Source organism: Methanobrevibacter sp. (assembly GCF_045112895.1).
Classification (GTDB): domain Archaea; phylum Methanobacteriota; class Methanobacteria; order Methanobacteriales; family Methanobacteriaceae; genus Methanocatella.
Map to the genome: position 1 here is coordinate 1 of NZ_JBGUIH010000023.1, position 57,375 is coordinate 57,375.

The following is a 57,375-nucleotide window of genomic DNA, read 5'->3' on the forward strand; positions in this document are numbered from 1 at the left end:
AACCCTCGTGACTTAGGTCCTAAATATCCTAGAAGACCAGATGATATATTTAGAAGAACTGTAAGAGGAATGTTACCTTTCAAAAAAGCAAAAGGTAAAACCGCATTCAAAGGCTTAAAAGCATTTGTTGGCGTTCCAGCAGAATATGCTGATGCAGAACTCACTGCAGTTCCGGAAGCAGAATACAAAAATCTTAAAAAAGGTATTGAATTAGGAGAAATCTCCAAACTTTTAGGAGCTACCTTTTAGATAAATGGATGTGTGATTATGGTTAAAGTTATTCATACTAGTGGAAAACGTAAAACAGCTATCGCAAGAGGTACTGTTCGTGAAGGAACTGGTAAAGTTAGAATTAACAAAATTCCTTTAGAACTTTACTCTCCAGAGCTTGCTAACTTAAAGTTACAGGAACCATTAATCTTGGCTGGTGACTTAGCAAATGAAGTTGACATCAACATCAAAGTCATTGGTGGAGGAGTAATGGGCCAAGCTGAAGCTGCACGTATGGTAATTGCAAAAGGACTTGTCCAATGGTCACAGGATATGGATTTAAAAGAAAAATTCATCCAATATGACAGAACCATGTTGGTAGGTGACCCAAGACGTTCCGAACCTAAGAAATACGGTGGTCCTGGAGCAAGAGCACGTAAACAAAAAAGTTACAGATAATCTCATCTGTAATTTTATATTTTATTTAAACTAAAAAAGATGATATAAATGATTCCTATTAGATGTTTAAGTTGTGGAAAACCTGTATCAGCACTATTCGATGAATACAACAAAAGAATAGCTGCTGGTGAAAATTCTAAAGATGTTTTAGATGACTTAGGTTTAACTAGATATTGTTGTAGAAGAATGTTAATTTCCCATGTGGAGACCTGGGAATAATTTTACAATTTGTAGGGATATTGTTTTATTATAAAATGAAATCTTGGTAAAATATATGCCTAAAAATGGAAGTAATATTCATGAATGTTGAAAAAAAATTGACAAGGTTTGAAAGAGCTAGACTTCTTGGAGCTAGAGCAATTCAAATATCTATGGGGGCCAAGCCTTTAGTGGAAATCAAGGACTCATTAGATCCAATTGACATAGCTTATGAAGAACTCAAAGCTGGAGTTTTACCATTAGATGTAATTAGAGATTGAATAAATAGTATATCTATTTATTCTTAATATTTATTTAAAAAAAATAAAAAATACCAACATAACTCTATAAAGAAACTTACTGATTTTTTTAAGGGTATAGGTTAGTTGGTAACAAATGAAATGGCACTGAGGTGTTTTTTTTGGTTAGTATAATAGAGGACGTCCAAGTTCGAAAGATTTTGGACAGCAGAGGAAACCCGACTATTGAAGTAGATGTAGTCACTTGGAATAGTTCAGGTAGAGCTGCTGCACCTAGCGGGGCAAGTACCGGTTCAAGGGAAGTGGTATCATACCCTAAAGGTGGAATTGATGAAGTTGTAAGTGAAATGGAAGACCTAATAGCTTCTGAACTCATTGGAATGGATGCTGAAGACCTGGCAACCATTGATGAAGTGTTAAGGGAAGTCGACGGAACCGATAATCTGTCTGCTATTGGAGGCAATACTACTGTGGCCATATCAATGGCAGTGGCTAAAGCTGCAGCTGCATCTTATAATATGCCATTATATAAATACATTGGTGGAAACTTAGTGAATGAATTACCTTTCCCTCTTGGAAACATGATGAACGGAGGGGCCCACGCAGGCATCAATGCGCCGGACATTCAGGAATTTCTTGTTGTTCCTGTCGGTGCGGACAATGTCAGCGATGCAATCTTTGCAAACGCTTCTGTTCATAAAAGATTGAAAGAACTAATTCAAACTAAAGATTCAAACTTTACCGGCGGTAAAGGTGACGAAGGAGGATGGGTACCTAACATTACAAATGATTCAGCTTTGGAAATTCAAGCGCAGGCTTGTGAAGAAGTTGGTGATGAATTGGGTATTGAGATTAGGCCTTCTTTGGATATGGCTGCATCCGAATTGTGGAATGCAGATGAGCAGAAATATGTTTATGCTCAAGACGGTATTAAAATGGATACCGGAGACCAAATAGATTTCGTAAAAGATATTATTGATACTTACAATATGTTTTATGTAGAAGACCCATTTGACGAATCCGACTTTGAGGGATTTGCTCAATTGACTGCAAAAGTGGGGGATAAGTGTCTGATTTGTGGCGATGATTTGTTTGTAACAAACAAAGAGATTCTAGCCAAGGGCATTGAGATGAAAGCTGCAAACGCTATCATCATTAAGCCAAACCAAATCGGTTCATTGTCCGAGACTTATGCAACCGTAAAGTTAGCTAAAGAAAATGATGTCGTTCCGGTAGTGTCCCACAGATCTGGCGAAACTACTGATGAGACTATTGCTCATTTGGCTGTTGGTTTTGCATCTCCAATGATTAAAACCGGAGCTATTGGTGGGGAGAGAATAGCTAAATTGAATGAGCTTATCCGCATCGAGGAAGAACTTCCAAATCCTAAAATGGGCAAATTTTAAAATGTTTTGGAGATATTGATATGGCTAAAGTAACTATTGATTATGATAAATGTGATGGTGCTGACTGCGCAGAATGTGCTGATGTCTGTCCAATGGAAGTATTAGTTCTTGAAGGGGACAAAATCGTAATTACCGACCCTTCAGAATGCAGTTATTGTGAAGTATGTATGGACGTTTGTCCTAATGAATGTGTAAAAATTGAAGATGAAGATTAGATAGGTGATAATATGGTAAATGATGAACTTTTAATTGATTTAGATAATTATTTAGCAGCTGGTTTGCATATTGGAACTCAACAAAAAACCAGTGACATGGAAAAATACATTTTCAGAGTAAGATCTGACGGTTTATATGTATTGGATATTCAAAAGACCGATGAAAGAATCAGACAAATTGCAAAGCTTTTAGCAAAATACGACCCAGAAGATATTTTAGTAGTGGCTACCCGTCAATACGGTCAGGCTCCTGTTAAAAAATTCGGTGAGATTACCGGAGCAAAAACCATCCCTGGTAGATTCATCCCTGGTACTTTAACCAACCCGAATTATGCTAAATTCATTGAACCAAAAATCATTGTCGTAACCGACCCAAGGTCCGATTCTCAAGCAATTTTAGAATCCAAACAAAACGGAATTCCTGTTGTTGCATTATGTGATACCGAAAACTTACTTAGTTTTGTTGATATTGCCGTTCCTGTAAACAACAAAGGTAGAAAAGCTATTGCTTTAGTTTACTGGTTACTTGCAAGACAAATCTTAAGGGAAAGAGGAACTATTCCTGAAGACGGTGACTTGGATATTGAAGCAACTGACTTTGAACTTAAATTTTAAGTGAGTTAAATGATAAGACAACCTGCTGTTGCTGGAGCGTTTTATCCGCGTGATGGCGAAACTCTAAAAAGGCTTATTGAAAGTTGTTTTTTAGATGATTCGGGCGTGGGTTTTATTCCAAAAGTCAATGAATTTGATGGGACAGACTACCCTATCAATGTTATGGTTCCGCATGCAGGTTACCAATATTCTGGTGCAATAGCTTCACATGGCTATTGCAAAATCGTTGAAAATGGTTTTCCTGAAGTTTTCATCATAATAAGTCCTAACCATACAGGTTTTGGTAGTGAAATTTCTGTCTTTAATGAAGGGGAATGGATAACTCCTTTGGGAAGCGTCAAGGTTGACGGCGAGTTTGCGGATGAAATAATATCCATCAGCGATATTGCCAGCGCAGACTTTCATGCTCATATCCGTGAGCACAGCATAGAAGTTCAGCTGCCGTTCCTTCAATATTTCTCTTCTGATTTTGAAATAGTCCCGATTACAATGGGAACTCAAAATTTCATCACTTCAACCGATTTGGCAAACGCCATTTTTGAAGCTGGAAATAAGCTGGGCAAATCCTACTGCGTTATTGCAAGCACTGATTTGTCACATTTCAACAATCAGGAAAAAGCGAATAAGGTGGACGGCTTTGTTTTAGAGGATATTGAAGAGATGAATGAGTTTAAACTGTTCGAAGAGGTTGTACAATATAACATTACCATGTGCGGTTATGGTCCTGTAATGACTGCAATCTCCCTTTCCAAAAGGCGCGAGATGAATGACTGCGAGCTTCTTGCTTATCAAACAAGCGGAGACGTTACTGGGGACTTTACTTCAGTCGTGGGATATGCTTCAGGAGTTTTTAAATAAGGTGTTTTCATGATAGCTAAAGCGTCTGCTCCGGCAAAAACAATTTTATTCGGTGAGCATTCAGTAGTTTATGGCGAACCGGCTATAGCGGGAGCTGTCAATAAGAGGGCATATATTACAATCAAAGAGTCAGATTCAGACGATTCCATCTTTAAAGCACCGGATATAGGATTTGAAGCGATATTGCTTTCAAGAGAAAAGAAGTATATTTTAACAAAAGGAAAGCCAGGCATTATCAGATACATTTTAGAATCTCTTTACAGAGCACACGATCATTCTCCGATAGAGATAACATTGTCATCAAATGTTCCTATTGGTTCAGGGCTCGGTTCGTCCGCAGCCGTTACGGTGGCTACGCTAGCCGCATTATACAGATATCATAATGTTCGTTTTAATAAGAAATCTTTAGCCCATGACGCTCATATGGTTGAACAGACCGTTCAGGGAGTAGCCAGTCCGCTGGACACTCTTGTTTCCACTTATGGGGGGCTTGTCTACTTATCCAGAAATAAGAAAGTGGAACACTTTAAGGTGAATTTCAATGCTCCATTTGTTGTAGGATACACTACAAAGCATGGAAACACTGGAAAAATGGTTAAGGATGTAAAGAACTTGAAAAATAGAAATCCGAAAATCATCAATCCGGTAATCACTGCCATGGGAAACTTGACAAATTACGCCAAACAGGCAATCCTGAAAAAGGACTACAACAAGATTGGCGAATTGATGAACATCAATCATGGATTTTTGGATGTCATTGGAGTGAATACGTTGGAATTGTCCCGTATGGTGTATAATGCAAGGGAAGCTGGAGCTATCGGTTCTAAGACCACCGGTGCAGGTGGCGGAGGCAGCATTATTGCGCTTTGCCCTGGAAAAGTTGATGAAGTGGCGGAAGCCATTGCCCGTGATGACAACATTCTAAAGGTTAATTTTACTCGAAGAGGTGTCTCTTCAAGGGTTTATATGTGATTTTATGATTATTTTAAAGATTGGCGGAAGCATATTAACTAATAAGGACTCCAAAGAAAGTGAAATCGATGTTGAAAGTCTTAAAAGAATAGCTTTGGAAATCAAAGCTTCACTCGATAAGTCATCCAAGGAGTTGATTATTGTCCATGGCGCAGGTTCGTTCGGACATCCGCCGGCTAAGAAATATAGAATTGGCGAGAAATTCGACAAGTCAGAGTGGCCTGAAAAAAGAATCGGATTTTGCGAAACTCAGAATGCCGTCAAGAAACTCAACATGCTTATTAGCGAAGCGTTCATAGAAGAAGGCTTGCCTGTTGTTGCGGTTCCTGCTTCAAGCTTCATGACAGCAACCAATAAGAGAATCACCAACGGTAATCTTGATGTGTTCAAAAGATATCTGCAAAAGGGTTTCATTCCAGTAATCTATGGCGATGTCGTATTGGATGATGAGCTGGAAATATGCGTGATTTCAGGCGATCAGATTATACAGTATCTGGCAATGAACCTTAACCCCGATAGGGTGATACTTGGAACCGATGTCGACGGAGTCTATAACAAGAACCCCAAGACACATGATGATGCAATATTTTTCGACAGGTTCTCCTCTATTGAGGATCTAGACACTCTTGAAGGAACAACAAATGTTGACGTTACCGGCGGAATGGTTGGAAAGATCAAGGAATTATTATATTTAGCGGATTTAGGAATTGAATCCAAGATAATAAATGCTGAAGTTGAAAATAACATTTTTAAAGTTTTGGAAAACGAAGAAGTTAAAGGTACTATAATTTCAAGGGGAAATTAGTATGATTTCAGATAGAAAGTTAGAGCATTTATTAATATGTGAAAATTACGATGTAGAGTTTAGGAACAAAACCAATGGATTTGAAGACATTGAATTAATTCATAATGTTTTACCGGAAATCAACAAACAGGAAATTGATTTGTCAACTGATGTTTTCGGTAAAAAATTAGACTCACCTTTATTTATAACTGCTATTACCGGAGGTCATCCTGCTGCAAAGGAAATCAATAAACAATTGGCGATTGCTGCTGAAAACAACGGCATTGCTATGGGTGTTGGATCTCAAAGAGCAGCCTGTGAACATCCGGAATTAGAAGATACTTATACAATTGTCCGTGAAAATGCACCGGACTGTTTATTAGTGGGAAATATTGGAGCACCCCAATTGAACCTTGCTGAAAAGGCAGTGGAAATTTTGGATGCAGACATTTTGGCCATTCATTTGAACCCTCTTCAGGAATCAATTCAACCGGAAGGGGATTTGGATGCAAGAGGTTATCTTGAATTGATAAGCCAAATAACAGATTCCGTAAGCATTCCGGTACTTGCAAAAGAAACCGGCTGTGGAATTTCTGCAGAATCAGCTAAATTGTTGGTTGATGCGGGAATAGATTACATTGACATTGAAGGAGCAGGAGGAACCAGTTGGGCTGCCGTTGAAACATATCGCGCAGAAGACAGATATCTGGGTGAAACATTTTGGGATTGGGGAATTCCAACAGCAATCAGTACAGCGGAGGTTGTTAATGCTGTTGATGTTCCTGTAATTTCTTCTGGAGGAATTCGCAGCGGTCTTGAAGCTGCTAAAGCTATTGCTCTTGGAGCAGATGCTGTAGGAATGGCATTACCATTTTTAAAGAATTCTTCTTCTCAACAAGATTTAAATAAGTTTATTCAAAGATTTAATGATTCATTAAGAATTGCAATGTTTCTGGTAGGAGCCAGCAGCATTGAAGAATTAAAACGATCAAATTTGGTCATCCGTGGGAAAACAAGGGAATGGCTGAATGAAAGAGGTATTAACACAAAAAATTATTCAAGGAGATGAAACATGAGCGTTGAAGTAATCGCTATTGGTGGATACCAGGAAGTCGGGAAAAACATGACTGCGGTCAAAATTGGCGAAGACGTAATCATTTTTGACATGGGTATTCATCTTGACAGAATTAGCATGCATGAAGATACAGATATTGATAGAATGCATAGTCTGGATTTAATCGAAAGGGGAGTCATTCCCGACGATACATTAATGAAGGATGTGGACGGTAAGGTAAAGGGAATAGTTTTCTCTCACGGTCACTTGGACCACATAGGAGCTGTTGCCAAATTGGCGCACAGGTATGATGCACCATTAATAGGAACACCATATACTGCTGCCTTAATTGAAAAACAGATTAAAGGAGAACGCAAATTTAAAGTAGAAAATCCTATTAGGCCATTGAATCCGGGAAGCAAATTAAAACTTTCAAAAGATATAACTTTGGAATTCGTCCAATCAACTCACAGTATTCCACAGGCGGTATTTCCGGTTTTACACACATCAGAAGGAATCATTGTTTATGCATTGGACTTTAAATTTGATAATCATCAGAAAGTATCTCCGCCGCCTGATTATAAAAGACTAAAAGAATTGGGAAAGGAAGGAGTCTTGGCTTTAATTGTTGAGACAACCAATGCAATTAACTATAATGAGGTCAAAACTCATTCGGAACGCATTGCCCGCAACATCCTGGAGGATGTAATGAGAAATCCACTACAGGAAGACACAGGTATGATAGTTACAACATTCTCATCCCACATTGAACGTGTACAGGCTATTGCAGACATTGCCAAGCAAAGCCATAGGGAGATATTCTTCCTTGGAAGATCCATGGAGAGATTTTGTGGCATAGCACAAAGCTTAGGAATTTTAAAACTACCGAAAAATGCCAATATTTATGGATCTCCAAAAGCAGTAAATAAAGCGTTAATGAAAGCCGATGAGGATAGGGCCAATTATCTGCTTGTAACTACAGGTCACCAAGGAGAACCTGATGCATTGCTTCCAAGGATTGCAAACGGCAGAACTCCATTCAACATCAAGAAAGGTGACAACATTATTATTTCAGCACCTATCATTCCAAACCCGACAAATGCTGCAAACAGACATATCATGGAAAGGAGATTGAAATTGAAAGGTGCAAGAATTTATCCTAATGCTCACGTCTCCGGGCACGCTGGAAGGGAAGACCACAGGGAATTTTTACGTATGTTAAAACCACAGCATATCATTCCGGCACACGGAGATTTATCAATGCTTTCAGCTTATGCTGAACTTGCCGAAGAGGAAGGCTACAGAATTGGATATGATATTCATATCTTAAGAAATGCGCAAGCACAAGTTTTTAAAAGTTAAGAGGAAGGAATTAAAATGAGTGATGTAAAAGAAGTACTTGGAACTTATTCAGGTGACATTACAAAAACTATTGAAGAGGAATTAGCAACAATTACCCCTGATAATCTTGCAGAAGCATCAGTTTACCTTACAAGAGCTGGCGGAAAAATGCTCAGACCGGCCTTAACATTAATAGTCTCTGAGGCTGTTGGCGGAAATCGTGAAAATGCATTAAAATCAGCTGCAGCTATTGAACTTATCCACACATTTTCATTAATTCATGATGATATCATGGATCAGGATGATATGAGAAGAGGAATGCCTTCTGTTCACAAGGTTTGGGGCGATGATGTGGCAATCCTTGCTGGCGACACATTGTTTTCAAAAGCGTTTGAGATAATTATCGGAACTGAAGGAACCAGTTCAGACCAAAACAACAAGGCTTTGGCTACCGTTGCGGATGCATGTGTAAAGATTTGTGAAGGTCAGGCATCAGACATGGGCTTTGAAGAAAGGTTTGATGTAACAGAAGATGAATATATGGAAATGATTTTCAAAAAGACCGGTGCATTAATTGCAGCAGCCACAAAAGCAGGAGCAATTATGGGCGGAGCCAATGATGAAGTCATTGATTCAATGTATGATTATGGTCGTTTAATAGGCCTTGCTTTCCAGATTCAGGACGATTATCTTGACTTGGCATCCGATGAGGAAACATTGGGAAAGCCAATCGGTTCAGATATAGGCAAAGGAAAGATGACCATTATTGCAATTAAGGGTTTGGCCAGCGACGATTCTGGAAGATTGCTTGAAATCTTAAAAGCTGAAAATAATTCTCAAGATGAGATAGATGAAGCTATTGAAATTTTAACAAATTGTGGTGCTATTGAATATGCTCGCAATTTGGCTCATGAATCCGTTGAGAAAGCCAAAGAAGTACTCGAAATATTGGATGACTCTCCATCTAAACAAGTACTTGTTGACATTGCTGATTTTGTACTTGAGAGAAGCGCATAATTTCTCTCTTTTTTTTAATTTTTATTATTCGAACTGTCTATTTTTGAGGGTAATATCTTTTTGAAAAAATATATTAAATTTAAACAGTTTTCTAATTTTTGTTAAATTTTTTTATCTATTTTAAAAATTGTTAATATGGACTGAAATTGTTTATTATTTTGTTTATAATATTTGATAAATCTATTTTATTACTATATATATTTTATAGTATTACATTAATTTCATATGGTTAAATTGAAAATTGTTTAATCTATTTATATTCTAAAAATGTTGGTTGATATGTGCCTATTTTTGATTTGGGGTTAAATCGTTCTAGGAAATTTGATAACATTTATATAGATGTTAAAAGAGAGAATTATATAGATTATTTGATTAATGTTTTATTAATTAAGTAATTTTAGTCATTAGTCGTTGATAAATAGTTAGGGGTTTACATGAAAATTTGGATTGTTTAATCGTTTATTCCCTTAAAAATCTAGTTTATGATGATGTCTGAGTGTAATTTATAAATTCCAGATATGATCAAATTTTAACATTATTAATCATGTTAAAATTTTTGTTTAAACTTTTGTTTTTGAGGGATAAGATTTTAAAATTATTGTACTGTTCATCTTTAGGACATTAAATAATTCTTTTATCAACATTTATTATTCATAAGGCTATGTTTCTATAAATATGTGAATATTTGTTGAGGGGGAATATCCAAGTTTAGATTGTAAGAACATTCCATATGCTCTTTAGGACTAATTTTAGGTGATGTATATGTTGGAGATTAAGCATACATTATGCCCTTCCTGCAGTGTTGGCTGCGGCATTAATGTAGTTTTAAATGATGGAGATATTGTTGGGACTTTTCCCTATAAAAGGCACCCAGTTAACGCTGGTAAAAACTGTTTGAATGGAAGAAATTCCATTGAGTGTTACAAAAACAGATTCCAAAGCGCTATTGTTTCAAATTCGGAAGTGGATTTGGATAAAGCTATTGAAGATGTTTCAAAGGAAATAAAATCTGCTGATTCTTCAAAAGTAACCGTAATCTGTTCAGGTAATGAGTGCATCGATGAAATTGAAGCAATTAAAAATTTTGCACAATCCAATGATTTCAATCTTGCTTTTTATGCCGATGATTTGAAAAATTTTGATGAAGTCGCTTCTTATGATGAAATTGAGGATGCCGGCAAAGTTTTTGTAATCGGTGATTTATTATATGAAAATCCATTGATTGGAAGAAGGATAGTTCATGCAAAACAAAACGGAGCCCAGATTCATGCTTTGGTTAAAGCTGAAAAATCTGTCACCGGCAATATTGCCGACGAATGCTTTTCAGGATCCGTCGACGAATTCTTAAGCAGCGGTGATTTTGACGAATCTTCAGTAATCGTTTTCAATCAGATTGATTCTCCAGATGATCTGGATAAAATCAATGCTCTTAACTGCAAAAAATTGCCGGTATTTTCAAAACCAAATACTAAAGGCGCTTTAAGCATAATAGATTCCAAATCAAAAGAGGAACTAACTGAATTATTGGACAATACCAAGTTACTGTTAGTGTTCAATGATGATATTGTCGATGATATAGACTTTGATTTTTCAAAAATCTCAAAGATTATTAGTTTTGCCACTTGCGCAAACAATACAACTGAAATTTCAGACATTATCATTCCTATTAAAACATGGCTTGAAAAGGATGGCTCATTTGTAAATTCAATGGGCGATGCTCAAACTTTTAATGCAGTTGTCGAATCAGATGTTTTAAGTGAAATTGAGATAATTGATAAATTAAACGGGTAGATAGGTGATTATATGAGTTATGTTTTAGCAAAATCACAAAATGATGATATTCACAAAGCAGGTGAATGTGGAGGGGCTGTTACAAGCATCCTTAAATATCTGCTTGATGAAGGAATGGTGGATGGCGTTTTGGCAATAAGTCCTTGTGATGATGTCTATGATGGTGTTCCAACATTCGTAACAGATTCTGAGGATTTAATGAAAACAGCCGGTTCTTATCATTGTGCTCCTACAATGTTTGGAGATCTTGTTCAGAAATATTTATTTGATAAAAAAATTGCACTTACAGCAAAGCCTTGTGATATGAGAGCTATTGAAGAGCTTATCACCAGACATAAAATCAATAGGGATAACATTTATATCATTGGTTTGAACTGCGGGGGAACCGTTCCTCCGGTTCGAGGCAGAAAAATGATTGACTTGTTCTACGAAGCCGACCCTGACGATGTTGTAAGTGAAGAGATTGACAAAGGACAGTTCATAATCGAACTTGCAGACGGCTCCGAAGAAGCAGTAAAAATCCATGACCTCGAAAAAGAAGGATACGGACGCCGTAAAAACTGCCAAAGATGTGATGTAAAAATCCCAAGAAAGGCAAATCTGGCATGTGGAAACTGGGGAGCTGAAGACGGCTGGACTTTCATTGAAATCAATGACGAAAAAGGTCAGGAACTAATTGACGGTGCTAAAAAGGCAGGTATCCTTGAAACAAAATCCCCTGCAGATGCAGCAGTCGAAGGAAGGTCAAAAGTCGAAAACATCATGATCAAAATGGCTAAGAACAGTCAGAAAGCTAGTTTCCCATTGGTTAATGAAATGGATGATTGGAATAGATGCATCAGCTGTTATGCATGCCGTGATGTATGTCCGATCTGCTGGTGTTATGAAAACTGCGAATTGAACAAGTCATACTTTAAGGATGAAGCAAACATCCCTCCTACACCAATCGCATTCCAGGGTGTAAGATTATCCCACATGAGCTTCAGCTGTTGCGACTGCGGCCAATGTGATGACGTATGCCCAATGGACATTCCTGTTTCATTGATTTTCGACAAATTGCAGAAAAAATACTATGAAAGAACTGGTTATGTAGCTGGAGTTTCAGATGATATAAAACCTCCATTATACAGTCCAGAAAAAACCGAATTATAGAGGTGATTTGATGTCAGATGATATAAAAATTGTAGGTTTATTATGTAACTGGTGTTGTTATGGAGGAGCAGATACAGCAGGAACTGCACGTATGCAATACTCCCCAAACATAAGAATCATTCGTGTAATGTGTTCAGGAAGGATTAGCCCTTCAATGATATTCAAAGCCTTCCAGGAAGGTGCAGACGGAGTATTTGTAGGAGGATGCCATATTGGGGACTGCCACTATGATGCAGGTAACTACAAATGGTCCAGAAGATCAAAAATCGTTGAAGACATTCTTGAGGAATTCGGAATTGAAAAAGAAAGATTCTGTCACGATTGGATTTCAGCATCAGAAGGTGAAAAATTCCAAAGAACAATGGAGGAATTCCATAAAACATTAACAAAATTAGGACCATTAGAATTAGAATAATTAAATTTCTATAATCAATGGTTTTTACAAATATTGTAAATCGAATTGCGAATATTTCATAATTAATGAATTCCATGTTGATAAATTCATCATTAGCCGATAGCAATAATCCGGCACAGATTATTGTTATTATTTTTCTCCATTGATATGGAATGAGTTAATATGAAAAAAAGAAATTTATATGAATGTCATGTAGGTTTCTTAATTGTCTACAATAGCTATTGAAGCTTAGCTCACTTTAATAGCTATCTACTTCATTTTTACTTTTGAAAAACAATTTATTGTTTAGGATAATGATTCCATGCCAGGCATGGAACCATGTTTTTATGTTAGTTTTTTGTGAAGTAATCTGCGGAAATTCCCATATTTTTTGTAACATGTCTTATAATGAATTTATTCAAGGAAGTGATTTCGAATGTTTCCGAAAGATATGGTATGAAAATTTCCTGTTTTGCGATAATAACTACTATTATCATATTTTCATTTATTTGATGTGTTATATATCTTTTTTCTTCTTTTTAACATCAATTTTACCATATTAAATCAATATTATAAAATGAAATCAATAATTTTATATACTATTTAAACACATAATAATATCATGAAAGGAATAATTGGAACTATTTGCGGAGATATAATTGGATCACCATTTGAATTCAATTCAATTAAGACTAAAGATTTTGAGTTATTTGGCAGAAGGTCAATATTTACAGACGATACCGTAATGACATTGGCTATTGCTAATTGGTTGATTAAGGATAAGACTTCAGAAGAAGTATTGATTAAGGAATTGCAGGATTTCGGCAATAGGTATATTAATGCAGGTTATGGCCGAATGTTTTTAAATTGGATAAGGCAAGAAAACCCTGAACCTTATGGAAGCTGGGCAAACGGTTCAGCAATGAGGGTTTCACCATGTGCATGGGTAGCCGATTCACTTGAAGAGGCACAGGATTTGGCATATAAATCTGCAGTAGTCACCCACAATCATCCGGAAGGCATAAAGGGCGCATTGGCCACAGTGGATGCAATTTATCTTGCAAGAATCGGCGCCAGTAAAGATGAGATTAAGAATCATGTTGAAACCAGATATGAGTATGATTTAAACAGATCTGTGGATGAAATAAGGCCCCATTACTCATTTGACGTTTCATGCGCCGGAAGCGTTCCCGAATCAATAATCTGCTTTTTGGAGGCGGATGACTTTGAGGATACGATCAGAAATTGCGTTTCCTTGGGGGGAGATGCAGATACGCAGGCAGCAATTGCCGGAGGTATCGCATCAGCATATTGGGAAGTTCCGGGAGATATTGTTGATAATAGCGTAAATCGCTTGGATGACTTCTTGTTAAATGTTTTGATAAGATTTGAAGACAAATTTATTTAGATTTCTTCTTTAATTTTTTCAGCTGATTCATGAAACGGTCATCATAGTTTTTGGCTATGTCCTCATATTTGTTCCAGATTCCGATTGCGGTTTCTGGAATGACGTTTCTCTTGTCTTCTGAAAACTTGGTGTAGGTGTGCATCATCTCCTTTGAATCTGATATCAACACTTTAACAAAGGGAATGTCCGCCTTTTGGATGTTGATGTCTTCATCCTTGAACATTTCAATGATATTGACTTTCTCATCGTTGATGTAGCATGTTGGGGAAGCCAGTATGTTCACATTCAAGTTTCGTCTTTTTTTAAATGCTTTTATGAGCGCTTTGCCTTCGCCTTCAAATAAAAATCCTATCCTCATATTGACGGATGTTTTGGCTCTGCTTATGATTTCAATCTCCTGTGCGATGATTTTTTCAACCCCGTAAACCCGCCATATTGGTGCTTGGACCTGGCTCATTCCGTTTTCATAGATGTATGTCAATCTTGTTATGGTGTCATCAATTTCTGAATTGACACGTTCCTTTTCGCGGCCCAATACTTCAACCGGCGATTTGACGGTGTATTTGAGGGGCCTTCCGTCTTCCACCTCTATGAAGTTCTTCTTTATCAGTCCGTTCATTACATCATATATTTTGCTTCGAGGAATGCCTGATTTTTCGGACACTTCTGTTGCAGTCGATGATATTAATGAAGTCAGTGTCACATATGCCTGGGCTTCATACATTGTCAGCCCTAGTCCCTTAAGTATAGCTATATTCTCGTCCATGTTTATTGTTATGTTGGAAAACCTATATAAGTTTACTACTTTTAACCCTTGAATAGTGACAGAATATTTATATACTAACTAACTGAAACTTATAATTAACAATAATCAAGAGGTAATTAAAATGGCAGAAGGCTTAGATATGTTTTGTTATCAATGTTCCCAAACCGCTAAAGGTACCGGCTGTACCGTAAGTGGAGTTTGTGGTAAAAAACCAACTGTAGCAAGATTACAAGATAATTTGATCTTTACTATGAAAGGAATTAGTGCATACAACTACAATGCAAATGTTTTAGGAAAATCCAATCCTGAAATCGATGCATTCTTAACCAAAGGTCTATACACTACATTGACCAATGTAAACTTCGACACTAATGATTTAGTTGCATTAGCTTTAGAAGCAGGTAAAGTCAGTGTTGACGTAATGAGATTACTCAAAGACGCTCACATTGAAGCATACGGCGAACCGCAACCTGTTGAAGTGAAAGTGGGAGCTCAAGAAGGACCTGCCATCATTGTAACAGGTCACGACTTGAAAGCTTTGGAAGAACTGTTAAAACAAGTGGAAGGAACTGACATCAAGGTCTACACACACTCTGAAATGTTGCCTGCTCACGGATATCCTGGACTCAACAAATACGAAAACCTTGCAGGACAGCTCGGAGGAGCATGGCACGATCAAAGAGTTGTCTTTAAAAAATACAATGCAGCCATTGTCGGAACCAGCAACTGTGTCTTGCCGGCACTTGACGCATACAAGGAAAGAATGTTCACCATGGATGTCGCTAAACTTGAAGGCGTAAAGACCGTAGATGATTACGACTTCTCAGAAGTTATCGAATGTGCAAAATCATTAGGAGGACTTGAAGCAGAAGAATTAACCACTATAACCACCGGTTGGAGTGCAGGTGCAATTGTAGAGCACGCAGATGCTATCAAAAAGTTAGTGGAAGAAGGCAAAATCAGAAGGTTCTTTGTTGTCGGGGGATGTGACAAAGCAGCAAAACACAACGACTACTACAGGGAATTCGTCCAAAACTTGCCACAGGATACTGTTATCTTAACCTTGGCATGCGGCAAATACAAATTCAATGACCTTGACCTAGGCGACATTGAAGGAATCCCAAGACTATTGGATGTAGGCCAATGCAATGACACAATTGTTGCAGTGGACGTTGCTGTAGCGTTATGTGAATTATTTGACATGGAATTGAATGAATTGCCATTGACAATTGTCCTCAGTTGGATGGAACAAAAAGCGGCTGCAGTTCTCTGGGCGTTACTTTACTTAGGAAAAACTGACATGTGGATTGGACCGGTTCTTCCTGCATGGTGTAATGAAGACATCTTGAATGTCTTAGTTGGAAACTACAATCTAACTCCTACAACTGGAGATGCAATAGCAGATATCAAAACAATTATGGGGGAATAATCAATGAATGAGGATATTAAAGCTAAAGCTTTAGATATCCAATCCTTATTGGATTATCAAAAAGACAGTGTTGTAAGCCGTGAAGTTATCAAAAAAGAGTTAGGGACAGTTACATTCTTTGCCTTTGATCAAGGCCAGGGATTGTCTGAGCATTCAGCTCCTTTTGATGCGATGGTTCAAATCATTGACGGTGAAGCCGAAATAACAATTTCCGGTGTAAAAAATACTGTCAAGGCAGGTGAAATCATCATCATGCCTGCAAATGAGCCTCATGCGCTTCAGGCAGAAAATAGCCCTTATAAAATGATATTAACCATGATAAAAAGTGATTAATCTCATTTTATTTTTTTTTATTTTTTCCACCAGACCATTATCCAATCGGCCTTGTCCTTGACATTATAGTATTTCTTTGTTTCTTCATCATAGGTAAGTATCCTTTTCAGATACTTTCTTAGAAGCTCTTTTTCCTCGTCATTGTATAAATCCAGTCTGAATTTGCCGTTGTCTACCGCTTCATCAATGCTGTCATATTTACGGTAGTTGTTCAAATCAAATCTCTCAATATTTGCGTAAATTCCAAGGTTGAACAGTATGTTGAAGAAATAGTTGTAATCTGGGAAATCCTCTGTTTTAATGCCTATTTCGTTATCGAAATCCTTTTCGATTTTTTTGTTTTCCGGTCCAAAGATAGTTATGAATACATACTTGCGGGCTATTTTGTCTAATTCCAGTAAGACTTCATCAATGGGGATAATTCCATTTAGAGATCTTGAGCAGACTACAACATCAACATCTCCAATCTCGCTGTATTTAATATCTTCAATAGGTTTTAAGATGGTTTCGATATTATCAATGCTGTTTTCATCGGCTCTTTTTTCTAGGTATTCGAGCATTTTAGGTGATGAATCAACACCTATTACTTTTTTTACTCTTTTAGCAATTGGTATTGTAACGGATCCTTCACCACAGCCAACATCCAGTACAGTATCATTTTCATCTAAAATCAATTTTTCAAATAAAGCTGTCTGATAATCATCTTTTTTGGTTCTTTTATAAAAGCCAGGAGCTGCTTTATTCCAGTCCTTATCCACCTTTGTTGATAATCTTTCAGCCCAGAAACTTAGCCAATCGACATCATTCGGGTTTTCAATGCATTGCCTCATGTTCACACCTTTGTCTTTCCGGTCAGGACATTCTGATAGTCTTCATAATTCTCTTTTAAAAGTTGAGGAATATCCAATTCATATGGGCATTTGTCTACACATGAATAGCATTCTGTGCAGTCCAGAGTATGCTTCATTATCTCTTGGGTCTTTTCATCCATATTTGGTTCGGTAGGGAATCTTCTAATCCAAAGAGACATTCTGGCGCATAGGCTGATGTTGATTTCTTCAGGGCATGGCATGCAGTATCCGCAGCCTCTGCAGAAGTTCACCCCAAGCTCTTTTTTATCCTTTTCAATAAAATCCCTTAAATCATCATCCAAAACGGTATTTTCATCGTATGATAAGAATTCATTGAGTTCCTCGAGCTTTTGAATTCCCCAAATAGGCAGGACATTATCGAATTGATTGATATAAGCGAAACTCGCTTTGGAATTTTTGATCAATCCGCCTCCCATTGCCTTCATGGCAATGAAACCGACATCAAGATGTCTGCATTTTTCAACCAATTCCAATTCTTCCTTGCCGCTTAAATAGGAAAATGGATATTGCAGAGTTTCATAAAGTCCGCTGTCAAGGGCTTCGTGGGCATGTGTAATTTTGTGTGTTGTAATTCCAATATGCCTGACCAAACCTTCCTCTTTCGCTTCAAGCATAGCTTTATATAAATCATCATCCTCTTTAGGGCAGAAGGAGATGTTGTGGAATTGGTGCAGGTCAAGATAGTCTGTCTGCATGCTTTTAAGGGATGTTTCCAAATCGCTCCAGAATTCCTCTACGGTTTCCGCCCCACTTTTTGTTGCAAGATAGATGTTTTCTCTAACATCGCTCAATGCACGGCCGATTTTCTCTTCGCTATCCGTGTAAAAATGTGCAGTATCATAGAAGTCTATTCCATTTTCATATGCAGTTCGAAGGATTTCAATCGAATCGTCCATGTTGCGTCTCTGGATTGGCAGTGCGCCGAATCCGTTTTTGTTTACCTCAAGATTAGTTTTTCCAAGCCTCATTTTAATAACCATTCATTTTCAATATAGCATATAATATTAGAATAACGATTAGGATAATGATTGAAGTTTTCGCCGAAAAGAATCTTGTCTTTCTGAATTCCTTGTCTTCGACATCTCCCTTTTTCATGATTCTTTCCTTTTCAAATGAACATTTCTGATAGATTGCCTCAATGTCTTTCGCAAGCCTGCCGTGTTCATTCAGCATGTTGATTGTTTTATTCAAGTATTTGATAGCTTCTGCATCATCACCCATATTGACGCAGCAGAAGGCAGCCTTGTAGTTAAAATTAGTAATCAGTTCCAGGTCATCTTCAACCTTGCCTTCATAGTGAATGCAGTTCTTGTAGTTTTTCAACGCCTCTTTGTATTCTTTAAGTTCGAACAATGCGTCCCCTTTTGCATTGAATCCGACTAATGTGTCCTCTTCCAGCAATGATTTATTTAAGTATTCAAGCGCTTCTTCATTTTTCCCGTTCTTCTGAAGCATCTGGCCTTTGTACAGGTCGGACTTCTGGTCTCCTCCGAACTGATTTTCGTAGTTGTTGAGAAATCTCAATGCATCGTCATATTTCTTTGCCTGCATCAGCAGTTCGATTTTTGCCATCAGAAGCTCCTTTTTGGAGATGCGCGGCTCTTCGATTTTTGAGTATGGCGAATAGTTCTTATATGCCTTGTCCATATAGTCCAATGATTCGTCTACTTCGCCTTTGTTGAATCTTGACATTGCCTTGTCGCATAGGACATTTATGGAATTTGGCTGCTTTTCCAGGTATGCATCAAAGTACTTTTCACCATAATCCCCGTTGTCATGGCCTTCATCATAATACTGGTAATACATTCCTTTCTCTTCAAGTGCAGGCAGATGGCCTGCTTCAATCAATAAATCTAAAATTAGTAAGTATGATTCGACATCATCCTTTGCATGTCTTTTTCTAGCTATCTTAAGAGCTTCACTGAAGTTTTCCTCTTCAATATATTGCTTTGCCTGATTTACAGCATCACTCATTATATCAACCTAAGTCTTTTATCTAACTCCTAATCTTTTAATAGCTACTCTCGTTAATATTATATATCTTCAATTAAATAAATAATATTGCTTATTTTTTTGAATTAATTAAATGTGATGATTAAATGAATGATTTAGAAGAAATTGTTTTCAAACATGCTTTATTAAATGCGGCCAAACACAAGGGAAGTGCAAACCCTGGGGCTGTAATGGGTTCAATCATGTCAAACGAACCTGAACTCAGAAGCAAAGCAAAGGAAATCGGTCCACTGGCAGGTAAGATTGTAGCAAAAGTCAATGCTTTATCTCCCGAAGAGCAGGCTTCAGAAATGGAAAGGCTGGGCGTTGAAGTCCAGGACAAAAAGCCTAAGGCTAAGGAAGCCGGCTTGCAGGAGCTTCCGGGAACTCATGAAAACATCGTCTTGAGATTTGCTCCAAACCCAAGCGGACCGCTGCATATCGGACACTCAAGGGCAGCCGTTCCAAATGCGGAATATGTCAAAAGACACAAGGGCAAATTGATTTTGAGGATTGAAGATACAGACCCTAAAAGGGTCTATGAGCCTGCTTATGAAATGATTCCTGAGGATTTGGAATGGTTGGGAATCAACGCCGATGAGGTGATTTACCAGTCTGACAGGTTTGAAATCTATTATGATTACGCTCGCCAATTGATTGAAAAGGGTGCGGCCTACATGTGTACCTGTGACGGTGCAGTATTCAAGGAACTCAAGGACAGCTGCCAGGCTTGTCCTTGCCGTGACAACAGCGTTGAGGAAAACCTTGAATTGTGGGAAAAGTTCGATACCATGGACGCCGGTGAGGCAGTCTTAAGAGTAAAAACAGACATCAATCACAAAAACCCTGCAATCCGTGATTGGGTTGCAATGAGATTGGTTGATGAGGAGCATCCTCGTTTAGGTACAAAATACAGAATCTATCCTATGATGAACTTTTCCGTTGCAGTGGATGACCATCTGATGGGATTGACTCACGTGTTGAGAGGAAAGGACCACTTGGCAAATACCGAAAAGCAGAAATACCTGTATGATGCCATGCAGTGGGATACTCCTGAATATATCCACTACGGAAGGCTTAAAATGGAGGATATTGCCCTTAGTACTTCAAAGGCAATGGCAGGAATTGAAGACGGGACCTACTCCGGATGGGATGATCCTAGACTCGGTACTTTAAGAGCCATTGCAAGACGTGGAATCGACCCTAGAACAATCTATAATCTGATTACTGAAATAGGGGTTAAGATGGCCGATTCAGCCATTAGCTGGAAAAAGATTTACGGATTAAACCGCAATTTCCTCGAACCGGTAGCCAACAGGTACTTCTTCTGTGAAGACCCTGTGGAAATTGAAGTCGAAGGATATTCTGACGGCAAAGTTGACATTGAAAGGCCGCTTCATGCAGACCACCTGGATAGGGGAAACAGGCTATTGCCGTTTGATGGAAAGGCATACCTTGCCGCTTCCGACATTAAAGATGGACTATTTAGATTGATGGATGCCGTCAATGTTGAAATCGCAGGCGATAGGCTAAGCTATCACTCCACTTCATTTGAGGATGCAAGAGCCGCAAAAGCAAGAATCATCCAATGGGTACCGACCGAAGACAATGTCAATGTCGAAATCGTAATGGATGATGCGTCAATAAAGACTGGCCTTGGTGAAGGTGCACTCAGGGACTTGAAGGTTGGCGATGTCGTACAATTCGAAAGAGTAGGATTTGCCCGTTTGGATGAAGTTAAGGATGATGGATTGGTATTCTACTATGCACATAAATAGGTGATTGGATGACAATGTTTTCAAATGGCTTTGTAACTCTTCAGATGCCTAAGGATTTTGAAGCGATTCCAACAAAAGATGAATTTAATGACATGTATCTGGTAAATACCAAAATACCGATGTCCATTAAGTTTTCAACCACTCCTACATTGGTGGGCCTTCCGGAAATTAGGGAAGACATTGAAAAGAACTTTAAGGATAATGATAGAATTGATTTAATTCTGTCTGATTTCATTGTCATAAACGACATTATTTACTATATGATCGTATCTTCATTTTCTGATGGCGAAAAGGAGATTCGAAGAAACGAATTCCTATATGTGAAAGACAACAATTTGTATATTTTCGAATACACCTATCCTTATGCGGATAGGGAATTGGATGACTTCTATTTGAATGTTATCCGTTCTCTTAAGATAATCGTTCCAAAATACATTGTGGAAAATGGTGAATACAGGTTAAATAAGAAAGATTAATTCTTTCTTAACTATTTTTTTTAAAATATATTCGTAATCTTGTATTTTTCTTTTTATTTATTGCCTGTCCGCTATCAACTATTTTAATCCAAATTTTCTGTTTTTCAAATGTCTAATTTTGGCTCTCAATTCTAAATGAAATGCAATCTTTGCCATGTTTGCTAAATGCCGTTTAGGATTTTTAGTAACAATTTAAACACAACTTTATATACTAGTTAAAACAAATATATAATTAGAGTTAGAAAAACTCAAAAATTATCAAATCTGAAAAAATATTATAATCCTAAACAAAGTTTCAATATTTTGATTAAACAGGTGAATATACTGATTTGATTGCTGTTTTTTTAAAATGCTTGTTTTAGTAAAACCATCCCATGAAATAAGATCAAAAACAGAATAGTTATATCCAATTTGAATTAACAGGAGATAAGTGATAAGAAATGCATGATAAATTTGTAAAGCATATAAGAAGAAAATTATACGACAAGGATGAAATATTGAATCATTTTGATGTACCGACCGATGAACAAATAGAATATCTTATGCTAACAACCTTTGAGGTTGTGGAGAATGAATGTCAGAAATGCTTTTTCTGCAAGAATTTTAAGAGATTCAGCATGGGCTCATTATGCAAAATCAAGCCTCATACTCAAAAGAACTGCTTTCATTTTTCATTGGACATCAATAAGATATTAAAGAAGAAATATTACAAGATATTGACTACGCTCTCCGAGTGTACAAGGGGAAGGTACATAATTGATAAAAATATATCAACAAAGGCGCAGAAAAATATTATATATGAAAGCATCAAGATATATGAGATGCTGCAATGCTACAAAGAGATTAACAATGTGTAAAGCTAATTCACACAATACATTAGAGGTTTGAACTATGATATGTCCAAAATGCGGTTCCTTCATTGATCCGGGGGATGCATATTGTCCGGGCTGCGGGGCAACCTTTCATTCCGTTGAGGATGAAGATGATGACTATTTGAGAGATTACCTTTTACGGCTGAAGGCAAAAATAAGTAATCTAATTATCAATGAAGAATATGAAAATGCCCTTAATGCGATTAAGGAACTGGACGGATATGAAGATGCTGCGGACGAATTAAGGATTGTTAGAAAATACTATGTGGATTGCTATATCCAATATATGAATGACTTTAAGAATGGCGATGCATATGATGTCATAGACCAATATCTGGAAATATTTCCGGAAGACACCATATTTTTAAGCATGATTGCGGTTAAGGCAAGGGAGTTTCGAGATTTGGTGCTGGTTGATGAAATGTATAACAAGATGGATATGCTGGAAGGATTTAGTCAGGATTTTGATTAGCTAAAAAAAGAAAAAATAAGAGGAGTTATTTATAAAATAACTCAGTTTAATATACCTTTTTGACATCTTCCGGTTTGATAGTTATGTTTTGGCGTCTGTATCTGACGTGGATGTCATCGCCTGTAATTGCATAGACTTGACTTGAATAGGTTTCGCCCAAGTGATTGAAGATGATTTCATCTCCTTTTTTAACTACAAACTCAGCGTTGCCGATAGTGACTTTAATGTTTTCCCTGACAGGTTTCTCTTTAATGCCACCAACTTTTGGCTGGGCAAGTTCAGGTTCAGGTGAGTTTTTAGCCATATTGAAAACTCTGCGGGTATTTTCCTGTCTTAATTTTTGATCATAGTCGTCATGCAGGTTTCCATAATCAACATGGGTTTCATTGATGATAGGCTCGAACTCATCATATCTGTTCACGTTTCTGATGTAGTCCTCATCGTCTCTTGGAGGCACTTCCTCTGTTTCCGGAATCAACTTCTCTTTGACGTCCTGGAATATTTTGGAGCTGGTGATTCTATTGGTGATTTTATCCAAGTCTTTTCTGTAGTCTAAATCCATACTATCATCATTTGATGATGCTCCAATTTCATTGCTTTTATTTTCACTAACTTTGCTTGGGGTTTTGAGAGTTGGCTCTTTGATTTCCTCATTCGGAATATCCAATTCATCGTCATCGGCACTTAACAGTACTTCAGTAATGTTTTCATCTTCGGAAATGCTTTCAATCTCTTCCTCTTCGCTTTCTTTGGAAGCTGCTGTAATGGCCTCTTCAATATCTTTTTGTGATGCTTGAGGCATTTCCAATTCAGTTTGTGCCTCTTCTTCAACGACCTCTACTTTTTCTTCAACCTCTTCTTCAACGGCTTCCTCTTCCTCTTCAGCGATAGCATTTGCAATTCCGATTTTAGCTTCATCTTCTTTTATTATGTCTTCTATTGTTTCACTTTCAGAAACTACTTCTTCAATGAGAGGTTCTTCAACGTTGCTTTCCTTTCTTTGTTTAATGCTTTCCTTGATTTGGTCTAATTCAGCATCATCCTCTCTGTTTTGAGATTCTTTTTCCCTCTCATTATCTTTTCTTTTAGATTCTTTGATTAATTCATCAATTGTAAATAAGTCTTTTAATTCTGTTTTGTCTTCTTTATTCTGATTCATAATATCCATCTGGCTTTGTTTAATTGGTTCTTGGAATTTTTTAACTTCGTTTCCATAATTAATGAGAATTTGATTTTCGGATTCATATTCGAATCTTTTCATATTTTCATACTCTTCTGGAACAATGTATACATCATAATCGGGAGCTGTTCTTGGTCTGTTTCCATATAATGATTTTGTGTTTTGGGTTGTTTGGGATGGACTATTGTTTTTGGCAGTTGAAGTGATCCTTTCTTTGCCTTGAGATAGTATTCCGCTAATGGCTTCGCTGCTTGGAATGATTGATCCTTCGTCATGTTCTAGTTCTTCGTTGCCGTAATGTAGTTTAACGAGTATAATTGCTATTATACCGATTATTGCAATAGTTATCCAAATTAAGATGGTTATTCCATTCATTATTATCCCAACCCTATTTTATAATATGTTATTATATATGTGATATTCCATAATTTAAATATTTTTGTAAAGTATAATTTCTATTTCAAATTTTGTTTAGTTTTTGAATTTCTCTTTTTGACTATGTTAATCACTTGGCAACATTTTTATTTGATGAATATTAACTTTTCGCTAATTTTTCCTAAAACAATCATTTTATATATTCTCAAAATAAATTATAAATTAGATTAATAATTGTTTATGAGGATTAATCATGGTTGTTAAAATTAATGAAAACTATCTTAAATTGAAAAGCAGTTACCTTTTTGTTGAAGTAGCTAGAAGAGAATCAGAATTTATAAAGAATAATCCTGAGGCTAATGTAATTAAAATGGGTATTGGAGATGTAACCAAACCGTTGGTTCCAGCTGTAATCAAAGCATTCAGTGATGCAGTGGATGAAATGGGAAATGCGGACACTTTCATGGGATACGGTCCGGAACAGGGTTATGAGTTTTTGGCCGAAACCATTATCAAAAACGATTTTGAGAAATATGGAATTTCTCTTGATACCTCAGAAGTATTCATCAGCGATGGTGCAAAATGCGATACAGGAAACATTCAGGAAATCTTCGGCATCGACAACAGGATTGCGGTAACCGATCCAGTATACACAGTTTATGTTGATACTAATGTAATGGCTGGAAGAACAGGCGAGATGAAGGATGGAATGTATGAAGGCTTGACTTACCTCAAATGCAATTCAGAAAACGGATTCGTCCCTGAATTGCCGGCTGACCCGGTGGACATAATTTACTTATGCTATCCGAACAACCCGACAGGTACCACATTGACTAAAGATCAATTAAAAGTATTTGTTGACTATGCAAAAGAAAACAAGGCAATTATCTTATTTGATGCAGCCTATGAAGCGTTTATCAATGAAGATGATGTTCCTCACAGCATCTATGAAATTGAAGGTGCAAAAGAAGTTGCCATTGAATTCAGAAGCTTTTCAAAAACCGCAGGATTCACCGGAACCCGCTGCGCATACACAGTCGTTCCTAAGGAATTGATCGGTTATGATAGTGAAGGCAATGAGGTTGAAATCAATCCGTTATGGAACAGAAGACAAACCACCAAATTCAACGGCGTATCATACCCAGTGCAGAAAGCTGCTGAAGCAACCTACTCCGAAGAGGGCCAAGCGCAAATCAAGGAGGTCGTTGACTATTACATGGCTAATGCAAAAGTCATCCGCGAAAGCTTATCCGATTTGGGATTGGAAGTTTACGGCGGAGTAAGCTCACCTTATATTTGGGTTAAAGCTCCTAACAACATGGATTCATGGGCTTTCTTCGACTTATTGTTAAACGAAGCAAATGTCATCGGAACTCCAGGATCAGGATTTGGACCAAGCGGTGAAGGATATTTAAGACTTACAGCATTCAATACATTAGAAAACACTAAAGAGGCAATGGATAGGATTTCAAAATTAGAATTTTAGGTGTTGAAATTGAAAGTAATAGAAAAAGAGATTACAATTGAAGAAGGCGATTCATTTAAGATGGTGTTATCCAAATATGGTGCTTTAGGTCTTGATAAGCAGGAAAACCTTTCAGATTTAATCGGCGACACTAAAGGAGATTTGGACATCGAAAAAGGTTTCATCACCTTTGGAGACATTAAAATGCCGGTTCAGATTCTAGGATTCTATTCAGATGACTTAAACCAATGGTCATGGGCATGGGACAATGAGGACATCTTCGGCGAAAATTTAATCAGAGCATCCAAGAAAATCAAGGAAGTCGGGGATGAATTCGGAATTGTGGAGTTCAAATCACCTATAATCCAATTGAATTATGACGCATGCCACACCATAGCAATGACAGCAACAGCTTTTCTAAACTACGATGCTTATTATGCCGTTTCAGAAGAGGGGATTGACATCTTTGTTGCAGTTGAATCAGATGATATCAAGGAAGACAATTCACTTTTGAAATTCAGAAACACCTTTTATAATTTCCAGAAAAATTTCAAGATATATCCTAAGCTTGCTTTTGAATCATATACCAAACTTAAGGGATACATATTTAAGCCTCATGATAATTTTGCAGTGGCAAAAATAGGCGAAAGCCGTATAATCGTAGGTTATACAGAAAGAGGAAACGTCACACGCATATTAATGTATGATGAAGAGGAATAGTGAAATTATGGATCAGGATTTAGTTGAAGAAATCGAATACCTGAAGGATTTGCTCACTAAATCAGGGTTCTTTTCTGCTGAAGAAATCATTGAAATAATGGAAGACCAATTCATCGAAGAGGAAATTGACTTTTCGGATTGTGAAATCACTTTGAATGATTATTCGTCTGAAAATTTTTCCAGATTGGAGAATGCCTTTACTGGATTGGCATCTGAAGGTATTGTAGCCATCCACAATTGCGGATATGATATTGGGGAAGGCGTGGCCGACGCATTTGAGCTGTTTGTTCACCTGAACAACAATAAGTTCAAAGCTGAAGGCTTTTGCTTTTATACCTTTGAAGACATTGAAGATGCGATTCTGGATGACAGATTAAAAATCACATTCGGCGATTTCGAAAACGATGAGGAAAAGGCATTGGAAATCGGCAAAACGGTTTGCGAATATTTGAAGGAAGAAAGCTTTAGCATTAATTGGGATGAGACAATTAACAGCCAGATTGAGATTGATCCATTTAGGTGGGATAAGTCATATAATGAAGATGAAGAATACGAAATAGAAGGAGCATATGAAGTTTTTATTAAAAATTAGGTGTTAAAATGAATGTAAGATCTTTAAAATTAATTCGTGAGGTGCTTATTAATTCAGGTAAATGGACCTCTCTTGAAATTTCTCAAGATTCAATTTACCTACAGTTTAGAGATGTTGAGCTGGGAACTCCAAAATCAGATGAAAGCTTTTCGCTGGTAGTCCGCTTTGCTGAAGACTCTTTTTTCACCGCCTTTTACAATAACATCTGGGACATCGACTTCTTGTCCAAATATAACTATAAACACAACCTGCTAAGCGAAGAATTCAAGTTCAATGTTAAGGAGGTCAAATTCATAGATTTCGAATACCTCAATAATTTCTTCTATAACTTCAAGAAGGAAAAGTCATTTTCCGTTGTTGAGGATTTTGATATCCACAACATCCGCGACGACTTTTTCATGTTGGTTGAGACTGATGAAATCGCAATTGTCGTTGGCGGAAACCAGATGGACTTCTTCTCTCCGTTTGAGAGATTGGATGATGCTTCACTTCGCGAACTTTCAAACCAATGGATGCTTTACTTCTTGAAATATCATCAAAAAAGAAACCTGATTAAAGATCCGATGTGTGAAAACCATCCATTGTTGCATTCTAAAAAATAATTGATTTTTAATTGATGTTTTTTGAACAATCAATTAAAATTTTCAACTTTACTTTTAATTTTTTATATAATCATATATTTTGGAAAAGTTTTTTAATTATAAATGATATAGTATTAGTGGTATGAAAATTTTACATATTTTCACTTATTGATTTTTAAGGAGTTATTAAATGACTTGTAGTATTTTAGTTGGAGGAGCATGGGGTGACGAAGGTAAAGGAAAATGCATAACCTACCTTTGTGACAATGACAAACCAAGCATAATCGCTCGTGCAGGAGTTGGGCCGAATGCAGGGCATTCCGTTGAATTCAACGGAGAAAAGTATGGTTTAAGGTTGACCCCATCAGGCTTTGTGCATACTGATGCAAAGCTCATGATAGGTGCAGGGGTTTTGGTAAACCCTGATGTGTTGTTTAAGGAATTTGAAGACTTGAAAAAGTACAACGTTAAGGAAAGGATGTCCATTGACCCTAGATGTGCGATAATTACAGAAGAGCACATGGAAAGGGACAAGTCATCAGAGCATTTGGCCAAAAAGATTGGAAGTACCGGTTCAGGCTGCGGACCTGCAAACTCCGACCGCGTAATGAGGTCAATCGATTTGGCGCGCGACGTGCCGGAACTTGAAGACTACATCGCTGATGTATCACTTGCCGTTAACGAAGCTATTGATGACGGCGAAGACGTGTTCATTGAAGGGTCTCAAGGATTTGCATTGTCATTATATTATGGATCATATCCGTTTGTAACAAGCAAGGACACCACTGCATCCACATTTGCCGCTGACGTTGGTGTCGGTCCGACTAAAGTTGATGAAGTCATCAATGTATTCAAATCATATATTTCTCGTGTTGGAGAAGGCCCATTCCCAACTGAAATGACTCAAGAAGAAGCTGAAAGCAAAGGACTCGAGGAATATGGTGTTGTAACAGGTCGCCGCAGAAGGATAGGCTACTTTGACATGGAGCTTGCAAAGGAATCCTGCAGAATCAATGGCGCAACCCAAATAGCTTTGACATGTGTCGACAAGCTCTTTGACTGTGCGCGCGTACAGGACTACAGTGAACTGTCCGCTGAGACAAAGGCGTTCATTGAGGATATACAGACCGAAACAGGCGTTCCAGTAACCATCATTTCAACAGGGCCTGACTTGAAGGACACAATCGATTTAAGAAAAGAGTTGTTATAACTTCTTTTTTCTATTTTTTTTAATTATTCAATCAAAAGTTTTTAATTGTTAGTCGGTGTAATATAATTTTGATGAGACAATTCTGCGAAGACATTAAGAATGCGATAAGGTATGCCTTATCAGATAGGTATGCGATTATAGTCATTGGAGGAATCTTCCTTTTGGCTTCACTCATCAACAAGTATGCTGGCAATTTTCTGCGATTATCCAATCTGATACTGTTGTATGTTGTGGGTTATGCCTCATTCATCTCATGGTATACAATCAATGGCCGGGACAAGCATCCAAATCTCAGAAATGTCAAAAGGATGGCTTGGGAAGGATTCAAGAAGTCCACCATCACGATGGTCTACTCATTTTTTTTGGCAATTGCAGCCCTTAATGCAAATTCATTCTATTCAAGCGGAAGCTATCTGCCTGCAATAGTCCTGACAGTTCTCTTTGCAATGATTTATTTGACATTGATTGGCGGGCTGTTCAACAGATACCTGAATGGGGGCGTTTTTCTAAAGGCATTCGATGTTCCCGAAATTGTCAGGCTGCTTAGGAGCTTTGACAAAAGGACATTTATCCGAGTAATAGTTGCGGTAATCATTTCACAGACATTTGTGGTTGCTGTCTTTGTCAACTTCGAGCAGGGATTTTCACTTTTAGAGCTGCTGTTTACGATTTCAACATTTTTCCTGTCACCTTTCCTGTATATTGCAACAAAAAGGCTGACCGGCCTTCAGGTGAGGAATCTGTTGAATTAATATGTTATTTTCATGAAAGATTTTTTTTAAACATAACAAAGATCAAACAATTCAAAAGGGTTTGAAAAGCAGGTAATGTTTTAAAATTGCCTTAAAATATAATTTTTGATGTCAATGAATCCTTAAATTTAAATAATGTTTGATTACCAATATATTAACAATTAAATATTGGTGATATGGTGAAAAATCAACCCAAAAATGACCTGAACTATTTGGATTATTCGAAAGATACATCTGAAGGCAATAGTGTTCAAACCACTTTCAAAGTCCAAGAGATTCCAAAGCATGAAAAGGCCTTGAAGCTAAATGAGGAAGGCAAATCGAAAGAGGCATTAGTCATTATTGATGATGCGATAAAAGAAGATTCCAATAATTTCCAGAACTGGAATGCAAAGGCAATTATTCTGGATAATCTATCAGATTACGAAAAGGCAATCGAATGCTTCAACAAGGCTTTGAAGCTCTACGATTCTGATTTTATAAGGAAAAACAAGGCAGATGCATTGTATGACTATGCCAAAGTCACATTCTTTCCGGATGCAGACTATGAAAAGGCCATGATTTTAATAGATGATGCATTGGAATGCTTGCCAGATGACGAAGACCCTTCTGAATATTATTTCTTGAAAGCAGAAATATTTGAAAGTATGGGCGAGCCCATTGAAACTAAAATATATTATTTAAAGGCGGAAGGCGAGTTTGAAAGGGCCGAAGAGATATCTTCACAACTGGAGTTCCTGAGGAATAGTGAGGATGTGCTCGTAACGGTTTCCGGAACCAATTTCTTTAAAGGTACCGATCCGTTTGAAGAGGGAGTTATAGTAAATCTGGTAAAAGAGCCGGATAATGAGCATGACAGCGATGCGATAGCTATTTTTTTGGATGATGAACAGGTCGGATATGTTGCAAACAGCCCATATACCTTAATTGAAGGGGTAAAAAGTGCCAGTGAAATCAAATCCCTTTCTGATAATCAAAAGGCAGAAGTGCTGTTTAATTTTTTAGAAAGATTTGTTATTTTAAGAATTATTAAGGATTAATGTTTGTTATTAAAAAATTTGTATAAAAATAAGTAATAGATGATTAAATCATCTATCTAAATTTCTTCTAAGCTGAATGAACCCAAATCAAGTAGATCGAAGGTCAAAATCTTAGGAGCCACAGTAACCTTTCCGACTCCGGTTATTATTTTATAAGCTTCAAAGGCTTCAAGACATCCAATCAGGTTAGGTGTAGGGCCGATGACCGGCGGAACGCCTGATGTAACTCCTTTCAATGCTTCTATTGTCTCGTCGTCCAATTCCTTTCCTACTGACGGCAGGTTGAACATCTCTTCATATGTCTTGTCGCTGTTAGGTAAAAAGACTGTAATCTGGCCTAATGTTCCGTGAATCGCTCCGTGGATGTATGGAATTCCTTTCTCTTTAGCAGTCCTTGAAACGATGACTCTTGTAAGGACATTGTCGAGTGCATCGATTACGATATTGGAATCGCCGATTACCTTGTCGATGTTTCCCGCATCCACATGCTCGTTGAAGACGGTTGTCTTGACGTATGGGTTAATCAGCCTCACCTTTTCTGCAGCAACGGCACTTTTGTCAAGCCCCAGGTCTTTGATTGTAGCCAGTGTCTGTCTGTTTAAGTTTGATAGGTCGAATGCATCCTTGTCAACCAGCACCAGCTCTCCAATGCCCATTCTTGCAAGCATCTCGATGGTTTCACCACCGATTCCTCCACAACCTATCACTGTGATTTTGGCGTCTTTGAATCTTTCCTGTTCGCTTCTTGTTACTATGCTCATTTGGCGGGAAGCTATTTCCCAGTATCCGTCTCCAATGTATCTTGTTGGCATCTTTTCACCTTATATCTCTCTTCTTATTTTTGTCAATGTTTCCATAAATATGTTTAGTGCAGTTTCATAGTTCTCCAAGTCATGTCCCTTGACCAGTCCGCTTTCAAAGATTTCAATGTTTTCCAGCTCGATTATTTCACCGGACTTTGAGATGGCATCACTTCCAATCTCCTTTAGGGTATTTTCGATGTTTACTTCAAAGGGAAGCTGGTATGAAAATGACTTGTCATTGTAGTCAAGTTTGATGTATTCGTTATCATCAATTTCCGCTAAATTTAATGCAACTTTCCTAAAGCCTTGACCTTTTAATTCATCATTGATTTGTTTAAATTTGTCATCTTTGATAATCTCATCAATGTCATCCACTTCAATAATACCAATTCCATCCAAAGACCTGACTTTTGTGATTTCACAGTTGGTGCTATCTAAAATATAATCTTCCGCATTGCCGATTCTTGCAATTTCATCGCGGGTTACTTGAGTATTTGTGGGAATCCTTGTTGCAAGGCAAGTTGTTGACCTTGAATATTTGATGTCATTCATATCCAAATACTCATGAATGTCCTTTGATGTCAATTTGGCCTCAATAAAAGGTGTTTTGAAACCTTTTTTGTAGGTTATCAGAATGCCTGGCCGGTCCTGAACAAGATCGCTGATGTTGTTTCCGTCGCAGATGAAGTCAAAACCGTTTTCGCGTGCTACCCTTTCGATCGTAGAATACATCAGCTCGCGGCAGGTAAAGCATCTTTTAGATGTATTCTTCAGGAAATCCTCATCCTCATAAAAGTCGATGTCGACTATTTCATGCCTTATTCCAAATGACTTTGCGGCGTTTCTGGTATTTTCAATGAAATCGGTTGGCATTATATTATTATCAATCGTAATGGCCAGCGTGTCTGCAGCAACTCTGGAAGATAGGTAAGCCATCAATGTCGAATCGGCACCGCCTGAAAAGCCAATGGCCACTTTCTTGTCCTTTAGGATGTTTTCAACGATTTCTATCTTATCTTCCAAGTCCATTTTACCACTGTTAACCTATTTGTCTTACATCATATTTTAGATTTGGGAAAAAATATAACAATAGTTATTTTTTCTCCTTAATAAAACTTGTTTGAAATGATATTTAAAGGTATTCATTTTTTGGCAATGACAACCAGAATATAATCATCAGCTTTTTTAAAGCAGTCTACATTCCTGAAACCTGCATCAAGCAAATACTTTTCCAGTTCAGGGGCGGTATAGACGCTCATTCCTTCAACGGTTGCCAGCCATTTTTCATCGTCTGGATGTGTGCCGTCTGTTCCCTGCGCTATCATGAACTGGCCGTCGGGTTTGATGATTCTTGAAACTTCCTTGAAGGTTTCACCCAAATCCGGCCAGAAGTATATGGTTTCAAAGCCGGTGACCAGATCATAGCTTTCATCCTCTAGGGGCATGTCGCTGACGTCAGCCTGGATGACTTCGCATCTTCCGCTGTCTACTGCGGACTGATTTCTTTTGACGGATTCGCTGACTGACACTTCAGAGTAGTCAAGCCCGTCGACGTTTCCGGATGTTATCCCAAGGAACTTTTCGATGTTTGCTCCTCCGCCGCAGCCGATATCAAGAATGTTATCATCTTTTCCAACCTCAACACAGCTGAATGCAAATTCTGATATGTGTTTGTGGTTTTCGTTCATGTTTTTGATTGTCTCAATTCCTTCCTCGCCGTGAGGTTTCATGCATTGGTCAATTTTTTCATCTGCCATAATCAAAACCTTTAACTATTTTTCAATATAATAATTAATTGGTGATTATATGGATAATAAAATTATCGCAATTATTATTGCAATCATAGCTATTGTCGCTGTAGGAGCATTCTTCTTGACCGGTGGCGGCGAGACAGTAACCATTGGATATCTGCCTTCTGACCACGATGCGGCATTGTTTGTTGCCGATGCTCAAGGGCAATTCGCTTCTAATGGCATTAACACCAAATTGGTCCAATTCAACAATGGAGGAGACTTGATGACTGCCATGGCCAGCGGTGATGTTGATGTGGGATATGTAGGTATTACCCCAGTTCTGGCATCCATCGAGAAAGGAGTTCCTGTCAAGGTTATCTCCGCAGCCCAAACTGAAGGCAGCGGACTGGTTGTTTCTAAAGATTCAGGAATAAATTCTGTTTATGATTTGGAAGGTAAAAGCATTGCAACACCTGGTGAAGCTTCAATTCAATATATGCTACTTCAGTATTACTTGGAGCAGAACGGAATGTCCCTGAAGGACTTGAAGGTTTCATCAATGAAGGTTCCTTCAATGAATGATGCGCTCAAGACCAACAAGATTGACGGCATGATTACATTCGAGCCTTATGTGACCATTGCTGAGAAAAACGGTGCCACCGTGCTTGCAGGATCACAGGACATCTTGCCAAACCATCCATGCTGTGTCGTTGTTGCATCAGATAAATTCCTTGATGAACATCCGAATGAGACCAACACTATTTTGGAAATTCATGAAAACGCCACAGATTTCATCAATAACAATACTGGGGAAGCGGCATCCATGATTCCTGATGATATCGTTTCAGATGTCGAAGTTGAAAAGGTAGCTATTTCCAGCTTCCCATTCATTTCTGGACTTGATGATGACTACAAACAGGATGTAATGGATTTCATGAACTTGGAAGTTGATTTAGGTGTTTTAAAAGGACCTATTTCACAAGACAAAATATTCTGGGATGGTAATTAACTATCCTTTTTCTTTTTTTTAACTCTTCTTTAGAAAATCTTTAAATATTATAAAATATATAACAATTGTTATCATAATATAACTATTGTGATAATCAACTGACGGGAGGATAATATATGTGTGAAATTTTTTGTTTTAATTCAAATACGCCAAAACAAGTAAATGAATGTCTACAATGTTTTTATAATCACTCTGATGAGCATCCTGATGGATGGGGATTAGCCAACATGCAATCAAATGAATTTGTTATAGATAAAGAGCCAGTAAAAGCAGCATGTAGCGAACACTTAAAGGATATATTGTCCCATCCCGTTATTGGAAAGAACGTATTCGCTCATATCAGATTAGCTACTGTGGGTGAGATAATATCTCCCAATTGCCACCCTTTTACAGAAGCTGATGACAATAACCGATCCTGGATGTTGATTCATAACGGAACCATATTCGATTATCCGGAACTTGATGAATACAGAGATAAGGAAAATGGGGATACCGATTCCGAGCGAATACTTCTATATATAATAGACAAAGTCAATGAGTTTGAAAAACAAAAAGGCGGTCTTTCAACAATCAAGGAACGATTTAACCTTTTAACTCAAATTGTCAGAGATTTATCAAAAAACAACAAGCTCAATTTAATGATTTATGACGGGGACCTAACTTATATTCACTCCAATATGAGGGATTCCCTATATTATTTAAAAAACGATGAAGGATTTTTGGTTGCTTCAACACCGTTAACAGATGATAAAAATTGGCTGCCGGTGGAACTGAATAAGCTGTTCGGTTTGATTGATGGGAAAATCATTTTTGAAAGCGAGGAGCATGAAAACGAATTTGTTTTGACCGAAGAGCATGAAAAGGCAATTGAAGAATTTTTAAAGTCCATAAAGAGAGATGAAATTAATGATTAGCCCACAACAGGTTAGAAATAAACTATATGATGAATTCATCAATCCAACAAATCAAAAGAAGGATTTCATAGGTATTGAAATTGAAATTCCGATTGTTAATCTTGATAAGAAGGCTGTGGATTTTGATGTTGTTCATGAGATAACAAGCAAGTTCCAGAATCATTACGATGATTTTGAAAGCGATGGAATAGATTATGATGGAAATGTGTTTTCACTGAAGAATCACAGAAACGATGATATAGTATGCTATGACTGTTCCTACAACAACATTGAATTTGCAATGGGTCGTGAAAAGGACTTGTTTACAATCAATGACAGATTCAAGGATTACTATTCATTTGTCAAGGAATCCTTTGAAGAATATAACCATACGCTGACTGGAATGGGTATCAACCCATATAGGAAATATAATAAACATTTGCCAATCCCTTCAGAGAGATACCTGATGCTCTATCATCATTTGAAGTCAGCCGAAAACTATGATCATATTCCGATGCATTTCCATGAATATCCGGAATACGGCATGTTCTCATCTGCTTCACAGGTCCAGATTGATGTTCACAGGGATAATTTGGTCCACACGATTAATACATTTTCAAAAATCGAGCCAATCAAGGCGTTATTGTTTTCCAACTCAGTGCTTGTGGATGAAAACAAGCACAGGACATGCTTTAGGGATGCATTGTGGGAATATTCAACACATGGGGTAAACCCTCACAACATCGGGATGTACAATGTTGACTTTGAGGATATCGGCGACCTGCAGGCTTACCTTGAGTCCTTAAACATCTACTGTGTAATGAGAGACGGCTCTTATATCAATTTTGAGTCAATGAACCTGTTGGATTACTTCTCAAAGGACTCTGTTGTTGGTGAAATGTATTTCAACGGCGACTATAAGGAGATTGAAATCGAACCAACGCTTGATGATATAGAATATCTGAGGCCGTTCAAATTTATCAACCTGACATTCAGGGGTACGGTTGAGTTTAGAAGCGTATGCACTCAACCTATCCGCGATTCCATGTCTGTTGCGGCATTTCATGTTGGCCTAAAGGACAGGCTTGATGAGCTTGATGAGCTGATTTTGAATGACACGGTAATATACCATAAGGGATATACGGCCAGCGAGCTTAGGAAATTGCTGATTAAGGATGATATTCCGGCATTTATAGACAGAAATGATTTATGCAAATTGTCAAAGGATATTGTTGATATATCAAAAGATAGATTATTGGAGCGTGGAATTGGAGAGGAAGTCTTTTTGAATCCATTATATGAACGTATTAAAAATCGCACAAATCCTGGAAAAAATATGATTACAAAATTGAATAGCGATACAAAATTAGAAAAGATTATTGAAGATTATGGTAAAATTTAGTTTGGGGTGGAGAAATGAATTTATTGAATTTTTCTAAATTGTCTTCAAGTGAAATTTTAAAGGGTTCCTTTGGGATTGAATGGGAGTCTTTAAGAGCCAAAGGTGAGGGAGAGTTATCCTTAACGCCACACCCAGAGATATTTGGCGATAAACTAACAAATCCTTTGGTCACCACAGACTTTTCGGAAAGCCAAATCGAGATAATAACTCCAACATTCGACACTATCGATGAGGCATTCAATACTTTTTCGCTATTGGCAGACCTTGTAAACTCATCCCTTCCTGATGATGAGTATCTGTGGTTTCAGTCAATTCCATGCATATTGCCTTACTGGGATCAGATTCCCATAGCCCAGTACTCCGAGGAAGGAGTGTCATCACAGAAGTATCGTGAGGATCTTGCAAAAAAGTATGGTGTCAAAAAACAGATGATTTCGGGAGTTCATTTTAACTTTTCATTTTCTGATAAGCTTTTGAAAGAGTTATGTGCTCTTGATGGCAATGATTTGAGCTTTAAAGACTTTAAAAATAAGGTTTATTTAAAAATCGCTAGAAATTATTTGAGATATTGCTGGCTGATTATTTATCTTACCGGCTGTTCAATAGGATCCCACAAGACATTTTCAAATGAATGTCTGCATCTGATGGATGCGAAGGATGATTTCGGAAGCTATTATTCGACTCGTGGGCCTTCATTCAGGAACGCTTCTTGCGGATATAAGAATTTAATAGAATTGAATCCTTCTTATAACTCCGTTGAAGAATTTGTAAATGATGTTAACTCTTTCATTGAAAGAGGAGACTTATCCGAAGCTAAAGAACTGTATACTCAAATCAGGCTAAAGCCTAAAAATCCGAAAAATCTGCTTAATTCCCTTAATGATGATGGAATCGAATATGTTGAGATTAGAACTTTAGACATCAATCCGTTCTATCAGTGCGGCCTTGTGGAGCATGACATGAAGTTTCTTCATCTGTTTTTGATTTATTGCCTTGTTAAAGGTGAATCCGATTATTCAGATTGGCAAAGCGAAGCAAGGTTAAATGAGGAAAATACTGCTGAAATGGCTTATGTTGATTCGATGAGGCTATTGGAAGACGGCGAGGAAGTGACATTGAAAAGCTGGGCTGCCGATATCATTAATGAAATGTATGGAATGTGTGAAGTGTTGGGAATAGATGAAGGTCGAACTTTGAGCCTGATGCTTAATCGCATTGCAGATCCGGATTTGACCTATGGCAAAAGGCTTTTGAAGTTAATTAGGGAATATGGTTACATTAATACGCATATATTGCTTTCAAAGAACAATAAGCAGACCAGTATTCATAATCTGGAAAATATTGGTCTTGAAGAACGTGAAAAGCTTAAGAAATATGTGGACATTGCTTTGGCGGGTAGATAGTATGGAATTTTTAAGACAGACTGAAGTCATCCAATGGAATGATGGTGAATACAAGACAATCAAGGAGAACAGTGTTGACGATGAATACACTTATCTGTTCATCGATTATCTGCCTCCCCGCAAGTTTTCAACTTATCCTAAGGATTTTGAAGACTTTGCTGTGGGGTATTGTCTTGGCGAAGGGTTAATCAAGGATTTTTCAGATATAGAATCAATAACCCTTGATGGAACAAATGTTTTGGTATCTACAAACTTGAATCATGACCCTGAAGAGGATCTGGAGCAGGAAGGCATCGTTCAGGAGAGAAAGGGAAACTGTGAACATGCCTGTGTTTGCAGATTGCTTGAGTATCAGGGCGTAAACTCAGACAATGCAGGGGGAATAAGATCCGAACTGAAGACAATCGAACCCAATACTTCGGATTTGACGATTAATGCTACTCAGATTATTAAAGATATCAGGCACTTGACCGATGAGGCAAAAATCTGGCAGAAAACGGCCGGAGTCCATGTTGCGCAGCTCAAGTTTGAGGACAACATTATCATTCGCGAAGATGTAAGCCGCCATGTGGCAGTCGATAAGGTAATCGGTGCGGCTGCAAAAGAGGGTTATGATTTCAGCAGATGCTACATATCATACAGCGGAAGGATGCCTGCTGACATGCTGATTAAGGTGATAAGGGTTGGAATTCCAATCATCATCTCAAATGCGGCTCCTGCATCATCAGGTATCGATGTGGCCCGTGCGGGAAACATTACAATGGTCGGCTTTGTAAGGGAAAACAGATTTACCGTTTTCACATCCCCTGAACGTGTAGATTTGGAAAAATAGTAATTTTATAGTGATAGCATGAAATACAATTTGAAATACAAGGATATTGATGAGATAAGAGAGTTTGAAAATGAGAACTTTACAATTAGGGATGTGCTGAATGAATTGGGTTTGTCTGCCCAAACGACTGTAGCAAAGCAGAACGGTGAGCTTACAATAGAGGACAGCGTTATTGAAGATGGTGATGAGATTCAATTAGTTCAAATCATCTATGGCGGATAATTAAAATTATGCTGGTGATAACTTGTCAGATGGAAATAAGGTTTATAACATCCTCATAACTAAAGGAGAATATGATCCTTTAGAGCAGTATGATTTCTATAAGAAAAGGATTGACAGTCAAAAAGATTTTTTGTATAATGAGTACAATACTTTGGAAAATGATTTGACAGATGAATTGTTTAGAGAGATTGATGTAATCATATTGCTATTTGGTCTTTATCACTATAATAAAGGGTTATTTGAGGATTTGATTAGAAAATCAAATGAATTCAATGTTCCATTACTTTTAGTTCGTTCATATGGTATGGAACTGATTTTAAAGGAATTGGAAGAAAGGTCTGATGCCGTTGTGGGATGGAATCCTCATTGCATTATAGATGCAATTGAAACTCTTGTGGACGGTGAGGATTGGTCAAAACCCTGCGACATTGTAGAAGAGTCAATCGAATAACCCCTATTTTTTTTTGAAAATATTTAAATACTATTTAGTTATAATAATCAATAAGGGATTCAAAATATAACAATTGTTAATCAAGTTAATAAGTAATATTTTTATAATATACTTGTAATATTAATAATTGTAATTTAAATTATAATTACGGTGAAAATTTATGAATAGAAAAATTACATTTGTTTTAGTGTTGGCACTTGCTGCATTTTTAGTAATGGGTTCAGCTAGTGCAGGTCTCTTTGACTTCTTAGGCGGAGGAGACGACACTGTAAAGATAGGTTACTTGCCTTCTGACCACGATGCAGCATTGTTTGTTGCAGATCAGCAAGGTTTGTATGAAGAAAAAAATATTTCTGTAGAATTAGTTCAATTTAACAATGGTGGAGACTTGATGACCGCTATGGCTAGTGGTGATGTTGATGTCGGTTATGTAGGAATTTCTCCTGTATTGTCATCCGTTGCTGCAGGTGTACCTGCCAAAGTCATTTCCGCTGCTCAAACAGAAGGTTCAGGAATTGTTGTAACTGATGATTCTGGAATTTCTAGCGCAGGAGATTTGGCTGGAAAAACCATTGCAACTCCTGGTGAAGCTTCAATCCAACATGTATTGCTTTCATACTACTTGAAACAAAATGGATTGTCCTTAGATGACATTAATGAATCTGCTATGAAAGTTCCATCAATCAACGATGCTTTAAAAACCAATAATATTCCGGGTGCAATTACTTTCCAACCTTATGTAAGTATTGCTGAAGCTAATGACAACATTGAGGAATTAGCTGACTCTTCTGAAATCTTGCCTGGACACCCATGTTGTGTTGTTGTTGCATCAGAGGACTTCATTAACAACCATGAAGATGCAGCAAAAGAAATCGTTGCGATTCACGAAAACGCAACCGCTTTCATCAATGACAATATCGCAAACGGAACTACCGATGAAGTAGTGAAATTGTTGCCTGAAGACATTGTTACTGATGCTGATGTAGAAGCTGAATCCTTAGAAAGCTTCCCATTCATCTCAGGTTTAGATGAGGACTATAAGGTTAATGTGCAAGCTTTCCAACAATTGGAAGTTGACCTTGGAATCTTAAATGAAACTATTCCACCAGAAAAATTATACTGGGAAGCATAGTTAATTAAGCTATGCTTTTATTTTTCTTTTTTTAAAAATTAGAATTTATTGTACTGTTCGACAAGATATTCCATTGCTTTTTTTGTCTTTTCATCTGAAACCTTGTTGATTATCCTTTGATTTTCAAGCAATTGATCCATATATGCTTTTCTTTGCTCTTCGCCGACAATCTTGTATCTTGAAAAGTTAACGAGCCCTTCAATTAAACATGACATTCCTCTGTTGAATGCTTGAGCCCTATCGTCATTAATCACTAATTCTCTGATTTTTCCGGTAATGAAATAGATGCTGCTGTCCCCTTTAATCGGGAAGTTCTCAGGAGTCTTGATATCAACATCTTCAACATCAACGATAATGTAAGCCGGGGTGTCTTTAATGATGGCAATGTCATCATCATCGGTATAATATTCATCGCCCAGGCAATCTAGTGCGACATAGGTGAAAACCAATGAATCCTGTGTGATGTTGACTACATATTCATTGGTATCCAGGATGTTTTTCAGGGTTTTTGAACCTTCAAAGATATGGCAGTGCACTTTATCCTCGCCCAAATAGACAAATGCAAATGCGCCTGCATTCTTAATGCCATCCTTGCTGATTGTTGTTGTAATGCATTCATACTGCAAGTCCTTTTCGACTCCAACTTTACTTAAATCGTATTCCATATTATCAGCTACAAAATTAGTTAATCATGAATTATTAAAAAAGAAAAAAAGAGAAATTTCTCAAAAGAGAAATTATAATTTTATTTTGATATCGAGTGCACTTGAACCTTCTTCGTAAACGAAGATCGGGTTGATGTCCAGCTCAGATATTTCAGGGAAGTCCAAGGTTAATCTGGCTACCCTTTTGATAGCTTCCTTGACTTCTTCAACATCGCAAGGTGCTTCTCCTCTGTATCCTGCAAGCAGTTTGGATACTTTGGTCTTTTCGATTTGCTCATCGATTTCCTGGGAGCTCATTCCTTTTGCGAGGTTGAATTCCACATCTTCAATAAGGTTTACGTAGATTCCGCCCATACCGAATGCAATCATAGGTCCGAATTGCTTGTCGCGGATCATACCGACGATTACTTCTTCACCTGAATCCATCATCTTTTGCACTTCAACGCCGTCAGGAACAATGTCAGGGTGTGCTGCCTTAGCGTTTGCAATGATTTCCTCATAGGTTGCTTTTGCTTCTTCGGCATTAGTAATTCCTACCTTTACACCGCCGATATCGGATTTGTGCAAGATTTTGTCGGATGCGATTTTAAGAACGACTGGGAATTCCATTTCTTCTGCAAGTGCTGCGGCTTCGTCCGCTGATGTTGATAACTTGATTGGTGCTGCTGAAATTCCGTATGCTTCAGCCACTGCATATGCTTCACTACCAAGCAAGGTGTCTCTTCCGTCAGCTTTCACTTTCTCAAAGATTGCTGCTACTGCATCTTTGTCAACATCATCAACTTTATCGACAACATCGTCGTATATCCTGTCTTCCAGTCTTGCATATCTGGTCATCGCTTCAAGGGCAGTTACTGCAGTTTCAGGGAATACGTATGTTGGCACGCCGTTTTCTCTTAAGGCTTCGTTTGCAGCTTCAAATGAAGGTCCGCCCATGTTAACTACAATGATAGGTTTGTCGAATTCTTTTCTCTCTTCTAAGATTGCCTGTGCAATTCCATCGGGGTCAGCTGATGCGGTAGGACAAACCATAATGATTAGACTGTCAACTTCATCCTGGCTCAATACGATTTCCAGGGATTCTTTGTATCTGCTTACCGGTGCATCTCCCAATACGTCGATAGGGTTTTTAGCACTTCCTTCTTCGGTTACGCATTCTTTTAATCTTGCAGTGGTTTCTTCGTCGAATTCAACAAGTTTCAATCCGACTTTTTCCATTGCGTCTACGGTAAGTACTCCTCCACCACCTGCATTGGTGATGATGGCCACATTGTCACCTCTTGGGAGTGGTGCTTTGGAGAATGCTAAACCTAAGTCGAAGAGTTCCGCCATGGTTTCCACACGCATGATTCCGGATTGCCTGAATGCGGTGTCAAATGCAAGGTCACTGCCCGCCAATGCTCCTGTGTGGGAGGATGCTGCTGCAGCTCCTGCTGAACTTGAACCTGATTTCAAGACAATGATTGGTTTTTTGTGTGCGGTTTCCCTCATGGTTCTGACAAAGTCCTCGTCATCAGAGATTGATTCTAAATAACAGATGATTACATTGGTCTCATCATCTTCGGCCAAGTATTGCAATAGTTCGATTTCGCTTACTCCGGCCTTGTTTCCTAAACTGATAACTTTACTGAATCCAATTCCGGATGTTACGCTCCAGTCGATGATAGCTACCATCATAGCTCCACTTTGTGAAATGAATGCCATATTCCCTGTCGGTGGCATCATCTGTGAAAATGATCCGTTTAGCGGTGTGTGTGAATCAGTAATTCCTAAACTGTTTGGTCCAATGATGTTTATACCGTATTCTTTACCAAGCGCTGTCAATTCTGCTTCTAATTTAGCACCTTCTCCACCTACTTCCTTGAAACCGGCGGTAATAACTACCATGTTTTCCACGCCTGCTTCACCGCATTCTTTGACGGTCGGGTTTACAAATGCTACTGGAATTGTAATAATTGCCAGGTCTACTTTTTCAGGTATGTCTTTAATATTTGCATATGCTTTTTTACCAAGAATCTCTCCACCTTTAGGGTTTACCGGATATATTGCGCCTTCAAAGCCATCGTTGATAAGATTGTCGACGATGATATGCCCGACTTTACCAGGGGTGTTGGATGCTCCAATAACAGCCACAGATTCAGGTTTAAACATTCTATTGAGATCGATCATAAGTTTCTCTCCATATTGTTTTTATTAGTTTCATGTTAATTTATAATGATAAATAATTAACAATTATACTAATTATAATATTAGTCATGTTAATATTTAAATATTTTTATTTAAACATTCATTTAAATTCTTTTTTAGAAATATAAACACTTTATATTAATTTTTAAACTTTTATTTTTCAGAATAATTTCAATTTCACTAATGAAACTTTATAATGTATGATAAACATAAATATATATCAATTAATAAATGATTGATATTTTGGAATATTTTAAATATTTTAAGAAATATCAAATTCAGGAGATATTATGAGCTTAATTATCGCTTACATTGGAAAGAAAGGATGTGTAATGGCAGCCGATAAAAGAAAAATAGGGTATTTCGGTGATAAAAAAAATTTGAGGACATTAGAAGAAGAATTGTATAATGGAGCTATTGACAACGACGAAGATTTTTTAAACAGGGCATCTGAACTTGGAATTTCTATTAAGATTACGGATGATGCAAGCAAACTGAAAGTCGTTGGAAACTGTATCCGTGGTGAAGTAAGTACAAAGGGAACTTTTGAAACTAGAAGAAGAAGGATTTATGGAACAACTAACGGTTATCAAATCATTGAGCTATTGGGTTCTGAAACAGAGTCACGTAAGGCAGGCGAAAAGGGAATTATCATTTTCGGAAATAACTATGCAAAGCAATTGGCCGAAAACTTAATCAAAAGGGAATGGAAATCCTCTCAAAGCCTAAGATACATGGGAGAAGTGTTTGAGGACATATTGTCCGAAGTTTCTTCCAAGACCCCTACTGTCGGTGACAAATTTGACGTATTGATGCAACAGCCAGACTTTTCAAAATCCAGCGCTCAAAAGCATTTAAACATAACAATCGACCATGACATCAAGGTCTTAACTAAATTCAGACAGGAATTAACAGAAAAACTGGTTCAGCAAAGCGTCGCTATTGACATGGCAAACAAGATTATTGAAAAGGGTGAAGTGGGCCGTGTCGTTGAGATAGACGGCAATATGCTGCAAGTTCAATTAAACGACAATACACAAGCAATGGACGGCAATTGGAAACAATTGAAAGGGCCTGGCGAAAATGTTTTAATGTTGACTGAAAGCGACAATGTGAAGATTGGAGACAAAGTTGTCATTCAGGATGAAGATTTGTGCCTTAAAAAAGATAAATCCTCTCTTATATGTGATGTAATTCTATGTTCATTATGAGTGGGGGTTTAAATGAAGATAACATTTTTAGGTAGTGGTGGCGGAAGATTTTCCGCTATTTCACAGCGAAGAATGACCGGGGGTTTCAGAATTGATAATCTTGGCGGTAAGAATTATCACATAGACCCGGGTCCAGGAGCACTTATCAGAACTTACCAATTTGGATTTGATCCCCGCAATCTCAGTGGAATTTTTGTTTCTCATGCACATACAGACCATTATAACGATGCGGAAATTCTCATTGAAGCAATTACCCGCGGAATGACTAAAGAGACAGGCACAATATTTGGAAGCACCAGCGTTTTGGAGGGTTATGAAAAATGGGGTCCATGCATCTCAAAGTATCACCAGTCCAAATCCCAGAGAGTCATTTTAAAGCCTGGTGAGGTTAATGAAGTCAACGGCATCAAGGTAAAGGGTACCAAAACGGAGCATGGTGACCCTGCAGGCGTCGGATTTCAGATAGACTATAACGGCTTTAAGGTTTCATACACTTCAGATACAGGATATTTCGAGGAATTGCCTGACTATCATGAGGGTGCGGACATATTGATTGCCAGCGTATTGAGGCCTGGAAACAGAACCATTCCGGGGCACATGTGTTCCCGCAACTTTGTCGATTTGATTGAAAAGGTAAAGCCGAAAGTTGCAGTGATGACACATTTGGGCCTTAAGATGATATCCAACAATCCTGTGGTTGAAGCCAAAAAGATTTCTAAAAGAACTGGCGTTAAGACCATAGCTGCATTTGATGGATTGTCATTTAACGTGAACTATAACAATCCTAAGAAATTCAGGTTGATTTCACTTAAGGATGTTGAATCTTCAATGCACAGCACCAGCCATGCATTGTTTAATAGTGGCAGGAGAAACTCATATCAGACTTCATTCAAAAATAAGGAGTTTGATGAGCTTTCCATTGTAAAAAGAGATTAGATATTTTTTTCCAAATCAGTCGGGTGGATGAATCCTGAGCGAATCATATGGTCTGCAAGGACAATTGCAGTACTTGACTCAGCCACTGCTGTCACTCTAGGGGCGATGCAGGGATCATGTCTGCCTTTGATTTCTATTTTTTTATTTTCCATCTTTTCCAGATTAACTGAATCCTGACATTTGGAAATGGATGGTGTAGGCTTAATGGCTATTCTTGAAACGATAGGCATGCCGTTGCTCATTCCTCCGATTATTCCTCCGGAATTATTTGTTTTTGTAGTGATTTTGCCGTCTTCAATTTGGTATTCATCGTTAATTTGGGAGCCTGTTTTGTCTGCAACGCCAAATCCAAGGCCAATTTCAACTCCCTTAACCGAACCGATGTTCATCAGGATTCTTGCAAGGTCTCCATCCAGCCTTTCAAAGACAGGTTCGCCAAGGCCTGCAGGCATGCCGATTGCTATTGTCTCTACGATTCCGCCAATTGAATCTCCTTCTTGCTTTTTGGTTAGAATCAATTCTTCCATTTCTTCAGCTGCTTTCAGGTCTGCACATCTGACTGGATTCTTTTCGATGTTTTCCTTGATTGCATTAAAGTCTTGAGGCTCTGCTTTAATGTCTCCGATTTGGGTTACATGGGAAATTATTTCAATGTTTTGTGTTTCAAGAAGCTTTTTGGCTATTGCGCCACCGATTACATGTCCGATGGTTACCCTTCCGCTTCCACGGCCCCCTCCGTTGTAGTCGTAGTTTCCGTATTTTGCCATCCAGGCAAAGTCTCCGTGGGATGGGCGTGGTGTGTTTTTAAACATGGAATAGTCTTTGGAATGCTGATTCTTATTAAAGACAACGCAGGCAATAGGTGTTCCATCGGTTTTGCCTTCAAATATTCCTGAAAGTATCTGGACTTCATCAGCTTCCTTTCTTGCAGTGGTCACGCTGCTGGTTCCAGGTTTTCGTTTATCCAGTTCTTTTTGAATGTCTTCAGGGGTCAGTTCAAGGTTTGCAGGACATCCGTCAACAACGGCACCGACTGCCATGCCGTGGCTGGTTCCAAAACTTGTTACTTTAAATTTTTCTCCAATTGAATTTGACATGTTGAGCCTCTTTTAAACAATTGCTTTAATGTTTGTTGTTTGAAGTTATTAAATGTTTAAATTTTCGCAAATATTCTTGCATTGCTGGAGGGTTAGTCCCGCCTTGACGGTTCCCATTTCCGTATCAAGTGTGAAATCCGCTTCGTTTTTCACGATTTCGGCTAAAAAGTCCTTATATGCAATTAATGCTTCACGACCATCGGTTCCGGCTTCCTTCTTTATCTTTTCAATGTCATCGCCACAGTTAATGAAATCAAATATTTTCATTAATCCTTTTTTTCTGGGTGATTTTCTCAATATGTCGTCTTCTGTAGGGTTTGGAAATGAAAATTTTATATTATATGACCCTTTTGAAATTTCTTCAACGAGCAAATCTTCATTGAAATTAAAAGATATTTCTAATAAATTTGTCATTTTATTTTTTGTATAATTAAGTTTGTTTCCTAATGAATACATGTTCTCTATAGATAAAGGAATTCTTAGGTTATTTCCCACTAATTTTAAGTTAATTTCATTAAGGTTTTGAATAAATTTTTTTCTATTGTTTTTATAAATCTCATATAGATATTTCAATGTTTCATAATTGCCCCGTGTGCCTTGCTTTTCAGGATGATCTTTAAGATAATCCCCGATATCTCTTAAATCTGCTTCTAATTCATCTAAATAATTGTCATAATCTTCTATTGTTTCTAATTTCATAAATTATTCTCCTATTAAATGTAATACTCCTTTTGGTACTTCATTTGAATCGCTACCAAACAATTCAGTTAGGATTCTTAATTTTGATGATAGATATATATTATAGTTTTTTTCATCTGTGTAAGGATATCTATAAACTCGTAATGAATGGCATAATCCATGCGTGTTGTCTTTTGAATTAAAGATTATGCTGTCAATTTTTGACCTGCCATTCTTTAAATCTACTTTCAGACCATCAAATTCAGTTAACGTGTCAATGTCATTGGGATTTGCTTTTGATGTAGTGAAACTGCCGTCAATCCAATGATCAAGGAAATATCCAGTATCCTTAAGTTCCTTCAAATGCTTTTTATACTCTTTCATGATTTCCTTTCTTTTTGAGGATTGATTTTTAGAGAATATCTCTTCGATTTCATCAAGTGTCATATTATAAATTCCATAAGGGAGATATCCATGTTCGTCAAAGCCGTTAAATTTTCTCATTCTCATAATATCACTTAAAAAAATTTAACAGGCACCTGTGTTCACTATATTTAAATCATTCTATATAAATATTTTTTTCCAGACTCTTCCCAAATGCATTATAATATGATTTAAAACATTTATAAAACTTTAAATCAATTTTACAGACTTTTTACAATTTTTTAATATTAAAGCAATTTTTCAAAAAGAACCGAATACTGTAATCTTGAATGATTCCAAACTGCAATATGGGTTGGTGATTTTCATGTAAATTCAGACGATTATTAAAGACGTTTGAAGTATGGAAAAATAGATTAGCTATTGGTATGACTTTGACATCCCAAAAAGTAATGAGACGGGAAAAATATCAATTTTAGATTATTGAAACCCTAAAAAAAAGAAAATTTGAGAGTTTTTGAAAACTCTCTTTTGTTTATTTTTGTTCAATTGAACTTACTCTATGCCAATCCTCTACGTTGGATAAAACGTCTCCTGCGTGAGGTTGGATATTTTCGGTTTCATTGGAGATGTCTAATGTATCGTCTACGAAGTATGCATATTTGAGTTGAGCAACCCATAACCATGGAGCGTCACCTTTTGGTGAAACACCGGTGTTTCCGTCCCATGAAATTTTTGACCATGTTCCGTAGGAATCATCCATGTCCTGACTCATTGCTTGGTCGATGTATCTGTCAACAACACTGTTGTTCAATGATGCTGGATTTGCATATCCAATACCTGCAAGATCGCTGTAGTATTCAAGTTTGAGTGTTGAAGGGTCTGGCTCTCCCATTCCATATACAATACATTCGCTGCTTTTAAGTTGATCCATTTCATCCCAGTTGGAACCGGTAGCGTTCATTTCGATTCCAATATCTTTTGCTTGTTCTGCAACGCTCACAGCAATAGCTTGTCTTTCAGGTGCATTTGAGGCGTAATATAAATTGAGGGATGCTTTCTGACCATCTTTTTCGACGATTCCATCACCGTCTGTGTCTTCCCATCCGCCTTCTTTCAAGATTTGTTTGGCTTTTTCAATGTCGCCGTCTTTAATTGCTCCTTCAGGATTTGCCCATGGTGCTGCATTGGACATTGCGTCGTAGTTAGGTACAGCTGCGCCGTTCAAAGCACCGTCACATATGGTTTCCCTGCTTATGCCGTAGTTCAAAGCTTCCCTTATGGCTTTGTCTGCGGTTATGTTGTTACCTAAGGTAAGGTTTTCAGCACTTAACGCGCCTGTATTGTTTACCATAGGGAATGAGATGCCTCTTACATCAAGACTGTCCATTGTATACATTGTGTATCCGTCTGCGGTTGCGTTGGTATATTCTAATGGCACTGCTGCAACGTCCACTTCATGATTCATTACAGCTGTTACTGCCGCTTCGTTTTCTAAAAATACTAGGGTTAGCTTGTTGAATTCAGGTTGTTTTCCGTAGTAATCTGGGTTTTTCTCAAGAATGATTTGTTGGCCTTTATCCCATTGTGCGAATTTCCATGGGCCTGAACCTATTGGGTTGCTTCCATATGTTTCATTGTTGTATGAGTCTGAAGGCACGATTCCAAGATATGGGAATTTGCATTTGAATGTTGAATCAGGTTGATTCAAATTAAATACAACTGTGTAATCATCTTTGGCTGTAGCATTATCCATCATGCTGAAGTCAAGGCTAGCTCCACTTTTCTTTGCTTCATTATATGTAAATGCAACATCCTCTGCAGTCAATGGTGTTCCGTCAGTGAAATTGACGTCATCTCTGAGTTTGACTGTATATGTCTTGAAGTCATCACTAGCTTCGACATCTGTTGCCAGGTCGTCTTCGAATTCCATGTCTCTATTCATTTTGAGCAGAGTTGATTGCACCAGCGGTGAGGAATAATAATTCCAACCGTAAATTGGGTCCATACCGGTTTCAGGTTCGCCGTTGTGACTGGTGGTTGCAACGACCAGTTCATCGTCGGCCCTGACGGTATTTGAGGATCCCATCATTGCTGCAATGCCTATGATTGCAATCAAGGCTATAATTGCTATTGCGATAATGTATTTCTTGTCCATTTTTTTCCTCCATTTTATTTAAGTAAAAAAAGTAATTGTCATCATTTCGATTGTAATAACAATTAATTAATTATTATTATTTACTTGCTTAAATATTTTATTATTAGTATTACTTTGTGCGGTATATGAATAATATTGATGTCCATACAGTTCTGGCATCGACTTTTCTAGGGGAAGTCATTGTTCTGCTTTTTAGTGAATATCAAATTGTTTGTCTGAACTCATTCCAAAAATTTAATTAAGTATCCTAATTAAACCTTATTATAGAAAAGTTATTAGATAAACACTGTAAGCAACTGACAATTAAGTGATTATTATGCAATTTCCAACTACAAGAATGAGAAGACTTAGAAAAAATGCGAAAATTAGAGACATTGTACGTGAAACCAAGCTCGAAAAGGAAGACTTGATTTATCCGATTTACTTTAAGGAAGAGCTTGAAGGAGACCAAAAAGAGGAGATATCCTCACTTCCGGGTGAATTCAGATACTCACTGGATAGCGGAGTCGAATTTGCAAAAGAGCTCGAAGCCAAAGGATTGAAGTCAATAATTGTATTTGGAATACCAAAAGAGGATACAAAAGATGAAATCGCCTCTCCGGATTATTCAGCAACCGGAATTGTCCAAAAGGCAATCAGAAGACTCAAAAAGGAAACAAACCTTGTCGTAATCAGTGACGTATGCCTATGCCAGTACACTTCCCATGGCCATTGCGGAATGATAAGGGAAAATGAGGACACAGACCATGGCATTGAGATATTGAACGACGAGTCCTTGCCCTACATCGCTAAAGTTGCCCTGTCCCATGCCGAAGCGGGAGCCGACATTGTTGCTCCTTCAGACATGATGGACGGAAGGGTAGGCGCAATCAGGCAGACTTTGGATGATGAAGGATATGAGAACGTGATGATAATGTCATATTCTGCCAAATATGCATCTGCATTCTACGAGCCGTTCAGGGTAGCCGCCTGCTCATCACCGCACTTGGGCGACAGGAAATCCTATCAGATGGATCCGGGTAATGCAATAGAGGCAATCCGAGAATGCGAGCTTGACGTAATTGAAGGATGTGACTTTTTGATGGTAAAGCCAGCGCTTCCATATCTGGACGTTGTCAGAATGGTAAGGGACGAGTTCATGCTGCCGCTTGTTGCATATAACGTAAGCGGAGAATATGCCATGATTATGGCTGCAATCGAAAAGGGATACCTGACTGAAAGGGCGATTACAGAATCTTTGCTTTCAATAAAAAGGGCAGGAGCAGACTTGATAATCACTAATTTCGCACCATACCTTCTTTTGAATGATGTGATAGAATGAATCCATTTGAAATTGCTAAAATGGCACAAATCGCCTCTGCATTGGAGGTAAGCGGATACCCAAAACCTGGCAATGTACACAGAACCCGCGACTATAGCGACATGGTCTTTGAAGACTTTGTAATAAGCGGAATAGTGATTGGTGACACTATCCGTGAGGCGTGCACTGATGTCGATGTTGAAGACCCAAAGCTTGGCAAATACATCCTGCAGGCTGTGGCCGAAACCGACAGGTGGATTAAGAACAACACTAATCTTGGAATCGTAATGATGATAACACCGATTGCCGTTGCGGCAGCCATAAGCGATTCATTTGACGAGATCCGCGAAAACGTTAAGTTGCTAATGTCAAATACATCAGTTGACGATGCATGCGACCTGTATGATGCAATCAATATTGCTGATGCCGGTGGAATGGGAGATCAGGATGAATATGACGTGGCCAGCGACAATGCCAAAAACGAGCTTAGAGAGAACAATCAGACAATGTACGATGTCTTGAAAATCTCAGCTCCATGGGATATGCTTGCCCGTGAGATGACCAGCGATATGCCTGCCGTTTTTGAAATAGGATATCCTACCTATCATGAGTTGGTTCGGGAGAAATCCAAAAACGAAGCCTGCGTTTTAACATTTCTAACAATCCTCTCTCAGGTTCCGGATACCTTGATTTCAAGAAAATATGGCTCAGATGAAGCATTGAAGATATCAATGATGACTAGGGATTTGCTCAACTTGAAGGATGCATCAGATTTCGGCGATAGGCTTAAGGAATTTGATGACTTTCTGTTCAATAACAAGTATAATCCGGGAACAACTGCCGATTTGACAGCCGCTTCAATTTTTGTAAGCTATTTGAAATCTAATTTTGAATAGGCTGATTTTCATTTCAAGAGTTTTTAACTCTTATTCTTTTTTTATTTTAATTTTGTTGAGGTTTTAATGATTTTATGGCATCATATGAGATTTTCTTTACATAATCTTCACGTTTAAAAAGGAAAATATTTATATTTCAAATTAAAGAGTAAATCACAGAGGTGAATTTATGAATAAAAAGATTTTTGCTGTGTTAAGTATTTTTCTAATGGTAATGGTTGGCTGTGCATATGCAACAGATTCAACCGATTCATTGAACAACAATACCGTTACAATATCCGGCGTAAACTTCACTATTCCTGAAGGGTTTACCGAAGATGTTGAAGAGGCGGTTGTCAATCAATCAAACTCCGATGACGGTTATAATTATGTGACTAATCAAAAAATGTTTGAGGACAATGACACCAACCTTATTTTGCTAAGTGTCGAAACCTATGAACAGAATATAACCGATGATTTTATAAGCGATTTTGGTGAAAAAACAACTATCAATAACGTAACCGGTTCTCTTGAAGACTTGGGCTTTTTAGCACTGTTTACATATGTTCAGGATGGGCAGCTAGTTGTTGTTACAGCCAATAATCAGGAACTCATTAAAGAAGTTGTGATTTAAGAGAACATTCTCTTTCTTTTTTTATTTTTTTCAGTTTTCAGGATTGGGGACTTTCGGGATACCTTTCCATTAGTTTTGTCTTTTTTTGGAACATAATCATCTAACTATTTAAAGAATGTAAACAATATATATCATTAATGGATATTCAAAAATGGTGAGGAAAATGCAAATCAGATATAATAAAAACGCAAACAACCCTCCTCTGATTGAGGATTTGGTCAATGAACTATTGAAGGATGATTTTGTGCACTTCAAGATTTTATGCGCCAATGAGGTTCATCATTTCCACAAGGAAGACGACACAATCATCGAGTTTCAGCAAACCTACATGAAGGAGTCTAAGCCTAATGGCGACAGATTGTATATAGCTTATCCGGACATCTTCAGGGTTAAGGTCTACAGGGATATGGCTCAGTATCTTGAAGACGAAAAGAAAGCAAATGCATTTGATGAGGTTGACTGGACAGGTAATAGAATTATATTCTAATTATCTTTTTTTTCTATTTTTTTTGAATTTTACACTACTTTTATAAATTACTTTAAACATATATTATTATATTATTAATCTATAATTTTTGGTGTTTAAATGAGTGAGGATATTAAAAAAACCATTAATGAATTGCATATTTATGAAAAGAAAGTTTTAAAGGAACTTGAGGCAAATCCCGATGCCACTCCCGAAGAGATAGCTGAAAATGCCGATATGGACATTAAGGCGGTCATGAGTGCAGCAGGATCACTTGCTTCAAAAGACATCATTGAAGTCAAAAAGGATGTTGAAGAGGAAATCTCCCTATCCGATGCGGGCCTTGATTATGCAAGCGAAGGTCTTCCTGAACGTAGGATATTGGATGTTCTGGCCGAAAAAAGGTCAATTCACATGAAAGACTTGGCTGATGAAGCAGGCATTGACAAGAAAGAAACCAATATCGCCATCGGATGGCTGCGCCGTAAAAATTGGGCGCAAATCGATAAGGGTGAAGTCAAAATCACAGACCTCGGTGCTGACTTTAAGGACAAACTTGGTGAAGATGAAGAATTGTTGAATCACTTGACCGAAGCTAAAAGAATCATCAAAACCAAATTGGATGACGGTCTTTTGGACGGATTCAAGAAATTAAATGATAGGAAAAACATCTTGAACGTTAAAAAGAATACCTCACACTCTTTTAAACTTTTAGATAAAGGTGAAGCCATATTGAATGAAGGATTCACCATTCAGGAACAAGCCACTCAATTAACACACCAACAATTGAAGGACGGTGAATGGAAAAGCCTCCAATACCGTCCATATGACATCAATGCCGAGGCGCCTGTCATTTTTGCAGGCAAAAAGCATCCATTAAGAGTAATCATTGATGAAATCAGAGAAATCTTTTTGAATATGGGATTTTCAGAAGACAACGGAGAATTTGTGGAATCAGCATTCTGGAACTTCGATTCACTTTTCCAACCGCAAGACCATGCGGCCCGTGAAATGCAGGATACATTTTATCTTAAAAATCCGTTGACCTGCGATTTGCCGGATGATGCTCTTGTAAAGCTCACTGCCGAAACCCACGAAACCGGTGCTGATACAGGTTCCATCGGCTGGCAATATGACTGGAGTGAAGACATTGCACGCCAAAGCGTTTTGAGAACCCACACAACCGGAATATCCACCAAACACCTGTTCAGTCATGAACCTCCAATCAAGATGTTTTCCGTTGGACGCGTATTCAGAAGAGAGACTTTCGATTACAAGCACTTGCCTGAATTCCACCAAGTTGAAGGACTTGTCTGTGATGAAGGAATAAGCTATCAAAACCTTTTAGGTACCTTGAAGGAATTCTATAAGAAATTAGGTTTTGAAGTAAGATTCAGGCCAGCTTATTTCCCTTACACTTACCTGTCTACCGAAACAGAAATCTATTTGGAGGAAAAGGAAAGTTGGATTGAGCTTGGAGGTGCAGGCATGTTCAGGCCGGAAGTATTGAAACCTCTTGGAATCAACCAGCCTGCTCTGGCTTTCGGTTTGGGTATTGAAAGGCTCGCAATGATCAGGTATGATGTGGAAGACATTCGTATGCTTTACAAAAGCGACATCAAATGGCTTCGCGAATTGCCTGTTGACAGAGGAGTCAGATTATAATGTCAATCAAGCTGGTTTCTTGGAATGTCAACGGAATCAGGGCGGTCTCCAAAAAGGAGGAATTTTGGGACTGGTTTGAAAATACCGATGCAGACATCATCAACTTTCAGGAAGTAAGGGCTACTCATGATAAGATTCCAAAGAAATTAGCTAATGTTGAAGGATTTCACAAATCTTTCAACGAAGCCGAAAAGAAGGGATACAGCGGAGTCGGAACCTACTCTAAAATTGAGCCTGTTGAAGTTGTAAGGGGTCTTGGCGTAGAAGAGCTTGACAGCGAAGGCAGGGTCTTGAGAATTGAATATCCCAACTTCATATTATACAATATCTACTTCCCGAACAGCGGAATGGAAGCCAAAAGGCTTGACTTCAAGGTTGCTTTCTGCGACGCTCTGCTCGAACAGCTTGTCGAATTGAAAAATCAGGGCAAAAACATTATCATCACTGGTGACTACAACATAGCCCACAATCCTATAGATGTCTACAATCCCAAAAACTGTGAAGGAAAGTCTGGGTATCTTCCTGAAGAGCGTGCATGGCTTGACCAGCTTGAGCAAGCAGGTTTTGTCGATACCTTCAGAATGTTTGATGAAGGTGAGAACAACTTTACATGGTGGAGCTACAGAACCCGTGCACGAGAGAGGAATGCCGGCTGGAGACTTGACTATTTCTATGTAAACGAAGAGATGAGGGATAATGTAAAGTCAGCTGAAATCCTATCTGAAATCTACGGTTCGGACCACTGTCCGGTAACTCTTGAACTCGAATTTTAAAAAAAATAGTGGGTTTGGTGATTATAGTATAGTTACAACATCACCAATATCTTCAATAATTGTAATGTCTAATTTTTCATTTCTGATGAATTCCCTGTCCTCTTCTGTAACGTCGGAATTGACAAGGATTGCACTCATTCCCGCATTGACCGCACCCAATGCATCTGCTTTGAATTTGTTTCCAATCATAACTGACTTTTCAGCGTTTCCTTTCATTTTTCTAAGTGCAACATCATAAATAAGCTTATTCGGCTTTTCTTTGCCTACCTCTTCTGATGTGATTACAGCATCAAAGAAGGAATGTACGTTAAGCCTTACCAGCTTTTCCCATTGCTTGATGGTAATGCCGTTTGAGATGACTGCCAGGCGATATCCCTGACTCTTGAGATAGATTAATGTATCGATTGTTTTGGGATATGGTCTTAAAAGCGCCATCTTAACGTTGTGGTATGTAATCATTCCAAGCGCTACAAGCATAGGATCCTCATGGCCGAGAACCACTTGGGTCAAGACGTTGAAGTGCTTGCCGTAATTGGATCCCTTTTCGCGGATAATTGTTTTTAAAACGCCATATGCTTCATCCTTATCAAGAGGCAAACCATTATCCACCATTAAACCAATAGCTGCTTTTCTTGCAGTTTCAGCAAAATCTGAAGTATCAAGTAATGTGCCGTCTATATCAAAAAAGACAACACGGTCATCATCATTCTTTATCATATGATTTTAGTTATTGTTTTAAAAATATTTAAGCTTTGTTAGAAGAAGGCATCTAGACTTTGCTGGACTTCACCGCGTGCCATGTCTTCCAGGTCCTTCTTTGTATATCCGAAGGAATACATGATTCTCTCGATTGCGGGAATCAGCTGATTGTTGATATAGTAATCCTTGTCATATGTATAGCCTTCGCTGTAGTCATATGGCACTGCCCTTTGGCTGATGGATCCCTTTCCCTTGACGATTATGTACTGGATGATGGTTCCGCGTGTAACTTTGATGCCGTGCTCTTCAATTCTTTTTGCGGCTACGACGTGGGGTCCAACCTGCTTGTATTGGCTGAGTGGCTTGGTGATTTGGGTGTGTATTATCATTTCCTTTTTGTCGACTTCGCCGTTTTTGATCTTTTTCAGTACCTTTTTGACTTCGCTGATTGCCTTGTCGGAATTTCCTTCCTTCAGGATGGCCATCAGAACGGCCTTTTGGGTGTTTTTGACAATCGGAGCCCAGTCTCTTCTGACCAATTCCAGTCCTTTGGCTATGATTTCGCCATCTTCAATGACGGCATATCTTTTTTTGCTTACAAAAAAGCCTCTTCTGTAAAATCCTTCGTATTCCAATTCCATGCTTTCAGGAAGTGTTGAATTGAGGTACTTCAGGAATTTTTGGGCCTGTGACTTGATTTCGGCTTCAAGTTCCAGCTGCTCTTTTGATTC

At 37.9% G+C, this 57,375-nt stretch carries 61 protein-coding genes and 1 pseudogene (1 of these 62 only partly in view); 46 read left to right on the plus strand and 16 right to left on the minus strand.

All coding sequences use genetic code 11. The annotated features are described in order from the left end of the window. The 17 genes and pseudogenes from rpl13p to ACJMLD_RS04890 all read left to right on the plus strand — a co-directional run. Positions 1-249: pseudogene (gene rpl13p / locus ACJMLD_RS04810) on the plus strand (50S ribosomal protein L13); the annotation flags it as partial. 18 nt (positions 250-267) lie between these two features. Continuing rightward, positions 268-669, plus strand: a complete 402-nt coding sequence (locus tag ACJMLD_RS04815) for a 30S ribosomal protein S9 (protein ID WP_405268542.1) — start codon at positions 268-270, stop codon at positions 667-669. Between the two features lie 48 nt (positions 670-717). Beyond that, positions 718-888: a DNA-directed RNA polymerase subunit N gene (locus ACJMLD_RS04820; RefSeq protein ID WP_405268545.1), complete on the plus strand. Its 171-nt coding sequence runs from the start codon at positions 718-720 to the stop codon at positions 886-888. 65 nt (positions 889-953) lie between these two features. Beyond that, a complete protein-coding gene (locus tag ACJMLD_RS04825) occupies positions 954-1,148 on the plus strand; it encodes a DNA-directed RNA polymerase subunit K (protein WP_405268548.1) in 195 nt (64 codons plus the stop codon). A 140-nt stretch (positions 1,149-1,288) separates the two neighbouring features. Then, positions 1,289-2,533 (plus strand): phosphopyruvate hydratase, encoded by a 1,245-nt coding sequence (gene eno, locus ACJMLD_RS04830; RefSeq protein ID WP_405268551.1) that lies wholly within the window; start codon positions 1,289-1,291, stop codon positions 2,531-2,533. A gap of 20 nt (positions 2,534-2,553) precedes the next feature. Next, on the plus strand, positions 2,554-2,748 hold the full coding sequence (locus ACJMLD_RS04835) for a 4Fe-4S dicluster domain-containing protein (RefSeq protein WP_067043591.1): 195 nt from the start codon (positions 2,554-2,556) through the stop codon (positions 2,746-2,748). A 12-nt stretch (positions 2,749-2,760) separates the two neighbouring features. Further along, positions 2,761-3,363 carry a 30S ribosomal protein S2 gene (gene rpsB, locus ACJMLD_RS04840; RefSeq protein ID WP_405268554.1) on the plus strand — a complete coding sequence of 201 codons (603 nt, stop codon included), beginning with the start codon at positions 2,761-2,763 and terminating at the stop codon, positions 3,361-3,363. Between the two features lie 9 nt (positions 3,364-3,372). Next, positions 3,373-4,221, plus strand: a complete 849-nt coding sequence (locus ACJMLD_RS04845; RefSeq protein ID WP_405268557.1) for an MEMO1 family protein — start codon at positions 3,373-3,375, stop codon at positions 4,219-4,221. A gap of 9 nt (positions 4,222-4,230) precedes the next feature. Then, positions 4,231-5,193: a mevalonate kinase gene (gene mvk, locus ACJMLD_RS04850; protein ID WP_405268560.1), complete on the plus strand. Its 963-nt coding sequence runs from the start codon at positions 4,231-4,233 to the stop codon at positions 5,191-5,193. Positions 5,194-5,197: 4 nt separating this feature from the next. Further along, positions 5,198-5,998 (plus strand): isopentenyl phosphate kinase, encoded by an 801-nt coding sequence (locus ACJMLD_RS04855; protein ID WP_405268563.1) that lies wholly within the window; start codon positions 5,198-5,200, stop codon positions 5,996-5,998. 1 nt (position 5,999) lies between these two features. Next, entirely contained in the window at positions 6,000-7,046 is a 1,047-nt protein-coding gene (gene fni, locus ACJMLD_RS04860; protein ID WP_405268566.1) for a type 2 isopentenyl-diphosphate Delta-isomerase, read from the plus strand. A 3-nt stretch (positions 7,047-7,049) separates the two neighbouring features. Continuing rightward, a complete protein-coding gene (locus tag ACJMLD_RS04865; RefSeq protein WP_405268569.1) occupies positions 7,050-8,393 on the plus strand; it encodes an RNase J family beta-CASP ribonuclease in 1,344 nt (447 codons plus the stop codon). Positions 8,394-8,408: 15 nt separating this feature from the next. Continuing rightward, positions 8,409-9,389, plus strand: a complete 981-nt coding sequence (gene idsA / locus ACJMLD_RS04870) for a short chain isoprenyl diphosphate synthase IdsA (protein WP_405268572.1) — start codon at positions 8,409-8,411, stop codon at positions 9,387-9,389. A gap of 762 nt (positions 9,390-10,151) precedes the next feature. Beyond that, positions 10,152-11,180 carry a molybdopterin-dependent oxidoreductase gene (locus ACJMLD_RS04875; protein WP_405268575.1) on the plus strand — a complete coding sequence of 343 codons (1,029 nt, stop codon included), beginning with the start codon at positions 10,152-10,154 and terminating at the stop codon, positions 11,178-11,180. A 12-nt stretch (positions 11,181-11,192) separates the two neighbouring features. Next, positions 11,193-12,332, plus strand: a complete 1,140-nt coding sequence (locus tag ACJMLD_RS04880; protein WP_405268578.1) for a Coenzyme F420 hydrogenase/dehydrogenase, beta subunit C-terminal domain — start codon at positions 11,193-11,195, stop codon at positions 12,330-12,332. Between the two features lie 10 nt (positions 12,333-12,342). Next, positions 12,343-12,747 carry a hydrogenase iron-sulfur subunit gene (locus ACJMLD_RS04885; RefSeq protein ID WP_405268581.1) on the plus strand — a complete coding sequence of 135 codons (405 nt, stop codon included), beginning with the start codon at positions 12,343-12,345 and terminating at the stop codon, positions 12,745-12,747. A 601-nt stretch (positions 12,748-13,348) separates the two neighbouring features. Further along, on the plus strand, positions 13,349-14,134 hold the full coding sequence (locus ACJMLD_RS04890) for an ADP-ribosylglycohydrolase family protein (protein WP_405268584.1): 786 nt from the start codon (positions 13,349-13,351) through the stop codon (positions 14,132-14,134). Here ACJMLD_RS04890 and ACJMLD_RS04895 read toward each other — a convergent pair. Next, positions 14,127-14,900, minus strand: a complete 774-nt coding sequence (locus ACJMLD_RS04895) for a TrmB family transcriptional regulator (protein ID WP_405268587.1) — start codon at positions 14,898-14,900, stop codon at positions 14,127-14,129. The genes ACJMLD_RS04890 and ACJMLD_RS04895 overlap by 8 nt on opposite strands. 121 nt (positions 14,901-15,021) lie before the next feature. Here ACJMLD_RS04895 and hcp point away from each other — a divergent pair, with 121 nt between their 5' ends. Together hcp and ACJMLD_RS04905 are read left to right on the plus strand one after the other, a co-directional pair. Further along, positions 15,022-16,329 carry a hydroxylamine reductase gene (gene hcp, locus ACJMLD_RS04900; RefSeq protein ID WP_405268590.1) on the plus strand — a complete coding sequence of 436 codons (1,308 nt, stop codon included), beginning with the start codon at positions 15,022-15,024 and terminating at the stop codon, positions 16,327-16,329. Between the two features lie 3 nt (positions 16,330-16,332). Continuing rightward, positions 16,333-16,662 carry a cupin domain-containing protein gene (locus tag ACJMLD_RS04905; protein WP_405268592.1) on the plus strand — a complete coding sequence of 110 codons (330 nt, stop codon included), beginning with the start codon at positions 16,333-16,335 and terminating at the stop codon, positions 16,660-16,662. 17 nt (positions 16,663-16,679) lie between these two features. Here ACJMLD_RS04905 and ACJMLD_RS04910 read toward each other — a convergent pair whose 3' ends face one another. The 3 genes from ACJMLD_RS04910 to ACJMLD_RS04920 are packed head-to-tail and all read right to left on the minus strand — an operon-like array spanning position 16,680 to position 19,508. Beyond that, the gene (locus ACJMLD_RS04910; protein ID WP_405268595.1) at positions 16,680-17,492 is read right to left on the minus strand and encodes a class I SAM-dependent methyltransferase; all 813 of its coding nucleotides are present in this window, start codon (positions 17,490-17,492) and stop codon (positions 16,680-16,682) included. 2 nt (positions 17,493-17,494) lie between these two features. Next, positions 17,495-18,502, minus strand: coding sequence for an aldo/keto reductase (locus ACJMLD_RS04915; RefSeq protein WP_405268598.1), 1,008 nt, complete (start codon positions 18,500-18,502; stop codon positions 17,495-17,497). A gap of 1 nt (position 18,503) precedes the next feature. Continuing rightward, positions 18,504-19,508 carry a tetratricopeptide repeat protein gene (locus ACJMLD_RS04920; RefSeq protein ID WP_405268600.1) on the minus strand — a complete coding sequence of 335 codons (1,005 nt, stop codon included), beginning with the start codon at positions 19,506-19,508 and terminating at the stop codon, positions 18,504-18,506. 125 nt (positions 19,509-19,633) lie between these two features. Here ACJMLD_RS04920 and ACJMLD_RS04925 point away from each other — a divergent pair, with 125 nt between their 5' ends. The 4 genes from ACJMLD_RS04925 (at position 19,634) to ACJMLD_RS04940 (ending at position 23,124) form a co-directional block, all read left to right on the plus strand. Continuing rightward, entirely contained in the window at positions 19,634-21,304 is a 1,671-nt protein-coding gene (locus tag ACJMLD_RS04925; protein ID WP_405268603.1) for a glutamate--tRNA ligase, read from the plus strand. Between the two features lie 8 nt (positions 21,305-21,312). After that, the gene (locus tag ACJMLD_RS04930; protein WP_405268606.1) at positions 21,313-21,780 is read left to right on the plus strand and encodes a hypothetical protein; all 468 of its coding nucleotides are present in this window, start codon (positions 21,313-21,315) and stop codon (positions 21,778-21,780) included. 440 nt (positions 21,781-22,220) lie between these two features. Beyond that, the gene (locus tag ACJMLD_RS04935) at positions 22,221-22,637 is read left to right on the plus strand and encodes a hypothetical protein (protein ID WP_405268608.1); all 417 of its coding nucleotides are present in this window, start codon (positions 22,221-22,223) and stop codon (positions 22,635-22,637) included. A gap of 34 nt (positions 22,638-22,671) precedes the next feature. Continuing rightward, a complete protein-coding gene (locus tag ACJMLD_RS04940; protein ID WP_405268611.1) occupies positions 22,672-23,124 on the plus strand; it encodes a hypothetical protein in 453 nt (150 codons plus the stop codon). A gap of 46 nt (positions 23,125-23,170) precedes the next feature. On the opposite strand, the gene ACJMLD_RS04945 is transcribed toward ACJMLD_RS04940, so the two are convergent. After that, a complete protein-coding gene (locus ACJMLD_RS04945; RefSeq protein ID WP_405268614.1) occupies positions 23,171-24,679 on the minus strand; it encodes a hypothetical protein in 1,509 nt (502 codons plus the stop codon). Positions 24,680-24,932: 253 nt separating this feature from the next. On the opposite strand from ACJMLD_RS04945, the gene ACJMLD_RS04950 reads away from it, so the two are divergent. The 7 genes from ACJMLD_RS04950 to ACJMLD_RS04980 all read left to right on the plus strand — a co-directional run bounded on the left by ACJMLD_RS04950 (position 24,933) and on the right by ACJMLD_RS04980 (position 31,039). Beyond that, positions 24,933-26,165 (plus strand): LL-diaminopimelate aminotransferase, encoded by a 1,233-nt coding sequence (locus tag ACJMLD_RS04950; RefSeq protein WP_405268617.1) that lies wholly within the window; start codon positions 24,933-24,935, stop codon positions 26,163-26,165. Continuing rightward, the gene (locus ACJMLD_RS04955) at positions 26,166-26,864 is read left to right on the plus strand and encodes a DUF6882 domain-containing protein (RefSeq protein WP_405268620.1); all 699 of its coding nucleotides are present in this window, start codon (positions 26,166-26,168) and stop codon (positions 26,862-26,864) included. Positions 26,865-26,871: 7 nt separating this feature from the next. After that, positions 26,872-27,456 (plus strand): DUF6891 domain-containing protein, encoded by a 585-nt coding sequence (locus ACJMLD_RS04960; protein WP_405268623.1) that lies wholly within the window; start codon positions 26,872-26,874, stop codon positions 27,454-27,456. Positions 27,457-27,464: 8 nt separating this feature from the next. Beyond that, the gene (locus tag ACJMLD_RS04965; protein WP_405268626.1) at positions 27,465-28,058 is read left to right on the plus strand and encodes a hypothetical protein; all 594 of its coding nucleotides are present in this window, start codon (positions 27,465-27,467) and stop codon (positions 28,056-28,058) included. Between the two features lie 169 nt (positions 28,059-28,227). After that, the gene (locus ACJMLD_RS04970; protein ID WP_405268629.1) at positions 28,228-29,247 is read left to right on the plus strand and encodes an adenylosuccinate synthetase; all 1,020 of its coding nucleotides are present in this window, start codon (positions 28,228-28,230) and stop codon (positions 29,245-29,247) included. Between the two features lie 71 nt (positions 29,248-29,318). Continuing rightward, on the plus strand, positions 29,319-29,999 hold the full coding sequence (locus ACJMLD_RS04975) for a DUF4013 domain-containing protein (protein WP_405268632.1): 681 nt from the start codon (positions 29,319-29,321) through the stop codon (positions 29,997-29,999). Between the two features lie 179 nt (positions 30,000-30,178). Beyond that, positions 30,179-31,039, plus strand: coding sequence for an HIRAN domain-containing protein (locus tag ACJMLD_RS04980; RefSeq protein WP_405268635.1), 861 nt, complete (start codon positions 30,179-30,181; stop codon positions 31,037-31,039). 56 nt (positions 31,040-31,095) lie between these two features. Here ACJMLD_RS04980 and ACJMLD_RS04985 read toward each other — a convergent pair whose 3' ends face one another. The 3 genes from ACJMLD_RS04985 to ACJMLD_RS04995 form a co-directional block, all read right to left on the minus strand. Beyond that, the gene (locus tag ACJMLD_RS04985; RefSeq protein WP_405268638.1) at positions 31,096-31,851 is read right to left on the minus strand and encodes a HesA/MoeB/ThiF family protein; all 756 of its coding nucleotides are present in this window, start codon (positions 31,849-31,851) and stop codon (positions 31,096-31,098) included. 9 nt (positions 31,852-31,860) lie between these two features. Continuing rightward, positions 31,861-32,871 carry an ATP-dependent sacrificial sulfur transferase LarE gene (gene larE, locus ACJMLD_RS04990; RefSeq protein ID WP_405268641.1) on the minus strand — a complete coding sequence of 337 codons (1,011 nt, stop codon included), beginning with the start codon at positions 32,869-32,871 and terminating at the stop codon, positions 31,861-31,863. Positions 32,872-32,984: 113 nt separating this feature from the next. Next, positions 32,985-33,599 carry a class I SAM-dependent methyltransferase gene (locus tag ACJMLD_RS04995; protein ID WP_405268644.1) on the minus strand — a complete coding sequence of 205 codons (615 nt, stop codon included), beginning with the start codon at positions 33,597-33,599 and terminating at the stop codon, positions 32,985-32,987. A 49-nt stretch (positions 33,600-33,648) separates the two neighbouring features. Between ACJMLD_RS04995 and ACJMLD_RS05000 the strand changes: the two genes are divergently transcribed. From ACJMLD_RS05000 to ACJMLD_RS05035, 8 genes are all read left to right on the plus strand, one after another. Further along, positions 33,649-34,584, plus strand: a complete 936-nt coding sequence (locus ACJMLD_RS05000) for an ABC transporter substrate-binding protein (protein ID WP_405268647.1) — start codon at positions 33,649-33,651, stop codon at positions 34,582-34,584. Between the two features lie 116 nt (positions 34,585-34,700). Further along, positions 34,701-35,498 carry a class II glutamine amidotransferase gene (locus tag ACJMLD_RS05005; protein WP_405268650.1) on the plus strand — a complete coding sequence of 266 codons (798 nt, stop codon included), beginning with the start codon at positions 34,701-34,703 and terminating at the stop codon, positions 35,496-35,498. Beyond that, on the plus strand, positions 35,491-36,879 hold the full coding sequence (locus ACJMLD_RS05010) for a hypothetical protein (RefSeq protein WP_405268652.1): 1,389 nt from the start codon (positions 35,491-35,493) through the stop codon (positions 36,877-36,879). Before ACJMLD_RS05005 ends, ACJMLD_RS05010 begins: the two co-directional genes overlap by 8 nt. 14 nt (positions 36,880-36,893) lie before the next feature. Further along, positions 36,894-38,282, plus strand: coding sequence for a glutamate--cysteine ligase (locus ACJMLD_RS05015; protein WP_405268655.1), 1,389 nt, complete (start codon positions 36,894-36,896; stop codon positions 38,280-38,282). Position 38,283: 1 nt separating this feature from the next. Continuing rightward, entirely contained in the window at positions 38,284-39,114 is an 831-nt protein-coding gene (gene fdhD / locus ACJMLD_RS05020) for a formate dehydrogenase accessory sulfurtransferase FdhD (protein WP_405268658.1), read from the plus strand. 18 nt (positions 39,115-39,132) lie between these two features. Then, entirely contained in the window at positions 39,133-39,336 is a 204-nt protein-coding gene (locus tag ACJMLD_RS05025) for a MoaD/ThiS family protein (protein WP_405268661.1), read from the plus strand. Between the two features lie 22 nt (positions 39,337-39,358). Continuing rightward, a complete protein-coding gene (locus ACJMLD_RS05030) occupies positions 39,359-39,787 on the plus strand; it encodes a nuclease (RefSeq protein ID WP_405268664.1) in 429 nt (142 codons plus the stop codon). Between the two features lie 160 nt (positions 39,788-39,947). Beyond that, positions 39,948-40,919, plus strand: coding sequence for an ABC transporter substrate-binding protein (locus ACJMLD_RS05035; RefSeq protein ID WP_405268667.1), 972 nt, complete (start codon positions 39,948-39,950; stop codon positions 40,917-40,919). A gap of 38 nt (positions 40,920-40,957) precedes the next feature. Here the strand turns inward: ACJMLD_RS05035 and ACJMLD_RS05040 are convergent, their stop codons facing one another. After that, on the minus strand, positions 40,958-41,584 hold the full coding sequence (locus ACJMLD_RS05040; RefSeq protein WP_405268670.1) for a DUF447 domain-containing protein: 627 nt from the start codon (positions 41,582-41,584) through the stop codon (positions 40,958-40,960). 72 nt (positions 41,585-41,656) lie between these two features. Beyond that, on the minus strand, positions 41,657-43,753 hold the full coding sequence (gene acs, locus ACJMLD_RS05045; protein WP_405268673.1) for an acetate--CoA ligase alpha subunit: 2,097 nt from the start codon (positions 43,751-43,753) through the stop codon (positions 41,657-41,659). 308 nt (positions 43,754-44,061) lie between these two features. Here acs and ACJMLD_RS05050 point away from each other — a divergent pair, with 308 nt between their 5' ends. Both ACJMLD_RS05050 and ACJMLD_RS05055 read left to right on the plus strand, forming a co-directional pair. Further along, positions 44,062-44,982 carry a DUF2121 domain-containing protein gene (locus ACJMLD_RS05050; RefSeq protein ID WP_405268676.1) on the plus strand — a complete coding sequence of 307 codons (921 nt, stop codon included), beginning with the start codon at positions 44,062-44,064 and terminating at the stop codon, positions 44,980-44,982. 12 nt (positions 44,983-44,994) lie between these two features. Continuing rightward, positions 44,995-45,918: an MBL fold metallo-hydrolase gene (locus tag ACJMLD_RS05055; protein ID WP_405268679.1), complete on the plus strand. Its 924-nt coding sequence runs from the start codon at positions 44,995-44,997 to the stop codon at positions 45,916-45,918. Here ACJMLD_RS05055 and aroC read toward each other — a convergent pair. From aroC to ACJMLD_RS05075, 4 genes are all read right to left on the minus strand, one after another. Beyond that, entirely contained in the window at positions 45,915-47,015 is a 1,101-nt protein-coding gene (aroC, locus tag ACJMLD_RS05060; RefSeq protein ID WP_405268682.1) for a chorismate synthase, read from the minus strand. The genes ACJMLD_RS05055 and aroC overlap by 4 nt on opposite strands. 48 nt (positions 47,016-47,063) lie before the next feature. Further along, the gene (locus ACJMLD_RS05065) at positions 47,064-47,714 is read right to left on the minus strand and encodes a hypothetical protein (protein ID WP_405268685.1); all 651 of its coding nucleotides are present in this window, start codon (positions 47,712-47,714) and stop codon (positions 47,064-47,066) included. A 3-nt stretch (positions 47,715-47,717) separates the two neighbouring features. Continuing rightward, entirely contained in the window at positions 47,718-48,203 is a 486-nt protein-coding gene (locus ACJMLD_RS05070) for a DUF6932 family protein (protein WP_405268688.1), read from the minus strand. 406 nt (positions 48,204-48,609) lie between these two features. Then, positions 48,610-50,232 carry an ABC transporter substrate-binding protein gene (locus ACJMLD_RS05075; protein WP_405268691.1) on the minus strand — a complete coding sequence of 541 codons (1,623 nt, stop codon included), beginning with the start codon at positions 50,230-50,232 and terminating at the stop codon, positions 48,610-48,612. A gap of 316 nt (positions 50,233-50,548) precedes the next feature. Between ACJMLD_RS05075 and hemB the strand changes: the two genes are divergently transcribed. The 6 genes from hemB (at position 50,549) to ACJMLD_RS05105 (ending at position 55,945) form a co-directional block, all read left to right on the plus strand. Continuing rightward, positions 50,549-51,553 carry a porphobilinogen synthase gene (gene hemB / locus ACJMLD_RS05080; protein WP_405268694.1) on the plus strand — a complete coding sequence of 335 codons (1,005 nt, stop codon included), beginning with the start codon at positions 50,549-50,551 and terminating at the stop codon, positions 51,551-51,553. Continuing rightward, entirely contained in the window at positions 51,550-52,428 is an 879-nt protein-coding gene (locus ACJMLD_RS05085) for a triphosphoribosyl-dephospho-CoA synthase (protein WP_405268698.1), read from the plus strand. The genes hemB and ACJMLD_RS05085 overlap by 4 nt, the downstream gene beginning before the upstream one ends. Positions 52,429-52,597: 169 nt before the next feature. Next, positions 52,598-53,041 (plus strand): hypothetical protein, encoded by a 444-nt coding sequence (locus ACJMLD_RS05090; RefSeq protein WP_405268700.1) that lies wholly within the window; start codon positions 52,598-52,600, stop codon positions 53,039-53,041. Between the two features lie 163 nt (positions 53,042-53,204). Beyond that, on the plus strand, positions 53,205-53,528 hold the full coding sequence (locus ACJMLD_RS05095) for a hypothetical protein (RefSeq protein WP_405268702.1): 324 nt from the start codon (positions 53,205-53,207) through the stop codon (positions 53,526-53,528). Between the two features lie 99 nt (positions 53,529-53,627). Further along, positions 53,628-55,172, plus strand: coding sequence for a phenylalanine--tRNA ligase subunit alpha (locus ACJMLD_RS05100; RefSeq protein WP_405268704.1), 1,545 nt, complete (start codon positions 53,628-53,630; stop codon positions 55,170-55,172). Continuing rightward, the gene (locus tag ACJMLD_RS05105) at positions 55,172-55,945 is read left to right on the plus strand and encodes an exodeoxyribonuclease III (RefSeq protein WP_405268707.1); all 774 of its coding nucleotides are present in this window, start codon (positions 55,172-55,174) and stop codon (positions 55,943-55,945) included. Before ACJMLD_RS05100 ends, ACJMLD_RS05105 begins: the two co-directional genes overlap by 1 nt. 21 nt (positions 55,946-55,966) lie before the next feature. Here ACJMLD_RS05105 and ACJMLD_RS05110 read toward each other — a convergent pair whose 3' ends face one another. Together ACJMLD_RS05110 and ACJMLD_RS05115 are read right to left on the minus strand one after the other, a co-directional pair. Continuing rightward, on the minus strand, positions 55,967-56,662 hold the full coding sequence (locus ACJMLD_RS05110; RefSeq protein WP_405268710.1) for a TIGR02253 family HAD-type hydrolase: 696 nt from the start codon (positions 56,660-56,662) through the stop codon (positions 55,967-55,969). 38 nt (positions 56,663-56,700) lie between these two features. Beyond that, on the minus strand, positions 56,701-57,375 hold the 3' portion of the coding sequence (locus ACJMLD_RS05115) for a DNA polymerase domain-containing protein (protein ID WP_405268713.1). It continues 18 nt past the right edge of the window; 675 of the gene's 693 nt are visible here — the last part of the coding sequence; its start codon lies beyond the right edge, outside the window; the stop codon is at positions 56,701-56,703.

Excerpts from the sequence above, each read along its gene's own strand:
- ACJMLD_RS04815 (WP_405268542.1), top strand. The coding sequence starts at position 268 with ATGGTTAAAGTTATTCATACTAGTGGAAAACGTAAAACAGCTATCGCA.
- ACJMLD_RS04820 (WP_405268545.1), top strand. The coding sequence starts at position 718 with ATGATTCCTATTAGATGTTTAAGTTGTGGAAAACCTGTATCAGCACTA.
- ACJMLD_RS04825 (WP_405268548.1), top strand. The coding sequence starts at position 954 with ATGGAAGTAATATTCATGAATGTTGAAAAAAAATTGACAAGGTTTGAA.
- ACJMLD_RS04835 (WP_067043591.1), top strand. The coding sequence starts at position 2,554 with ATGGCTAAAGTAACTATTGATTATGATAAATGTGATGGTGCTGACTGC.
- rpsB (WP_405268554.1), top strand. The coding sequence starts at position 2,761 with ATGGTAAATGATGAACTTTTAATTGATTTAGATAATTATTTAGCAGCT.
- ACJMLD_RS04845 (WP_405268557.1), top strand. The coding sequence starts at position 3,373 with ATGATAAGACAACCTGCTGTTGCTGGAGCGTTTTATCCGCGTGATGGC.
- mvk (WP_405268560.1), top strand. The coding sequence starts at position 4,231 with ATGATAGCTAAAGCGTCTGCTCCGGCAAAAACAATTTTATTCGGTGAG.
- ACJMLD_RS04855 (WP_405268563.1), top strand. The coding sequence starts at position 5,198 with ATGATTATTTTAAAGATTGGCGGAAGCATATTAACTAATAAGGACTCC.
- fni (WP_405268566.1), top strand. The coding sequence starts at position 6,000 with ATGATTTCAGATAGAAAGTTAGAGCATTTATTAATATGTGAAAATTAC.
- ACJMLD_RS04865 (WP_405268569.1), top strand. The coding sequence starts at position 7,050 with ATGAGCGTTGAAGTAATCGCTATTGGTGGATACCAGGAAGTCGGGAAA.
- idsA (WP_405268572.1), top strand. The coding sequence starts at position 8,409 with ATGAGTGATGTAAAAGAAGTACTTGGAACTTATTCAGGTGACATTACA.
- ACJMLD_RS04875 (WP_405268575.1), top strand. The coding sequence starts at position 10,152 with ATGTTGGAGATTAAGCATACATTATGCCCTTCCTGCAGTGTTGGCTGC.
- ACJMLD_RS04880 (WP_405268578.1), top strand. The coding sequence starts at position 11,193 with ATGAGTTATGTTTTAGCAAAATCACAAAATGATGATATTCACAAAGCA.
- ACJMLD_RS04885 (WP_405268581.1), top strand. The coding sequence starts at position 12,343 with ATGTCAGATGATATAAAAATTGTAGGTTTATTATGTAACTGGTGTTGT.
- ACJMLD_RS04890 (WP_405268584.1), top strand. The coding sequence starts at position 13,349 with ATGAAAGGAATAATTGGAACTATTTGCGGAGATATAATTGGATCACCA.
- ACJMLD_RS04895 (WP_405268587.1), bottom strand. The coding sequence starts at position 14,900 with ATGGACGAGAATATAGCTATACTTAAGGGACTAGGGCTGACAATGTAT.
- hcp (WP_405268590.1), top strand. The coding sequence starts at position 15,022 with ATGGCAGAAGGCTTAGATATGTTTTGTTATCAATGTTCCCAAACCGCT.
- ACJMLD_RS04905 (WP_405268592.1), top strand. The coding sequence starts at position 16,333 with ATGAATGAGGATATTAAAGCTAAAGCTTTAGATATCCAATCCTTATTG.
- ACJMLD_RS04910 (WP_405268595.1), bottom strand. The coding sequence starts at position 17,492 with ATGAGGCAATGCATTGAAAACCCGAATGATGTCGATTGGCTAAGTTTC.
- ACJMLD_RS04915 (WP_405268598.1), bottom strand. The coding sequence starts at position 18,502 with ATGAGGCTTGGAAAAACTAATCTTGAGGTAAACAAAAACGGATTCGGC.
- ACJMLD_RS04920 (WP_405268600.1), bottom strand. The coding sequence starts at position 19,508 with ATGAGTGATGCTGTAAATCAGGCAAAGCAATATATTGAAGAGGAAAAC.
- ACJMLD_RS04925 (WP_405268603.1), top strand. The coding sequence starts at position 19,634 with ATGAATGATTTAGAAGAAATTGTTTTCAAACATGCTTTATTAAATGCG.
- ACJMLD_RS04930 (WP_405268606.1), top strand. The coding sequence starts at position 21,313 with ATGACAATGTTTTCAAATGGCTTTGTAACTCTTCAGATGCCTAAGGAT.
- ACJMLD_RS04935 (WP_405268608.1), top strand. The coding sequence starts at position 22,221 with ATGCATGATAAATTTGTAAAGCATATAAGAAGAAAATTATACGACAAG.
- ACJMLD_RS04940 (WP_405268611.1), top strand. The coding sequence starts at position 22,672 with ATGATATGTCCAAAATGCGGTTCCTTCATTGATCCGGGGGATGCATAT.
- ACJMLD_RS04945 (WP_405268614.1), bottom strand. The coding sequence starts at position 24,679 with ATGAATGGAATAACCATCTTAATTTGGATAACTATTGCAATAATCGGT.
- ACJMLD_RS04950 (WP_405268617.1), top strand. The coding sequence starts at position 24,933 with ATGGTTGTTAAAATTAATGAAAACTATCTTAAATTGAAAAGCAGTTAC.
- ACJMLD_RS04960 (WP_405268623.1), top strand. The coding sequence starts at position 26,872 with ATGGATCAGGATTTAGTTGAAGAAATCGAATACCTGAAGGATTTGCTC.
- ACJMLD_RS04965 (WP_405268626.1), top strand. The coding sequence starts at position 27,465 with ATGAATGTAAGATCTTTAAAATTAATTCGTGAGGTGCTTATTAATTCA.
- ACJMLD_RS04970 (WP_405268629.1), top strand. The coding sequence starts at position 28,228 with ATGACTTGTAGTATTTTAGTTGGAGGAGCATGGGGTGACGAAGGTAAA.
- ACJMLD_RS04975 (WP_405268632.1), top strand. The coding sequence starts at position 29,319 with ATGAGACAATTCTGCGAAGACATTAAGAATGCGATAAGGTATGCCTTA.
- ACJMLD_RS04985 (WP_405268638.1), bottom strand. The coding sequence starts at position 31,851 with ATGCCAACAAGATACATTGGAGACGGATACTGGGAAATAGCTTCCCGC.
- larE (WP_405268641.1), bottom strand. The coding sequence starts at position 32,871 with ATGGACTTGGAAGATAAGATAGAAATCGTTGAAAACATCCTAAAGGAC.
- ACJMLD_RS04995 (WP_405268644.1), bottom strand. The coding sequence starts at position 33,599 with ATGGCAGATGAAAAAATTGACCAATGCATGAAACCTCACGGCGAGGAA.
- ACJMLD_RS05000 (WP_405268647.1), top strand. The coding sequence starts at position 33,649 with ATGGATAATAAAATTATCGCAATTATTATTGCAATCATAGCTATTGTC.
- ACJMLD_RS05005 (WP_405268650.1), top strand. The coding sequence starts at position 34,701 with ATGTGTGAAATTTTTTGTTTTAATTCAAATACGCCAAAACAAGTAAAT.
- ACJMLD_RS05010 (WP_405268652.1), top strand. The coding sequence starts at position 35,491 with ATGATTAGCCCACAACAGGTTAGAAATAAACTATATGATGAATTCATC.
- ACJMLD_RS05015 (WP_405268655.1), top strand. The coding sequence starts at position 36,894 with ATGAATTTATTGAATTTTTCTAAATTGTCTTCAAGTGAAATTTTAAAG.
- fdhD (WP_405268658.1), top strand. The coding sequence starts at position 38,284 with ATGGAATTTTTAAGACAGACTGAAGTCATCCAATGGAATGATGGTGAA.
- ACJMLD_RS05025 (WP_405268661.1), top strand. The coding sequence starts at position 39,133 with ATGAAATACAATTTGAAATACAAGGATATTGATGAGATAAGAGAGTTT.
- ACJMLD_RS05035 (WP_405268667.1), top strand. The coding sequence starts at position 39,948 with ATGAATAGAAAAATTACATTTGTTTTAGTGTTGGCACTTGCTGCATTT.
- ACJMLD_RS05040 (WP_405268670.1), bottom strand. The coding sequence starts at position 41,584 with ATGGAATACGATTTAAGTAAAGTTGGAGTCGAAAAGGACTTGCAGTAT.
- acs (WP_405268673.1), bottom strand. The coding sequence starts at position 43,753 with ATGATCGATCTCAATAGAATGTTTAAACCTGAATCTGTGGCTGTTATT.
- ACJMLD_RS05050 (WP_405268676.1), top strand. The coding sequence starts at position 44,062 with ATGAGCTTAATTATCGCTTACATTGGAAAGAAAGGATGTGTAATGGCA.
- ACJMLD_RS05055 (WP_405268679.1), top strand. The coding sequence starts at position 44,995 with ATGAAGATAACATTTTTAGGTAGTGGTGGCGGAAGATTTTCCGCTATT.
- aroC (WP_405268682.1), bottom strand. The coding sequence starts at position 47,015 with ATGTCAAATTCAATTGGAGAAAAATTTAAAGTAACAAGTTTTGGAACC.
- ACJMLD_RS05065 (WP_405268685.1), bottom strand. The coding sequence starts at position 47,714 with ATGAAATTAGAAACAATAGAAGATTATGACAATTATTTAGATGAATTA.
- ACJMLD_RS05070 (WP_405268688.1), bottom strand. The coding sequence starts at position 48,203 with ATGAGAATGAGAAAATTTAACGGCTTTGACGAACATGGATATCTCCCT.
- ACJMLD_RS05075 (WP_405268691.1), bottom strand. The coding sequence starts at position 50,232 with ATGGACAAGAAATACATTATCGCAATAGCAATTATAGCCTTGATTGCA.
- hemB (WP_405268694.1), top strand. The coding sequence starts at position 50,549 with ATGCAATTTCCAACTACAAGAATGAGAAGACTTAGAAAAAATGCGAAA.
- ACJMLD_RS05085 (WP_405268698.1), top strand. The coding sequence starts at position 51,550 with ATGAATCCATTTGAAATTGCTAAAATGGCACAAATCGCCTCTGCATTG.
- ACJMLD_RS05090 (WP_405268700.1), top strand. The coding sequence starts at position 52,598 with ATGAATAAAAAGATTTTTGCTGTGTTAAGTATTTTTCTAATGGTAATG.
- ACJMLD_RS05095 (WP_405268702.1), top strand. The coding sequence starts at position 53,205 with ATGCAAATCAGATATAATAAAAACGCAAACAACCCTCCTCTGATTGAG.
- ACJMLD_RS05100 (WP_405268704.1), top strand. The coding sequence starts at position 53,628 with ATGAGTGAGGATATTAAAAAAACCATTAATGAATTGCATATTTATGAA.
- ACJMLD_RS05105 (WP_405268707.1), top strand. The coding sequence starts at position 55,172 with ATGTCAATCAAGCTGGTTTCTTGGAATGTCAACGGAATCAGGGCGGTC.
- ACJMLD_RS05110 (WP_405268710.1), bottom strand. The coding sequence starts at position 56,662 with ATGATAAAGAATGATGATGACCGTGTTGTCTTTTTTGATATAGACGGC.